This is a genomic window from uncultured Winogradskyella sp. (assembly GCF_947498345.1).
Lineage (GTDB): Bacteria > Bacteroidota > Bacteroidia > Flavobacteriales > Flavobacteriaceae > Winogradskyella.
Map to the genome: position 1 here is coordinate 57,672 of NZ_CANMJY010000011.1, position 57,671 is coordinate 115,342.

At 32.7% G+C, this 57,671-nt stretch carries 54 protein-coding genes and 1 riboswitch (2 of these 55 cut by a window edge); of the genes, 26 read left to right on the forward strand and 28 right to left on the reverse strand.

The features are described from left to right. The 7 genes from ribB to tpx all read right to left on the reverse strand — a co-directional run. On the reverse strand, positions 1 to 603 hold the 5' portion of the coding sequence (gene ribB / locus Q0912_RS14340; RefSeq protein ID WP_299116301.1) for a 3,4-dihydroxy-2-butanone-4-phosphate synthase. It extends 546 nt beyond the left edge of the window; the window shows 603 of its 1,149 coding nt (coding positions 1–603); it begins with the start codon at positions 601 to 603; the stop codon falls past the left edge of the window. Between the two features lie 30 nt (positions 604 to 633). Beyond that, the gene (locus Q0912_RS14345; RefSeq protein WP_299116302.1) at positions 634 to 2,616 is read right to left on the reverse strand and encodes an LptF/LptG family permease; all 1,983 of its coding nucleotides are present in this window, start codon (positions 2,614 to 2,616) and stop codon (positions 634 to 636) included. A 20-nt stretch (positions 2,617 to 2,636) separates the two neighbouring features. Next, positions 2,637 to 3,278: an outer membrane lipoprotein carrier protein LolA gene (locus tag Q0912_RS14350; RefSeq protein WP_299116465.1), complete on the reverse strand. Its 642-nt coding sequence runs from the start codon at positions 3,276 to 3,278 to the stop codon at positions 2,637 to 2,639. Positions 3,279 to 3,300: 22 nt separating this feature from the next. Next, positions 3,301 to 5,724: a DNA translocase FtsK gene (locus Q0912_RS14355; RefSeq protein ID WP_299116305.1), complete on the reverse strand. Its 2,424-nt coding sequence runs from the start codon at positions 5,722 to 5,724 to the stop codon at positions 3,301 to 3,303. A 27-nt stretch (positions 5,725 to 5,751) separates the two neighbouring features. After that, positions 5,752 to 6,531, reverse strand: a complete 780-nt coding sequence (locus Q0912_RS14360; RefSeq protein WP_299116307.1) for a M15 family metallopeptidase — start codon at positions 6,529 to 6,531, stop codon at positions 5,752 to 5,754. A 79-nt stretch (positions 6,532 to 6,610) separates the two neighbouring features. Beyond that, positions 6,611 to 6,979: a diacylglycerol kinase family protein gene (locus tag Q0912_RS14365; protein ID WP_299116309.1), complete on the reverse strand. Its 369-nt coding sequence runs from the start codon at positions 6,977 to 6,979 to the stop codon at positions 6,611 to 6,613. Between the two features lie 46 nt (positions 6,980 to 7,025). Beyond that, positions 7,026 to 7,526, reverse strand: coding sequence for a thiol peroxidase (tpx, locus tag Q0912_RS14370; RefSeq protein WP_299116311.1), 501 nt, complete (start codon positions 7,524 to 7,526; stop codon positions 7,026 to 7,028). A 390-nt stretch (positions 7,527 to 7,916) separates the two neighbouring features. Between tpx and Q0912_RS14375 the strand changes: the two genes are divergently transcribed. Beyond that, positions 7,917 to 8,537: a hypothetical protein gene (locus Q0912_RS14375; protein ID WP_299116314.1), complete on the forward strand. Its 621-nt coding sequence runs from the start codon at positions 7,917 to 7,919 to the stop codon at positions 8,535 to 8,537. Between the two features lie 53 nt (positions 8,538 to 8,590). On the opposite strand, the gene pheT is transcribed toward Q0912_RS14375, so the two are convergent. Beyond that, the gene (gene pheT, locus Q0912_RS14380; RefSeq protein WP_299116316.1) at positions 8,591 to 11,017 is read right to left on the reverse strand and encodes a phenylalanine--tRNA ligase subunit beta; all 2,427 of its coding nucleotides are present in this window, start codon (positions 11,015 to 11,017) and stop codon (positions 8,591 to 8,593) included. 117 nt (positions 11,018 to 11,134) lie between these two features. Here pheT and Q0912_RS14385 point away from each other — a divergent pair, with 117 nt between their 5' ends. Next, positions 11,135 to 12,364: a TlpA disulfide reductase family protein gene (locus Q0912_RS14385; RefSeq protein ID WP_299116318.1), complete on the forward strand. Its 1,230-nt coding sequence runs from the start codon at positions 11,135 to 11,137 to the stop codon at positions 12,362 to 12,364. Between the two features lie 90 nt (positions 12,365 to 12,454). On the opposite strand, the gene Q0912_RS14390 is transcribed toward Q0912_RS14385, so the two are convergent. Further along, complete coding sequence (locus tag Q0912_RS14390; protein WP_299116320.1) at positions 12,455 to 12,751, reverse strand: N-acetyltransferase; 297 nt, start codon at positions 12,749 to 12,751, stop codon at positions 12,455 to 12,457. A gap of 185 nt (positions 12,752 to 12,936) precedes the next feature. On the opposite strand from Q0912_RS14390, the gene Q0912_RS14395 reads away from it, so the two are divergent. Both Q0912_RS14395 and Q0912_RS14400 read left to right on the forward strand, forming a co-directional pair. Continuing rightward, entirely contained in the window at positions 12,937 to 13,599 is a 663-nt protein-coding gene (locus tag Q0912_RS14395) for an alpha/beta hydrolase (protein WP_299116322.1), read from the forward strand. 47 nt (positions 13,600 to 13,646) lie between these two features. Next, complete coding sequence (locus tag Q0912_RS14400; protein WP_299116324.1) at positions 13,647 to 14,573, forward strand: lytic transglycosylase domain-containing protein; 927 nt, start codon at positions 13,647 to 13,649, stop codon at positions 14,571 to 14,573. Between the two features lie 60 nt (positions 14,574 to 14,633). Here the strand turns inward: Q0912_RS14400 and Q0912_RS14405 are convergent, their stop codons facing one another. After that, entirely contained in the window at positions 14,634 to 15,212 is a 579-nt protein-coding gene (locus tag Q0912_RS14405) for a DUF2892 domain-containing protein (protein ID WP_299116325.1), read from the reverse strand. Positions 15,213 to 15,374: 162 nt separating this feature from the next. Here Q0912_RS14405 and rpmH point away from each other — a divergent pair, with 162 nt between their 5' ends. The 3 genes from rpmH to Q0912_RS14420 all read left to right on the forward strand — a co-directional run bounded on the left by rpmH (position 15,375) and on the right by Q0912_RS14420 (position 19,433). After that, positions 15,375 to 15,536, forward strand: a complete 162-nt coding sequence (rpmH, locus tag Q0912_RS14410; RefSeq protein WP_138434274.1) for a 50S ribosomal protein L34 — start codon at positions 15,375 to 15,377, stop codon at positions 15,534 to 15,536. A gap of 98 nt (positions 15,537 to 15,634) precedes the next feature. After that, positions 15,635 to 18,490 carry a carbamoyl-phosphate synthase large subunit gene (carB, locus tag Q0912_RS14415; protein ID WP_299116326.1) on the forward strand — a complete coding sequence of 952 codons (2,856 nt, stop codon included), beginning with the start codon at positions 15,635 to 15,637 and terminating at the stop codon, positions 18,488 to 18,490. Positions 18,491 to 18,563: 73 nt separating this feature from the next. Continuing rightward, on the forward strand, positions 18,564 to 19,433 hold the full coding sequence (locus Q0912_RS14420; protein ID WP_299116328.1) for a T9SS type A sorting domain-containing protein: 870 nt from the start codon (positions 18,564 to 18,566) through the stop codon (positions 19,431 to 19,433). A gap of 52 nt (positions 19,434 to 19,485) precedes the next feature. Here the strand turns inward: Q0912_RS14420 and Q0912_RS14425 are convergent, their stop codons facing one another. From Q0912_RS14425 to Q0912_RS14455, 7 genes are all read right to left on the reverse strand, one after another. After that, entirely contained in the window at positions 19,486 to 20,025 is a 540-nt protein-coding gene (locus Q0912_RS14425; protein ID WP_299116330.1) for an acyl-CoA thioesterase, read from the reverse strand. Next, positions 20,018 to 20,746 (reverse strand): DUF3307 domain-containing protein, encoded by a 729-nt coding sequence (locus tag Q0912_RS14430; RefSeq protein WP_299116332.1) that lies wholly within the window; start codon positions 20,744 to 20,746, stop codon positions 20,018 to 20,020. Before Q0912_RS14430 ends, Q0912_RS14425 begins: the two co-directional genes overlap by 8 nt. Then, complete coding sequence (locus tag Q0912_RS14435) at positions 20,743 to 21,360, reverse strand: transcriptional regulator (RefSeq protein WP_299116334.1); 618 nt, start codon at positions 21,358 to 21,360, stop codon at positions 20,743 to 20,745. The genes Q0912_RS14430 and Q0912_RS14435 overlap by 4 nt, the downstream gene beginning before the upstream one ends. A 101-nt stretch (positions 21,361 to 21,461) precedes the next feature. After that, positions 21,462 to 22,784: a DNA recombination protein RmuC gene (gene rmuC, locus Q0912_RS14440; RefSeq protein WP_299116336.1), complete on the reverse strand. Its 1,323-nt coding sequence runs from the start codon at positions 22,782 to 22,784 to the stop codon at positions 21,462 to 21,464. A 52-nt stretch (positions 22,785 to 22,836) separates the two neighbouring features. Beyond that, positions 22,837 to 23,631, reverse strand: coding sequence for an ABC transporter ATP-binding protein (locus tag Q0912_RS14445; RefSeq protein ID WP_299116338.1), 795 nt, complete (start codon positions 23,629 to 23,631; stop codon positions 22,837 to 22,839). Next, a complete protein-coding gene (locus Q0912_RS14450; RefSeq protein ID WP_299116341.1) occupies positions 23,632 to 24,660 on the reverse strand; it encodes an iron ABC transporter permease in 1,029 nt (342 codons plus the stop codon). It abuts the gene before it with no gap. Continuing rightward, the gene (locus Q0912_RS14455; RefSeq protein WP_299116343.1) at positions 24,661 to 25,803 is read right to left on the reverse strand and encodes an ABC transporter substrate-binding protein; all 1,143 of its coding nucleotides are present in this window, start codon (positions 25,801 to 25,803) and stop codon (positions 24,661 to 24,663) included. It lies immediately after the preceding gene. Positions 25,804 to 25,874: 71 nt separating this feature from the next. Next, a riboswitch (cobalamin riboswitch) is annotated at positions 25,875 to 26,069 on the forward strand. Between the two features lie 94 nt (positions 26,070 to 26,163). Here Q0912_RS14455 and Q0912_RS14460 point away from each other — a divergent pair. Further along, positions 26,164 to 27,933, forward strand: coding sequence for a TonB-dependent receptor (locus Q0912_RS14460; protein WP_299116345.1), 1,770 nt, complete (start codon positions 26,164 to 26,166; stop codon positions 27,931 to 27,933). Between the two features lie 5 nt (positions 27,934 to 27,938). After that, positions 27,939 to 28,997 carry a DUF5074 domain-containing protein gene (locus Q0912_RS14465; RefSeq protein WP_299116347.1) on the forward strand — a complete coding sequence of 353 codons (1,059 nt, stop codon included), beginning with the start codon at positions 27,939 to 27,941 and terminating at the stop codon, positions 28,995 to 28,997. 91 nt (positions 28,998 to 29,088) lie between these two features. Here the strand turns inward: Q0912_RS14465 and Q0912_RS14470 are convergent, their stop codons facing one another. Further along, positions 29,089 to 30,525 (reverse strand): S41 family peptidase, encoded by a 1,437-nt coding sequence (locus tag Q0912_RS14470; protein WP_299116348.1) that lies wholly within the window; start codon positions 30,523 to 30,525, stop codon positions 29,089 to 29,091. A 155-nt stretch (positions 30,526 to 30,680) separates the two neighbouring features. On the opposite strand from Q0912_RS14470, the gene Q0912_RS14475 reads away from it, so the two are divergent. From Q0912_RS14475 to Q0912_RS14490, 4 genes are read left to right on the forward strand one after another with little or no spacing between them, the layout of a single operon-like run. Then, the gene (locus tag Q0912_RS14475) at positions 30,681 to 31,190 is read left to right on the forward strand and encodes an RNA polymerase sigma factor (RefSeq protein WP_299116350.1); all 510 of its coding nucleotides are present in this window, start codon (positions 30,681 to 30,683) and stop codon (positions 31,188 to 31,190) included. Beyond that, positions 31,177 to 31,668, forward strand: a complete 492-nt coding sequence (locus tag Q0912_RS14480) for a hypothetical protein (RefSeq protein ID WP_299116352.1) — start codon at positions 31,177 to 31,179, stop codon at positions 31,666 to 31,668. Before Q0912_RS14475 ends, Q0912_RS14480 begins: the two co-directional genes overlap by 14 nt. Positions 31,669 to 31,693: 25 nt before the next feature. After that, entirely contained in the window at positions 31,694 to 32,260 is a 567-nt protein-coding gene (locus Q0912_RS14485) for a DUF4252 domain-containing protein (RefSeq protein ID WP_299116354.1), read from the forward strand. A 6-nt stretch (positions 32,261 to 32,266) separates the two neighbouring features. Next, positions 32,267 to 32,809: a DUF4252 domain-containing protein gene (locus tag Q0912_RS14490; RefSeq protein WP_299116357.1), complete on the forward strand. Its 543-nt coding sequence runs from the start codon at positions 32,267 to 32,269 to the stop codon at positions 32,807 to 32,809. Positions 32,810 to 32,854: 45 nt separating this feature from the next. Here Q0912_RS14490 and Q0912_RS14495 read toward each other — a convergent pair whose 3' ends face one another. The 3 genes from Q0912_RS14495 to Q0912_RS14505 all read right to left on the reverse strand — a co-directional run bounded on the left by Q0912_RS14495 (position 32,855) and on the right by Q0912_RS14505 (position 35,085). Beyond that, the gene (locus tag Q0912_RS14495) at positions 32,855 to 33,061 is read right to left on the reverse strand and encodes a hypothetical protein (protein WP_299116359.1); all 207 of its coding nucleotides are present in this window, start codon (positions 33,059 to 33,061) and stop codon (positions 32,855 to 32,857) included. Positions 33,062 to 33,073: 12 nt separating this feature from the next. Further along, positions 33,074 to 34,417, reverse strand: a complete 1,344-nt coding sequence (gene purB / locus Q0912_RS14500; protein WP_299116361.1) for an adenylosuccinate lyase — start codon at positions 34,415 to 34,417, stop codon at positions 33,074 to 33,076. A gap of 104 nt (positions 34,418 to 34,521) precedes the next feature. Beyond that, positions 34,522 to 35,085, reverse strand: coding sequence for an adenylosuccinate lyase (locus Q0912_RS14505; RefSeq protein WP_299116363.1), 564 nt, complete (start codon positions 35,083 to 35,085; stop codon positions 34,522 to 34,524). A gap of 39 nt (positions 35,086 to 35,124) precedes the next feature. Between Q0912_RS14505 and Q0912_RS14510 the strand changes: the two genes are divergently transcribed. The 5 genes from Q0912_RS14510 to Q0912_RS14530 all read left to right on the forward strand — a co-directional run bounded on the left by Q0912_RS14510 (position 35,125) and on the right by Q0912_RS14530 (position 38,248). Continuing rightward, entirely contained in the window at positions 35,125 to 35,598 is a 474-nt protein-coding gene (locus tag Q0912_RS14510; protein ID WP_299116365.1) for a heme-binding domain-containing protein, read from the forward strand. A gap of 36 nt (positions 35,599 to 35,634) precedes the next feature. Then, positions 35,635 to 36,870 (forward strand): glycosyltransferase, encoded by a 1,236-nt coding sequence (locus Q0912_RS14515; protein WP_299116367.1) that lies wholly within the window; start codon positions 35,635 to 35,637, stop codon positions 36,868 to 36,870. 117 nt (positions 36,871 to 36,987) lie between these two features. Then, a complete protein-coding gene (locus tag Q0912_RS14520) occupies positions 36,988 to 37,437 on the forward strand; it encodes a hypothetical protein (protein ID WP_299116369.1) in 450 nt (149 codons plus the stop codon). Beyond that, positions 37,437 to 37,637, forward strand: a complete 201-nt coding sequence (locus tag Q0912_RS14525; RefSeq protein WP_299116371.1) for a helix-turn-helix transcriptional regulator — start codon at positions 37,437 to 37,439, stop codon at positions 37,635 to 37,637. The genes Q0912_RS14520 and Q0912_RS14525 overlap by 1 nt, the downstream gene beginning before the upstream one ends. Before the next feature lie 95 nt (positions 37,638 to 37,732). Continuing rightward, positions 37,733 to 38,248: a hypothetical protein gene (locus Q0912_RS14530; protein ID WP_299116373.1), complete on the forward strand. Its 516-nt coding sequence runs from the start codon at positions 37,733 to 37,735 to the stop codon at positions 38,246 to 38,248. A gap of 6 nt (positions 38,249 to 38,254) precedes the next feature. Here the strand turns inward: Q0912_RS14530 and Q0912_RS14535 are convergent, their stop codons facing one another. Next, positions 38,255 to 38,932: an NAD-dependent deacylase gene (locus Q0912_RS14535; protein WP_299116375.1), complete on the reverse strand. Its 678-nt coding sequence runs from the start codon at positions 38,930 to 38,932 to the stop codon at positions 38,255 to 38,257. A gap of 136 nt (positions 38,933 to 39,068) precedes the next feature. Here Q0912_RS14535 and Q0912_RS14540 point away from each other — a divergent pair, with 136 nt between their 5' ends. Both Q0912_RS14540 and Q0912_RS14545 read left to right on the forward strand, forming a co-directional pair. Continuing rightward, positions 39,069 to 41,027, forward strand: a complete 1,959-nt coding sequence (locus Q0912_RS14540; protein WP_299116377.1) for a M1 family metallopeptidase — start codon at positions 39,069 to 39,071, stop codon at positions 41,025 to 41,027. Next, on the forward strand, positions 41,027 to 41,911 hold the full coding sequence (locus Q0912_RS14545; RefSeq protein ID WP_299116379.1) for a patatin-like phospholipase family protein: 885 nt from the start codon (positions 41,027 to 41,029) through the stop codon (positions 41,909 to 41,911). Before Q0912_RS14540 ends, Q0912_RS14545 begins: the two co-directional genes overlap by 1 nt. Positions 41,912 to 41,979: 68 nt before the next feature. Here the strand turns inward: Q0912_RS14545 and Q0912_RS14550 are convergent, their stop codons facing one another. Genes Q0912_RS14550 through Q0912_RS14560 form a run of 3 tightly spaced genes read right to left on the reverse strand, consistent with a single transcriptional unit; the run spans position 41,980 to position 45,345 of the window. Further along, positions 41,980 to 42,498, reverse strand: a complete 519-nt coding sequence (locus Q0912_RS14550; RefSeq protein ID WP_299116381.1) for a hypothetical protein — start codon at positions 42,496 to 42,498, stop codon at positions 41,980 to 41,982. A gap of 4 nt (positions 42,499 to 42,502) precedes the next feature. Then, the gene (locus Q0912_RS14555; protein WP_299116383.1) at positions 42,503 to 44,065 is read right to left on the reverse strand and encodes an FMN-binding glutamate synthase family protein; all 1,563 of its coding nucleotides are present in this window, start codon (positions 44,063 to 44,065) and stop codon (positions 42,503 to 42,505) included. A 5-nt stretch (positions 44,066 to 44,070) separates the two neighbouring features. Then, positions 44,071 to 45,345: an amidohydrolase gene (locus Q0912_RS14560; protein ID WP_299116385.1), complete on the reverse strand. Its 1,275-nt coding sequence runs from the start codon at positions 45,343 to 45,345 to the stop codon at positions 44,071 to 44,073. 514 nt (positions 45,346 to 45,859) lie between these two features. Between Q0912_RS14560 and Q0912_RS14565 the strand changes: the two genes are divergently transcribed. Next, positions 45,860 to 48,190: a UvrD-helicase domain-containing protein gene (locus Q0912_RS14565; RefSeq protein WP_299116387.1), complete on the forward strand. Its 2,331-nt coding sequence runs from the start codon at positions 45,860 to 45,862 to the stop codon at positions 48,188 to 48,190. Here Q0912_RS14565 and Q0912_RS14570 read toward each other — a convergent pair whose 3' ends face one another. Continuing rightward, the gene (locus Q0912_RS14570; RefSeq protein WP_299116389.1) at positions 48,191 to 49,138 is read right to left on the reverse strand and encodes a hypothetical protein; all 948 of its coding nucleotides are present in this window, start codon (positions 49,136 to 49,138) and stop codon (positions 48,191 to 48,193) included. It lies immediately after the preceding gene. Then, positions 49,135 to 50,109, reverse strand: coding sequence for an aspartyl protease family protein (locus tag Q0912_RS14575; protein ID WP_299116391.1), 975 nt, complete (start codon positions 50,107 to 50,109; stop codon positions 49,135 to 49,137). The genes Q0912_RS14570 and Q0912_RS14575 overlap by 4 nt, the downstream gene beginning before the upstream one ends. Before the next feature lie 85 nt (positions 50,110 to 50,194). On the opposite strand from Q0912_RS14575, the gene Q0912_RS14580 reads away from it, so the two are divergent. The 4 genes from Q0912_RS14580 to Q0912_RS14595 all read left to right on the forward strand — a co-directional run bounded on the left by Q0912_RS14580 (position 50,195) and on the right by Q0912_RS14595 (position 56,067). Beyond that, a complete protein-coding gene (locus Q0912_RS14580) occupies positions 50,195 to 50,815 on the forward strand; it encodes an L-threonylcarbamoyladenylate synthase (RefSeq protein ID WP_299116393.1) in 621 nt (206 codons plus the stop codon). 39 nt (positions 50,816 to 50,854) lie between these two features. Next, the gene (locus Q0912_RS14585; RefSeq protein ID WP_299116395.1) at positions 50,855 to 51,667 is read left to right on the forward strand and encodes a helix-turn-helix domain-containing protein; all 813 of its coding nucleotides are present in this window, start codon (positions 50,855 to 50,857) and stop codon (positions 51,665 to 51,667) included. Between the two features lie 97 nt (positions 51,668 to 51,764). Beyond that, positions 51,765 to 54,380: a T9SS type A sorting domain-containing protein gene (locus tag Q0912_RS14590; protein WP_299116397.1), complete on the forward strand. Its 2,616-nt coding sequence runs from the start codon at positions 51,765 to 51,767 to the stop codon at positions 54,378 to 54,380. A gap of 31 nt (positions 54,381 to 54,411) precedes the next feature. After that, on the forward strand, positions 54,412 to 56,067 hold the full coding sequence (locus tag Q0912_RS14595; RefSeq protein WP_299116399.1) for an NHL repeat-containing protein: 1,656 nt from the start codon (positions 54,412 to 54,414) through the stop codon (positions 56,065 to 56,067). Between the two features lie 19 nt (positions 56,068 to 56,086). On the opposite strand, the gene Q0912_RS14600 is transcribed toward Q0912_RS14595, so the two are convergent. Continuing rightward, on the reverse strand, positions 56,087 to 57,298 hold the full coding sequence (locus tag Q0912_RS14600; protein WP_299116401.1) for a multidrug effflux MFS transporter: 1,212 nt from the start codon (positions 57,296 to 57,298) through the stop codon (positions 56,087 to 56,089). An 83-nt stretch (positions 57,299 to 57,381) separates the two neighbouring features. Between Q0912_RS14600 and Q0912_RS14605 the strand changes: the two genes are divergently transcribed. Beyond that, on the forward strand, positions 57,382 to 57,671 hold the 5' portion of the coding sequence (locus Q0912_RS14605) for a DinB family protein (protein WP_299116403.1). 157 nt of this gene lie beyond the right edge of the window; 290 of the gene's 447 nt are visible here — the first part of the coding sequence; it begins with the start codon at positions 57,382 to 57,384; its stop codon lies beyond the right edge, outside the window.

Genomic DNA, 57,671 nt, shown 5'->3' on the forward strand with positions numbered 1-57,671 from the left:
AGACACAATTTTTAGATCAAACTTTTTTGCAACTTCCATAAGTTGAGGTAAACGTGCCATTGAACCATCCTCATTCATGATTTCTACAATAACTCCAGCAGGTTCAAAACCTGCTAATCTTGCAAAATCAATAGCAGCTTCAGTATGTCCTGTACGTCTTAGAACACCTCCTTCTTTTGCTACTAATGGAAAAATATGACCAGGTCTTGCTAACTCAAAGGGTTTGGTATCATTATCTACTAAAGCTTTAACTGTTTTTGCCCTATCAGAAGCAGAGATACCTGTACTTACACCATTACCCCTTAAGTCTACAGAAACCGTAAATGCCGTTTCCATTGGGTCAGTATTGTTTCTAACCATCATGTTAAGTTCTAATGCCTCGCAACGATGCTCCGTAAGTGGAGTGCAGATTAGCCCTCGGCCATGTCTGGCCATAAAGTTTATCATTTCTGGAGTCACTTTTTCAGCAGCTGCCAAAAAATCGCCTTCGTTTTCACGATTTTCGTCATCTACCACTATAATGACTTTGCCTTGGCGAATGTCTTCAATGGCTTCTTCTATAGTATTTAAACGTATGTTTTTATTCACGGTCTTAGTGGACATGGGCATAGTTTTTATGAAGCAAAGATACGTTTATTTTATATTTTGAAGACAGCTTTGATAGAAGTCTTGCCCAATCTTATTTCTAAGAACAATGAATTTTAATGGGTAGAAAGGAAGCGTTAAAATTAAAATTAATGGATTAGTAGCTTTATTTTTAAGTTCTATTGTTTTATAAAATTTTGAATACACTATGGCATCAACAATTATATATATTATAAAGAAAACTAAGGCTATAATACTTAGGCTTAATGATGCTTCTGCAATTTCGGGTAATTTATTGTTTTTAAAAACAAAGTGAAGCACCAGTAGAATAGCTCCAATACTAAAACTAACCAAACTTGTTTTAGAATAATCTTTATAATCTTTTAACAGGCTTTTAGCTTTAATAAGTTTATTAGGAATATCTAAACCTTCCTCTTTTAAAGATTCTAGAGAAATTTTTCTATTTAAGAGATTATGGAGTGCAATTTCCTTAGGCTTTTTATCTAAGTCAAATTCTTCTTGTTCTTTAATGATTTTAACTAATTCTTGTACAGAATACTTTTTGTAATAGTTATAAGATTTGGTGTCACTTTCAGAAAGCTGAATTTTATTCTTAGGTGTAAATAATCGTTTTAATGGTACTAAAATAACATCAAATTGAAATACGCCTTTATCATTTGTTGCTCTAGTTGTTAAATAGATACTTAAAGGTAACATCACTGCAGTCGATAACCATGAGCCAATTATAGGGCTAAAGCTTCCTTTTTCGGCGCTATTTTCTGCAAAAATCCCAAAAAAGTGATATGTGAGAAATAGAATAATAGCTATGACCATAGGTAAGCCAACTCCACCTTTTCTAATTAAAGCACCAAGGGGCGCACCAACAAAAAATAGAATTATGCAAGCAATCGCAAGTACAAACTTTTTATGTAATGCAATAACGTGTTTATTAAAATGCGACTGTTTATTTTCGAAATTCTTTTTATTAGAATCTAAGATTTGGCGTGTACTGTTTGCGGAGTTTATTGCCAGATTTACAACCTGTAGTTTTCTTTTAGTATTAAAAAGATCCAAAACTTCTCCTGTATATATAGTATCATTAGTTTTGGGGTCTATATTGAGATTTAATGCGGCATATGTTGTACGATTATATAAAGTATTTGAAAGATTTTTATAATCGTCTTCACGACGTTTTTCTAAACTATCTATAGTGTAAGTAAGCTGGTCTATATTCTGCATTGTATGCCGACCTTTATGATTTTTTTCGTCTAAATCTTCAGAGTTCAAAATTTCTAAATCTACATTGATGGTGTAACTATCAAAATAGCTTCTAACATGAGGTTTATTAATATTTTTGCGAGTGTCTTTATCGATGACTTCCTCGTAATAATTTCCATTAATGAGTTCTAACTGAAGTACATTAGAATCTGGACTGCTTTTTAGTTCTCCTTTTTCAGATACTATTACTTTATAGTTTCCTACTCTGGCAGTATTTTTATCGTGTATAATAACGCCCTTTAAAAACTGACCTCTGTCTCCGGTCTTTTTATCAACTTTAATATTAATGTCGCCTATTTCGTTAAATTGGCCTTCTGCAATGGCGAGAGCAGGCTTTACCTTGGCAATATTTCGTCTCAAGTTATAGAAGTTATATTCTCCCCATGGAATAACATTATTTGCAAAAAAGAAACAGCTTATACCAAGTATTACTATAAAAACACTAAGACTTCGCATTGCGCGCTGAAGTGAAATACCTGTAGATTTCATTGCAGCAAATTCATAGTTTTCTGCAAAGTTGCCAAATACCATTATTGAGGCCAAGAGCACTGTTAGTGGTACAACCAAAGGAATAAGCTTTGGCATGTAATACATAATAAATTTGGCCGTAACGATAATGTCTAAATCTTTACCTGCAAGCTCAGCAATATATAGCCATATGCCTTGTAGAGCAAAGATGAACATGAATATAATAAAGACGCTAAAAAACGTCCTTAAGAATGTGATAAGTATGTACCTATCTAATATTTTCACATATTTAGATTTAAAAAGCCTTAATCAATTTTATTGATAAAGTAATCACTGTATTTACTTTCGTCAAATGTAAATAAGGTTTTTGAGATAGGCTCATCTGTTTTAAAAGAATTAACGGTTAATGTAGTTTTTGTACCATTTTTACCAACCTCAATGAGGTTATAGATGTGCTTAGTTGTGGCATCAATGCCTAATAGTACATGTTTTATTTCAGAATTTGTATCGATAGGATTCAATTTTACATATTGAATCTTTCTTCCTCTTACGTTCTGTATAATATCCATTTTATAGATATAACCATCTTCATAAAATGATAACATCTTACTTGGAGTTATGGTACCTTCGTCTTCCGTATTATCTGATGAAATGGTTACTTCTTCATCTTCAGGGCTTATGGTGTAGAGTGTTTTACCATCGTAAATGCGTGTTACACCTAGAATATTAAGCTTGTACTTTTCGCCTTCAATTACGACATCCCCTCGTGTTTCTTGGTTAATATTTTCACTAACATTGTTCAGTTCGTATTTAAAATCTAAACTAATATTTTTGTAAGCTTTTATTTTAGTGCTTACTTCGGTTAATAAGGCTTCTGCTTTGGCATCGTTTTGTGTAAAACCAGTAAATCCTAATGCTAAAAATGCTACTATGATTAATTTTTTCATATTTATTTTAGTATAATCTTTTTTATTGTCTTTCATTTTCTAATAATTGATCTAATGCTATTAAATCCGGGACTAATACTTGTCTAGCTTTACTACCTTCAAAATTACCAACAATTCCAGCAGCTTCTAATTGATCTATAATTCTACCTGCCCTATTGTAACCTAATTTAAGTTTCCGTTGCAATAAGGATGCAGAACCTTGTTGTGCTGTAACGATAATTTCTGCTGCTTCTCTAAACAGTTTATCTCTGTCCGAAATATCTATATCAAGATTTGTGCCACCTTCTTCTCCTACATATTCTGGTAGTAAATGGGCATCAGGATAGGCTTTTTGTGAACCAATAAATTCAGTTATTTTTTCAACTTCTGGTGTATCAACAAAAGCACATTGAATCCTAATTAAGTCATTTCCTTGCGTATATAGCATATCACCACGACCAATTAATTGATCTGCACCAGAACCATCTAAAATCGTACGTGAATCGATTTTACTGGTTACTCTAAATGCTATACGAGCTGGGAAATTTGCTTTTATAATACCAGTAATAACATTGACAGATGGTCGTTGTGTTGCAATAATTAAATGAATACCAATAGCACGTGCTAACTGTGCTAATCGGGCTATAGGTGTTTCTACTTCTTTACCAGCGGTCATTATTAAATCTGCAAATTCATCTACTACCAAAACAATATAAGGTAAGAATTGATGACCATCATTTGGATTTAATTTTCTTGCTTTAAACTTAGCATTATACTCGGCAATGTTTCTACAAAATGCATTTTTAAGCATTTCATAACGATTGTCCATTTCTATACAGAGTGAATTTAAGGTGTTGATAACCTTAGTGTTGTCCGTGATGATAGCATCTTCACTATCTGGGAGCTTAGCTAAATAATGACGTTCAATTTTATTAAAAAGTGTCAGTTCAACTTTTTTAGGGTCTACCAAAACAAATTTTACTTCAGCGGGATGCTTTTTATAAAGTAATGAGGTAAGTACCGCATTTAAACCTACAGATTTACCTTGCCCAGTTGCACCTGCCATAAGCATATGTGGCATTTTAGCTAGGTCAACCACAAAGGTTTCGTTGCTAATAGTTTTGCCAAAGGCGATTGGTAATTGCATTTTGGATTGCTGAAACTTTTGTGATGCAATCACAGAACGCATAGAAACAATAGTCGAATTTTTATTTGGTACTTCTATACCAATTGTTCCTTTTCCTGGAATTGGTGCAATTATTCTAATACCCAGTGCAGCAAGTGACAATGCAATATCATCTTCCAGGTTTTTGATTTTTGAGATTCTAATACCAGCATCAGGAACAATTTCATATAGTGTAACCGTAGGACCTATAGTAGCCTTAATACTGCTAATACCTATTTTATAATTAAGAAGCGTTTCTACAATTCGATTTTTGTTTTCTTCAAGTTCTTCCTGGTCTATTGAAATCCCTTCGTTATCGTATTTCTTTAATAAATCTAAAGGGGGAAATTGATAATTACTCAATTCTAAAGTAGGATCAAATTGTCCAAAATCCTCAACTAACTTATCTGAAAGATTATCAGTTTCAGATTTTTCCTCTTTGGCTTCTTCAACTTCAATTTTTAATTCTGGTTCTTCAATAGTTTGCTCTTTAGGTTTTTCGGTAACCTCCATCTTTAGATTTTCAGCTTTTGATTCTGGTTTAGAATAGTTGCTAATCGTGGGTTCAGCTTTATCTAAAGGAATTTCGAAAGCAGACTTTATGGCTTCAGCTTCTTCAGAATGGCTATTATCTATAATAACATTAGAATTGTTAGAGTTTTCTTCGGGTTTTAAATCTGATTTTAGATCGCGCTTGGCATTTTTAAATAAATTAACAAATGTATCACCTGTAACTTTAAATCGAATCGCCAGATAGGCGATTAGCCCAAACAATAATAATAAGGCAGTTCCGATTTTGCCTATGTAATCCTGGAAGAAATGGTTCATTTCAAAACCAATAGTACCACCAAGGATATCGTATTTATGCGAAAAGAAACCTAAAAAAATGGAAAACCAAATTACAATCAATGTTCCCCAAATCCAATGTTTTCTGAGTTTAGCTTTTTTTAAGTTTAAGGTTACGTATATACCCGAAAGAAAAATAAGACCAGAAAAGATAAAAGAAGGAATTCCAAAGCCTTTAATGATAAAAAACTCACTGACCTTTGCGCCTAACTGGCTAGCCCAGTTTTTATATTCTGTAGATCGTTCTGGGAAAGTGCTTAGAATACTTTGATCTTCTTTTCCAGTAAATATGAAAGACAAGAACGAAATGAAAAGCAAGACACCAAGAATAATCAGTAAACTACCAAAAATGAGTTTTTGCTGATTAGATAATTTAAACGAAGGCCTTTTTAGTTTTGTTTTAGGTTTTGTCTTTGCCTTAATTGTACTTTTCTTTTTAGTTGTTTTTTTTGCCATCCTAACTTCTCATGAATATGAGAATCTCTATTTTAATTTATATTTTTTTGCTTTCTTAGAAATGCCATTGACATAATCTTCAATGATGTTAATCTTTTCCGCAAGCTTTGAGCCATCAAAACCTTTAATGTCTTTAATATCAATATTTGTATTATAAAATTCTAAATATTGACTCGCCAAAGGTAAATATGACCAATGCCATTTTTCAAGATTATACCCTGTTCTGTTGTTTTCTTTGTCGGTATAGACTTGGTAAAACCCAAAGGTGTTGGCATGAGCTATCAACCAATTATATGTTTCAAGTCCTTTTCCGCTGTTAAAATACGAATTATTTAGACTATTTAAATCAACATCTGTTCCCCAATGATGTCTTGATGAACTGGGCATAGAACTATACTCTAAAATTTTTTTGGCGCGTTCTATAGGTTTAAGGTTTGAAAATTTTTCCCATTTGCGTTCCCAAATGACTTTTTGCTCATAGAAATTACGAGTTCCAGAGATGATTTTTAATTTTATTCCAGATTTAAGTGCTGAATCTGCCATAAGTAAAAATGCATTGTAAACCTCATTGTTAAGATGGACTTCTTTGGTAGAATGTACCGTGCTAACTTTTACAAATGAAGAGTCACTTTTATAATCAAATTTTCCAAGTACAAAATCTTTAGTAATAGATAATGGCGGGTTTTTAATAGTTTTTTTCGTTTCTGTAGCGACTTCCTTATATGTTGTTTTTATAATTTCTTTTGGTTTAGTATTACAACTAAAGCAAATTAGAATAAAAGAAAAGATTACTGACAGTTGCTTCATTTTGTAACTTAGAAGTATTACGCATTTAAATTTTAACAAAAATACGATTATGTAACGCTTATTCTTGAGGTTTTGGTATTTAAAAGAATTTTGGAAAGTAAATAATTACAGCAATTATTACAGCTACAATAGAAGCTATAAAAACAGCGCCAGCTGCTATGTCTTTAATTAGCCCAATTTTTGGATGGTTGTCTGGATGTACAAAATCTGCAATGTGTTCAATAGCTGTATTAAGACCTTCTATGCTCATAACCAAACCTATCATAGCAATTTGTACTAGCCATTCGATTTTTGAAATTTGAAAATAAAAACCAGCAATAGTCACAACAAGAGCTATAAAAAGTTGAATTTTAATACTCGCCTCAGTTTTAATAAGAATAAGCATACCCTTAAAAGCAAAACCTATGCTTTTTATGCGATTAATAATAAAAGATTCTTTTTTATGCATAAAACTGCATTAAACTTGTTAAGGGTATGATTAGTATTTTTGAAAATTATTTCAAAGCCTCTAGTGCTGCATTATAATTTGGTTCATTTGCAATTTCAGAAACTTGCTCAGTATGTAATATGGTGCCATCTTTATCAATAACAACAATACATCGCGATAATAATGTTTCAAATGCACCAGTAGTAAATGTTAAACCATAGTCGTCACCAAATTTTCCAGTTTTATAGTCAGAAAGGCTTACGACATTTTCAATGCCTTCAGCTCCACAAAAGCGTGCCATGGCAAATGGTAAATCTTTAGAGATGCAAAGTACTTTTGTGTTTTCTAATTGACTTGCTTTTTCATTGAAGGTTCGTATAGATTGCGCGCATGTACCAGTATCTACACTTGGAAAAATATTGAGGACTAATCGACTAGTTTCAAAATCAGTATTGCTTAGGTCTTTTAATTCTGTATTTGTAAGTTTAAACTCTGGTGCTATACTACCAATTTCTGGGAGATTCCCTATAGTTTTTACAGGTGTGCCACCTAATGTTACGTTTGCCATTTTAGTTGATTTTTTAAAGCCTAAATTTAAAGATTATTAATCTTTCTATTGCTAAATAAATTATAATGTTTTAAAAATTAGTTTAAGCCTTTTCTTGTACAAGTTGTGAGTTAACTTAGAATTTACATTTTCATAACGTTTAATCGAAGTAATTTGTCTTTTGCATAAATTATTAATTACTATTGGTTTTAAGTTTTACCTTCGACCTCAAGAGCTATTAATTATATTAAAATCTAAAGAGATAGACACTCTATCTATCTTTGTTTAATCATTGTTTTTATGAAATTTGAGTTGAGAAAATCAAAGGTTCTACGCAATCTGCTTATTGTAGTAGGTCTGCTTTTAATAGGGAATCTTTTTGCTGTTTTTTTAAGGTTTAATACCGAGGGTATGGAAAGTAAGATTACAAGACTATTAATTAAATTGTTTGATTTTAATCTTGAAGCTAATTTACCAACATATTTTTCTTCTTTAGTACTATTGTCTAATGGTATTTTATTAGCATTAATAGGGAGAAGGCACAAAGCTTTAGGTAATAAGTTTTGGCACTGGTTAGGTTTATCTACAATTTTTGTTTTTTTGGCTCTTGATGAGATGATTCAAATACATGAGCAGCTTAGAGCACCAATGGAGAAGCTATTCAACACCTCTGGCCTTTTATATTTCGCATGGTTTATTCCTTATATAATAGTTACTATAATTATAGCTTTGGCTTATTTTAAGTTTATGATGCGATTGCCTAAGCATGTACTAAAACTTTTTATAATTGCTGGTGTGCTTTATGTCTTTGGTGCTGTAGGTATGGAAGCGATAAGTGGAATGCACGCAGAAGTAGAAGGACAATATACTTTTGCTTATGCAATGATGTATTCTTTTGAAGAGCTATTGGAAATGTTAGGAGCAGTTGTATTTTTCTATGCACTATTAGTATATATAACTTCTGAGTTTAAGAATTTAAAAGTAAGATTCAAACCTAAAAAAAACAAAGAGAATAAAGTTGCGAAAGCATAATAAAAAAGCCTTTGTCTTAAGACTAAGGCTTTTTTTTGAGTAAACGTAGTATTTTATCGCAGTTTAGCACCGAGCTTATTTTCAAAATTAGATTGTAGTTTATTCATAATCTTATCAATCTGTTTATCCGTAAGTGTTTTGTTTTCGTCTTGAAGGGTAAAACTTATAGCATAACTCTTTTTGCCTCCTGGTAAGTTCTTACCTTCATAAACATCAAATAAATTTACATTTTTAAGCAATTGCTTTTCGGTCTGTTTTGCTATGGTATATATGTCTTCAAAAGAAACACTATGGTCAATAAGCAAAGCAAAATCACGTCTTACTTCAGGGTATTTTGGTATGGCATTGAATTTAATTTTATTGTGCTTCGCCATTTCTAAAACATTGTCCCAGTTAAAATCAGCAAACAGCACATTTTGCGAAATCCCAAAATGTTTTAAAACAGATTTTTTAACCAAGCCAAAATCCACCATTTTTTTCTTTCCTAGTGAGAGACTCATGCCCTCACTTAGAATATCTAGCTTTGTTGCTGCAGATTTTAAACGATTTAAGCCCAAACGCTGTAAGATAGTGTCTATAGTTCCTTTAAGGTAAAAGAAGTCACTAGGTGTAGCAATTGTATTCCAGCGTTCTTCTACTTTCTTTCCTGTAACAAATAGAGACAAATGCTTATGTTCTTCTCTTCCTTCAGTATATTGATGGTAGGTTTTTCCAAATTCGAATAACTTTAAATCCTCACGTTTTCTATTAATGTTATGAGACACGGCTTCTAAACCAGAAAACATTAAAGATTGACGCATTACTTCCAAATCGTTACTTAGAGGATTTAGCATTTGCACATTATGCTCTGTATTTAATTGTTCGCTTAATTCCACATATTTTGGCGAGGTCAATGAATTAGCCATAATCTCAAAAAAGCCTTGGGAAGCTAATTGATTGCCAATAATATTTTGAAGTTTATAATCTTCAAAACGTGATGAATTAGAAATAGATGCATTTAGCTTTTCTGTAGTACCAACATTATTGTAACCATATACTCTAAGGATTTCTTCAATAATATCGGCTTCGCGCTGTACATCATTTCTATATGCTGGCACTGTAAGCCCCAAGCCAGCTTCAGTAACATTATTTACTTTTATGTCTAAAGACGTGAGTATACTCTTTATAGTTTCTTTAGGAATTTCCTCTCCAATTAATTTCTTAGCGTTTTCAAAACTTAATCTAACTTCAAAATCCTTAATTTTATTAGGATAAGCATCAGAAATATCACTCGTAATTTCGCCGCCAGCAATTTCAGTAATCAATAATGCAGCACGCTTTAAAGCATATTCAGTGATATTTGGATCAATACCTCTTTCAAACCTAAAAGAGGCATCCGTATTTAATCCATGACGTTTTGCTGTTTTTCTTATGCTAACAGGATCAAAGTAAGCACTTTCTAAAAAAATGTTACTAGTCCCTTCAGTAACACCAGAATCAATACCGCCAAAAACACCAGCAATACACATTGGTTTTTCAGCGTCGCAAATCATTAGATCATCTGCATGTAATTCTCTAACTACTTCGTCTAGAGTAGTAAATTTTGTTCCTGCTTTACACGTTTTTACTTCAATCTTATTACCTGAAACTTTATTGGCATCAAAAGCATGTAGAGGTTGTCCTAATTCGTGTAATACATAGTTGGTAATATCAACAATATTATTGATAGGCGATAAGCCAATAGATTTTAAGCGATGTTGTAACCAGTTAGGGGAGGGCTCAACTTTAACTCCAGAAATAGTAACACCACAATAACGCGGACATTTTTCTTTGTCTTTAACATCTACATCAACCTTAAGTGAGCGAGCATCAACATGGTAAGAACTTACAGAAGGTGTTATCAATTCTAAAGCAACTTCTTTTTGTAATAAACCTGCTTTTAAATCTCTTGCTACACCATAGTGACTCATGGCATCGGCTCTGTTAGGTGTTAAACCTATTTCAAAAACATCATCATTTTCAATATCAAATAGTTCTGCTGCAGGAGTACCAACAACAAATTGTTTGTCTAAGACCATAATACCATCATGAGACTCACCAAGACCAAGTTCGTCCTCAGCGCAAATCATACCATGACTTTCTTCACCGCGAATTTTACCTTTTTTAATCTTCCAGGCTTCCCCTTCAGCAGTATAAAGAGTAGTTCCTATAGTTGCCACAGGAACTTTTTGTCCGGCAGCAACATTTGGTGCTCCACAAACAATTTTTACTGGTGCATCTCCACCAATATTTACAGTGGTAACTTTTAATCGATCTGCATTTGGGTGTTGCTCACAGGTTAATACTTCGCCTACAACAATACCTTCTAAGCCACCTTTTACGGATTCGTAGCGTTCAATACCTTCTATTTCTAAGCCAAGATCTGTAAGTAATTCTCCAGTTTTTTCAGCGTCCCAATCTATCTTTATAAACTGTTTAAGCCAGTTGTATGAAATTTTCATGCGGTTAATTTAATGAAGGCACAAAGATAATAATACTAGACTCCTAATGAAATTGAATATCACTTTTTTATGTAAGGGATTTGTTGTTATTTCGAATATTATTAAAACACATTTATTATGCGCTACCTAATTGCTTGCCTTATTGTTTTAACTGTTTTTTCATGCAAGGATGCTGTTAAAAAAGAAGATGTAAAATCTAACAAACTTAAAATAGGGAAGTATAGAGCAGTTTTAGACGTACAGGATAATGAGTCTTTGCCTTTTATTTTTGAAGTAAAGTCACCAACAACATTAAATATATACAATGCAGAAGAGGTAATTGAAGTTGATGAAATTGAATATAGAAATGATTCTGTTTTTATTAAAGCTCCTGTATTTGAGGGCTATATCGCTGCTATTTTTGAAGGCAATAATCTAAAAGGTAGTTTTATAAAAGAAAGTTTAGATCGTATTGTGCCATTTACAGCAGAATATGGTAATTCTAATAGGTTTCCTTTTTCTGAAAAACCATCTAAGAGTGTCAATGGCGTATGGGAAACAGTGTTTAGTAAAGGAATTGAGGGCGATGAATATATTGCTAAAGGTATTTTTAAAAGAACAGGTAATAAAGTTTTAGGTACATTTAGAACGACTACTGGTGATTATCGTTATCTAGAAGGTTCAATGATGGGTAATACTATGAAGCTTTCTACTTTTGATGGAGCTCATGCCTTTTTATTTACAGCTAAGGTATCTGACTCAACAATGGAAGGTACATTTTATTCTGGTAATCACTGGAAAGAGCCTTTTGTGGCAAAGCGTAATGAAAACTACGAATTACCAAGTGCTAATGACTTAACATTTTTAAAAGAAGGTTATGATAGTATCGATTTTGTTTTTCCTAATACTTCTGATGAGTTAGTTGGTCTAAAAGATGATAAGTTTAAGGGCAAAGTAGTGATTGTACAGATTATGGGAACCTGGTGCCCTAATTGCTTGGATGAAAGCAAATACTATGCAGATTTTTACAAGAAAAATAAAGACAAAGATTTAGAGATTATTGCACTTGCTTTTGAATATGCCAAAGATAAAGAAACTGCTTTTAGTCGTATAGACCGTTTGGTTGTAAATGTTGGTATTGAATATCCAATACTATTAGCTCAATATGGAACTTCAGATAAGGTAAAAGCCCAAGAAAAATTACCAATGCTAAACCATGTGTTGTCTTATCCGACTTCAATTTTTATTGATAAAAGAGGTAAAGTTCGTAAGATACACACAGGTTTTAATGGACCAGCAACAGGTGAGAAATATATTGAGTTTAAGAAAGAATTTGAAGCGTTTGTTGATGAGTTGTTAAGTGAATAAATTCTATATAGAAAAGAGGTATTTTTAATTAATGCAACAAAAAACCCAAAACTTTACAGTTTTGGGTTTTAATTTTATTTCTTTTTCAGTTTATATACGAATACCAACAGGTAGCATTCGTTTATATTTTCTGTTACTTCTTACAAATTTTGCAATTTCAGGACTTGTAGGAACAACACTTATGTTTCGTTCCTTAATATCATCAAACACCATTGCTAAAAACTCTTTTTCAAATTCTGTAGTTTTAATTGCCTCTGGAATCACCATTTTTGTTAAGAATATCTTACGTTCTTGTAAGGAATATTCAATAACAGCCATTTCATCTTCAACCTTTAATTCATATTGACGCAGAAAGTCATTATCAATCAGTTCAGCAGTTTCAGTCATAATTTTCTTCGTTTTTAAAGTTAGCGGTTGGCAAGTAGATACTATATTTTATATAGTTTTGCAGTGCAAAGGTACAAAAAATCAACGACACTTTAAGGTCTTTGGTGTTAAAACCTTAAATTTTAGACAATTATGCTTTTCCTTTTTGGAAAAGATATCAAAGATATAAAATTGACCCAAAAATAATGGATTCAGATATTACACATGTTTACTTAATGCCTGGTATGGCAGCAAATCCTACCATATTTGAGCATATTAAATTACCAGAAGACAATTATGAAATACACTGGTTAGAATGGCAGATCCCTAATAAAAATGAAACATTGCAAGACTATGCAAAGCGTATGTGTAAATTTGTAACACACGACAATATTGTATTACTTGGCGTTTCTTTTGGAGGTATGTTAGTACAAGAAATGAGTCAATTTTTAAATTTAAAGAAGCTCTTTGTGGTATCTAGTGTTAAATCGCACTATGAATTACCAAAACGCCTAAAATTATTAAAGTATACTAAAGCTTATAAAATATTGCCAACACAGCTGATGAGCAATATTGATTTATTAGCAAAATATGCATTTGGAGAAACGATTAAAAAGCGTGTGGATTTGTACAAAAAATACCTTTCGGTAAGTGATAAAGTATATTTAGATTGGGCCATTAAGCAAGTAGTGTGCTGGTCACAAGAAGAACCACACCCAGAAGCTATATATATTCATGGTGATAAGGATATTGTTTTTCCGCATTCTTGTGATGGTGATTGTATTGTTATAAAAGGAGGAACACATATTATGATTATAAATAAATATAAGTGGTTTAACGAAAATTTGCCTAAACTTATAGAGTCTTGAATTTGAAAGAATTAAATAGTTTATTACATTGTAAAAAAATTAATGCCATGCAAATCTTAAAAAATATTTTAGCTACTATAGGATTAGTCTGTATTTCAGGTCTTTTTATCTTCTCGATGCAAAAAGCACCATCAGATGATATTCTGGTAAAAGAAACACCAATAGTTAACGATTATAATGTCTATGCTTTAGAAATGCCAGAAGGTCTAAACTTTGCAGGAGAAATGGTTCCTGTAGAAAATCCAGATATTTATGAACGTATGGATAGAGAATTGTTAGTAAACACCTATTGGCAATCTAATGGTCTGTTAATGTTTAAACGTGCTCAGAAATATTTCCCAATCATAGAGCCTATCTTAAAAAAGAATGGAGTACCAGACGATTTTAAATATTTGGCTGTCATAGAAAGCGGTTTAACCAATGCTGTTTCACCTGCTGGGGCAAGAGGTTTTTGGCAGATTATGAAAACTACTGGACGAGAAAACGGTTTAGAAGTTAACTCTAATGTTGATGAACGTTATAATCTGGAAATGGCTACTGAAGTTGCGTGTAAATATTTAAAGAAAGCTAAAGCGGAATTGGGTTCGTGGACTTTGGCTGCGGCAGCTTATAATGCTGGTAATTCAGGTGTTTCAAGACGATTAAAAGAGCAAAGAGTCAACGATTATTACGATTTACTTTTGGGAGAAGAAACAGGGCGTTATATGTTTAGAATAGTTGCATTAAAAGAAATTTTAAATCACCCATCTAAATATGGTTTTAACTTTAATCTAAGTGATTTATACAAACACATACCAACATACAAAATTGAGGTAGATACAGCTGTAACCGATTTTTCGCAATTTGCAAAGCAATTTGGAATTAACTATAAAATACTCAAATTACATAACCCTTGGTTAAGAGAAAGACATTTAAATAATAAATCAAGAAAACTTTATACTATCGAAATCCCTAAAGAAGGATTTTATAAGTAGATAATAGATTAAAAAAAGACTTAAATATTATTTAAGTCTTTTTTTAATCGCTTCTTTTCATTAACGTCTACTTCTACGATGTTGTCTGGCAGAAGTAGGTTGACCATAATGTTGTTTTGGTATCGAAGCTTTCTTCATCTGCTGCTTCATCATTTTAATTTGTTCAGCAAGCATATCTCTTTTGTCTAGTTTTTCTGCTTCAGATAATAGTTTTTGTGCTTCTTGCTTACGACGTTTAGAAAATGCTATTCCAGCTAAATTCAATTTTGCCATAGCCAGATCATGATCCATGGATAAACCTAGACCAATAGCTTTTTTAAAATATTTTTCGGCTTCATTCATATTGGTTTGAGAAACCATAATTCCGTTCAAGTAATTTAAATAACCTTGTTGCTTTTTTACTAAAGCTGTTTCTGGGTTTTTTATTTTATCCAGCCATTTCTTTGCGCCAGGGAAATCTTGCTTGCGTAATTTTAAGAAGGCCAACAAAATCAATTCATTTTTAAAATAAAGAAAAATGAATATTGTTGAAAGGAGTATATACATAATACCATTACCTATATAGCCTTCAATGAATTGGTATATTGCATAGGCTATAATTAATACGGCAATGACTAACTTTATATTTTTATTGAACATAGTTCGTTTTGTTTTTTTAAGGTTGGCAAAGTTAATAAAATTCTGTTGAAATATTTTTATTTTGGCACTTGCTAAAGTAAAAACTTGTTGTATATTTGCACGCAGTTTTGAGATAGCACTCAAACATTAATATTAGTATATAAGATTTTAAAAAGATAGGACATGCCAAAAAGAACGTTTCAACCGTCAAAGAGAAAGAGAAGAAACAAGCACGGTTTTAGAGAAAGAATGGCTTCTGTAAACGGAAGAAAAGTTTTAGCACGCAGAAGAGCTAAAGGAAGAAAGAAATTGTCTGTATCTTCAGAATTAAGACATAAAAAATAATGATTAACAATTGTTAATATTTTAAAGGTGTTACTTAGGTGTAACACCTTTTTTTATACCCTATTGATATTTATTTTTGCAAACCAAAAGACAATCTCATGCCAAAAAACAAAAACATCAAATCTATTTTACTTATCGGTTCTGGTCCAATTATTATAGGCCAGGCCTGCGAATTCGACTACTCAGGTTCTCAAGCATTACGATCATTGAGAGAAGACGGAATTGAAACTGTTCTTATCAATTCTAATCCTGCAACAATTATGACAGATCCTACAATGGCAGATCATGTATACCTTTTGCCATTAACAACAAAGTCTATCATAAAAATTTTAAAAGAACATCCTCAAATTGATGCTGTATTGCCAACAATGGGTGGGCAAACTGCTTTAAATCTCTGTATAGAGGCAGATGAGAAAGGTATTTGGAATGATTTTGATGTAGAAATCATAGGTGTAGATATTGATGCTATTAACATTACAGAAGATAGAGAACAGTTTAGAGATTTAATGACGAAAATTGGTGTTGGTATGGCACCGCAAGAAACAGCAACCTCTTTTTTAAAAGGAAAAGAAATAGCACAAGAGTTTGGATTTCCATTATGTATTAGAGCCTCGTTTACTTTAGGTGGTGCTGGTGCATCTATTGTATATGATGAAAAAGAATTTGATGAAGCCTTAACCAGAGGATTAGAGATTTCTCCAATACATGAGGTAATGATTGATAAAGCCTTGTTAGGTTGGAAAGAATATGAGCTAGAATTGTTACGCGACAAAAACGACAATGTTGTTATTATTTGTACTATAGAAAATATGGATCCTATGGGGATTCATACTGGTGACTCCATAACCGTTGCACCAGCAATGACATTATCGGATAAGACCTTCCAGAAAATGCGAGATATGGCCATCCATATGATGCGAAGTATTGGTGATTTTGCAGGTGGTTGTAATGTGCAGTTTGCTGTAAGTCCAGATGAAGAAGAAGAAATTATTGCTATTGAGATTAACCCAAGGGTGTCGCGTTCATCAGCCTTAGCAAGCAAGGCAACAGGTTATCCTATTGCTAAGATTGCTGCAAAACTAGCATTAGGCTATACCTTAGATGAATTGAGTAATCAAATTACAAAGTCAACCTCTGCTTTATTTGAACCAACTTTAGATTATGTTATTGTAAAAATACCACGTTGGAATTTTGATAAGTTTGAAGGCTCAGACAGAACTTTAGGTTTGCAAATGAAAGCTGTAGGGGAAGTGATGGCCATTGGTCGCTCATTCCAGGAAGCATTACACAAAGCAACACAATCATTGGAAATTAAACGCAATGGATTAGGAGCAGACGGAAAAGGTTACAAAGATTACGATACTATAATCAAGAAATTGAAATATGCAAGTTGGGATCGTGTGTTTGCCATTTACGATGCTATAGAAATTGGTATTCCATTGAGTCGTATTTTCGAAATTACTAAAATTGATATGTGGTTCTTAAAACAATATGAAGAACTATTTCAATTACATAAAGAGATTTCCACATTCAATATAGATACTATTGAAAGAGAATTATTACTCGAAGCAAAACAAAAAGGCTATGGCGACAGGCAGATTGCTCATATGCTTGGTTGTTTAGAAAGTAAGGTATATAATAAGCGACGAGAACTTAATATAAATCGGGTTTATAAATTAGTAGACACCTGCGCTGCAGAATTTAAAGCGCAGACCCCATACTATTATTCAACATTTGAAAGTGAAGTAGAATCTGTTGACGGAAAAGTATATGTTGATAACGAAAGTGTAGTAACCGACCGAAAGAAAATTATAGTTTTAGGTTCGGGACCTAATCGAATAGGTCAAGGTATTGAGTTTGATTATTGTTGTGTACATGGCGTTTTAGCAGCATCTGAGTGTGGTTACGAAACGATTATGATTAACTGTAATCCTGAGACAGTTTCAACAGACTTTGATATTGCAGATAAACTCTATTTTGAACCTGTATTTTGGGAGCATATCTATGATATCATTCAGCACGAAAAACCTGAGGGAGTCATCGTACAACTTGGAGGGCAAACAGCTTTAAAGTTAGCAGAGAAGCTAGAGCGATATGGCGTTAAAATCATGGGAACAAGTTTTCAATCCTTAGATTTAGCGGAAGATAGAGGAAGTTTTTCAACATTATTAAAGGAAAACAATATTCCATACCCACAATTTGATACCGCAGAGACAGCAGATGAAGCACTTGCTATAGCTGATGTTTTAGATTTTCCAATTTTAGTAAGACCATCTTATGTACTTGGTGGTCAAGGCATGAAGATTGTAATTAATAAAGATGAATTAGAAGCCCATGTAATTGACTTATTAAAATCTATACCAGGGAATAAATTACTACTAGACCATTACTTAGACGGAGCAATTGAAGCCGAAGCAGATGCTATATGTGATGGTGATGGTAATGTATATATTATTGGTATCATGGAGCATATTGAGCCTTGTGGAATACATTCTGGTGATAGTAATGCAACATTGCCAGCTTTCAACTTAGGAGATTTAGTGATGCAGCAAATTATAGACCATACACATACCATCGCCAGAGCCTTAAATACTGTTGGATTAATTAATATTCAATTTGCCATAAAAGACGATACGGTTTATATTATTGAAGCCAACCCAAGAGCATCACGTACTGTACCATTTATTGCTAAAGCATACAAGGAGCCTTATGTTAATTATGCAACAAAGGTAATGTTGGGTAAGAAAAAAGTTACAGATTTTAACTTTAATCCTCAGTTAGAAGGCTATGCAATTAAGCAACCTGTATTTTCATTTAATAAATTTCCTAATGTTAATAAGAAACTAGGCCCAGAAATGAAGAGTACAGGTGAGAGTATATTGTTTATCAACAGTTTAAAGGAAGACGAGTTTTACGATCTATACTCTAGACGAAAAATGTACTTGAGTAAATAACGGCACAGTTTTCGATTAACTGTTTAGCTAAATAGTATATAATTATTAACTTAGCACTAAAATTGAATGCCTTATGAAAAGAATTTTACTTACATTTTTTACAGTTTTTGCGCTTAATGCTATATATGCACAGGTCGTTTTAAATCAATCTGATGATTTTAACGATGGCACAGAGCAGAATTGGTTTGAAGCAGGTTCATCTGGCGCACCTGCCGAGAATGTTGCTACTGATGGACCAGATGGAGAGGATGATGGATATTTAAGAGACTACACCACACAAAATCCAGGGGGTCCTGGATCTAGAATGATTATAAGAAATACTACACAATGGATAGGCGATTACAATGCTGCAGGTGTAGGCTCAATTTTGATGGATGTTAGAGCATTGAATTTCGATGTTTCTATTCGTGTATCTGTTACTGGTGCTGGTGGAAATTTTTCTTCTCCCGCAGTTGTAGTTACTGCAGGTTCGGGGTGGGTAGGAGTCGCAATTCCAATTTCTGAAACAGATTTAATATCTGCTCCTGCAGGAAACGATGGCAGTGCTGCAGGTACAGATGCAAATGCTACTTTATCTGGAGTTACTGAATTTAGAATACTTAGCAATCCTAACCCATCATGGATTGGAGAGGTTACTGATGCAGAAATGCATTTAGATAATATCACTGCTGGCGCACCTTTGAATATTTCAGATTTAAAACTTCAAAATGATGAATTCGTAATTTCACCTAATCCAGGTAGAAACAAGCTTAATATTAAGTTACCTGTATTAAATATAGATTTTAAGATTGAAGTTTTTGATGTCTTAGGTAAACGTATCTATAGAGGGGCAATTAATCAGTTAGAATCCTCTATTGATGTATCTAATTGGAAAAGTGGTATTTATTTGGTTAGAGTATCTAATGATAAAACAACACAAACTAAGCGATTTATTAAGCAATAGTTTACTAGTATAAACTAATAAATAAAAAGCCATTTCTTTAAGAAATGGCTTTTTATTTAAAATCTATTTTTACGCGATAATCCTTAAGCTGCTCTAAATGATTGTCAACATTTTTATAAAGACGATCTAAGTCCTCACTTCGTTTGATATCACTTTGACGTCTAATGATAGATTTTATAAAACGCTTAGCGTCCATTTTTGTCTTAAGTATTAAACCAGGTACAGTAAGCGTTTTTCCTAATTTATCAACAGCGACCATAGTAAAGTAAGATGAATTACAATGTTTCTTAAGCCCTGTTTGAATATTTTCAGATTCTACACGAATGCCTACTACCATAGATGATTTGCCAACATAATTAACAGAAGCTTTCATGGTAACTAATTCACCAACTTCAATAGGATTCAAAAAATCGACCTTATTCACAGATGCTGTTACACAATAACTGCGAGAATGCTTAGAAGCACAAGCAAATGCAATTTGATCCATGAGTTCTAGAATGTAACCACCATGAATTTTACCGCCAAAATTAGCATGCGAGGGTAGCATTAACTCAGAAATTTGTATTCTAGAATCGTCTGTAGTTTTATACATAAGGTTTTAGATTTAAGTACATTAGACCAATGATAATAGCAATTCCAAAGCTTATAAGTGTACCAATTAAAATGTATTCTGTAAGTTTTCGCTCTTTAGTAGATGTTAAATCGCCAAATCTAAAAACAGATTTTGCTGTAATTAAAAACCCAACAGCTTCCCAATGCCCAACAATAATAAAGATAAAGACTAAAACACGTTCTAAAATGCCAATATATTGTCCCGCATCTTCTAAAGAGTTGTTGCCTTTTGTTAGTTTAGAAATATTCCATTTTGAAAAAATAATTTTCATTATAATTGATGTTGGCATAGTTAAAAAGCCAAAACAAATTATAAAAAGTAAAGCATGTGTGCTTAAAGTAAAGTTTAAAATTATATCGTTATGTTCAAGATTATCTTTAAAGAGGTAAGAGAGTACTAAAATAGATAATACATGCAAGGCTTGATCAATAAAAAAGTAAAGTCGTTTAGTCTTTTTGTTTTGCATTAGTAGTTTTAAAGCATCAATAATAAGATGTGCTATACCAATAAATAGAATTAGCAATGTATATGATAAGTCCCAAATTATAAGAAACATCAATACAATATGAATAGTAACATGTATATATAACCAAATAGATTTTAGCTTTTTTTTCTCTTTATCTTTTACCCATTTTTGTGGTTGTAAAAAGAAATCGCCAACTAAGTGTGTTAGAATAAGTTTTAAGAATAATAAAATCATGATATTAATTTTTCCAATTTTAACCTAAACATTAGGTCGAGCTCAAAAAGTTTATCTAAGTGAGCTCTTTTTACCCTTTTACTAACAGCATCTTGACTTATATTTATAAGTTTTGCTAATTCTTCTTGTGTTTTATTAGGAAACTCATAAAAAAGTTTAGCAACTTCCGCAGAATTCACTGTCCAGTTATCCATTGCGATCGATGCTAATTTAAAATATAGATTCATTTCTTTATCAAAATCTGAAAACCTTGACTTAATCATTAAGTTAACTTTCTCTTCTTTTAAGTCTTCTAGCCTTAAGCCAGAAAATTGAAAGGCTTCACCATTAGATTCGGCAATCGTATTACCGCCAAAGTTTTTACTGCCTATTCCTATAGCCATCCTCACATCTAAGCCCTTTATTGTTTTTATAGAAGCTTTTATATATAGACTTATTATAAAACTTTCGTAAATGTTTTTAACCTCAATTTGAAAACTATCCCCACGGAATATTTCCCAATACTTTTTTTCAATGCCAATTTTGATTAAGGCATTTTTTAAAGGTATTAGCCAGACTTCGGGATTTTTAAATTGTCCTGAATTGATTATATCTCCAGTAATTACACTTGTCATGCATTATTATTTTTAATAAAAATATGCCTTTAAAGCGGAATAAACAAATATATGCCTTTATAATGGAATAACTTTAAATATTCCACTTTAAAGGAATTAATTTAATAATCATCCTCGGATGCACGCTTAATAATATTTTCGGGAAGTGATTTTTTTGCTTTGGCCCCCATTTTTTTAATATTTTCAATACGCGAAATAAGATTGCCTTTGCCTTCAACTAATTTATTCATTGCCGAAGAATAATCGTTCTTGGCAGCATCAATTTTTTTACCAACTCCGGTTAAGTCAGTTACTAAACCTTCAAATTTATCATATAGAGCACCAGCCTGTCTCGCAATTTCTATGGCATTTTGTTGTTGTTTTTCGTTGTTCCACATTGTGTCAATAGTCCGTAATGTGGCTAAGAGGGTAGAAGGAGTTACAATAACAATATTTTGTTCAAACGCTTTGTTATATAAAGAGTTGTCTTCATTAATCGCTACTGCAAAAGCAGGTTCAATAGGTATAAACATTAATACAAAGTCTGGGGATTCTATATCATAAAGATCTTGATAATTTTTAGCAGACAATTGGTCTACATGCTTTTTTATAGAGTTGACATGTGCTTTTAAAAATAGCGTTCGCTCTTCATCATCTGTATTGACCATACGCTCATAATCTGTTAGCGATACTTTAGAGTCAATAATCATTTTTTTAGAATCAGGGAGGTGAAGTACTACATCTGGCATTACACGAGAGCCATCATCGCGCTGAAAATTCTGTTGTACAAAGTACTCTCGGTCTTTTTCTAAGCCCGATTTTTCTAAAACCCGTTCTAAAACAAGTTCACCCCAATTTCCTTGTGTTTTACTATCTCCTTTTAATGCTTTGGTAAGATTGGTAGCTTCTTTAGCCATTTGTTGGTTGAGATCTTTAAGGCCAAGCAACTGCTCTTTTAAAGCCGAATGCATGCTTATGCTTTCTTTTTGTGTGTCTTCAACTTTCTTTTCGAAGGTTTTTATCTTCTCTTCGAGAGGATTAAGAATATTTTTTATGTTTTCTTTATTCTGAAGCGTGAATTTCTCTGATTTTTCGTCTAGAATTTTTGAAGCCATTAATTCGAAATCTTTTCGCAATTGTTCTTGTTGTTTGGCTAATTCTTCATCACGTTTAAGGTTGTGTTGTTGAAGATTTTCGAACTCAGTATTACGTCTTGAAAGCTCAGTATTTAAAAACTCTTTTTCATTTCTTATAATCTCTTTTTCATTTTCGATCTTTGAAATATTTTGCTTTAGGTCATTAATGGTAAGACTTAATTGATTTTGACGCTCTTCGAGTGTACTTTGTTCGCCTTTGGTTTTGAGTTTTGTAATGAGCATGCCGAGATAGCCTCCAATGACTGCAGAAACCAAAATGGTTAATATGAGAATTATATTATCGTTCATTAAATAGAATTGTAAGACTCAAAGATACTTTTTTTAAAAGTAGAAATAAAGCTTATTTATTAACACGAAAACTCCCTGTTTTACTATCAAAAGCAATTAGATCTTTTGGGAAAAGCGATTCAAAAACACCACTAGAAATTAAATTACAAGGCGCATTATAAATAACTTTGTCGGCTTTCATTACAATCATACTGTCACATAGTTGAATTGCCAAATCAATTTCGTGAGAAGAGAAAAGAATCGTTTTACCGGTCTCTTTAGTTAGTTTTTGTAACAACTTTAAAATATATGCCTTATGATACATGTCTAAATGTGTCGTTGGTTCATCTAAAACTATAATGTCTGTGTCTTGGGCTAAAGCTCGAGCTAACATTACTTTTTGTAGTTGACCATCACTTAACTCATAACAGCGTTTGTCTTTTAAACCAGAAATATTTACGAGATCTAAAGCATTGTTTATAACATCAGCATCGTTTTTAGTTAAATTACCAATCCAGTTGGTGTAAGGATGTCTTCCTAAAGCAACAAGTTCATAAACGGTTAGGTTTTTAGAGCTTAAAGGTTCCGTTAGTACAATACTTAACTGCTTTGCTAAATCTAAAGTGTTTATCGATTCTAATACATTTCCATTTAGTAGTATAGAACCAGAAAGTGTTGGCTGCACTTTAATTAATGTTCTTAAAAGTGTTGATTTACCAATTCCATTAGCGCCTACCAAACCTATGAGCTGACCTTGCTGTAATTCAAAATTAATATTTGAAGCTACTATAAATTTAGCCTTCTTCGTTTTGTATCCAATAGATAGGTTTTCTGCTTTTAGGATGATATTTTTAGTATCTATGTTCATCTAAAATATCATTTTTCGTTGTCTTACTAATAACCAAATTACCACTGGTGCACCAATTAAAGCGGTTATGGCGTTAATAGGTAAGGTGTAATCACTTCCTGGAATTTGCGCAATACTATCGCATATGAGCATTACAATAGCACCAAACAAAAATACTGCTGGTAATAATATTTTATGATTAGAAGTTTTAAAAATCTGCCGTGTTAAGTGTGGAATAGCTAAGCCTATAAAAGCAATTGGACCAGCAAATGCTGTTATAGTACCAGCGATTAAGCTGGTGGCTAGTATCAATATTAATCGATTTTGTTTTAGATTTAAGCCTAAGCTCTTCGCATAATTATCTCCTAGTAAAAGACTATTAAGCCCTTTTATTGATGCAATACTTAGAATAATGCCAATAGTATAAATACCAAAGAAGATTAAGAGGTCTTGCCAAGATAAATTACTTAAACTACCAAATCCCCAAAAAATGTATTGTTGTAATTGTTCGGCAGAGCTAAAATAGGAGAGTACGCTTACTACAGCTGCTGTAATACTGCCAAACATTAGGCCTATAATGAGAATAGCCATAGTATCTCTTACTTTACTTGAGACAGCGATTACAGCCATAAGCACTAAGAAACTCCCTAAACTAGAGGCGATAACAATACTCCATTTAGAAATTAATACAGTGGTTAATAACCCACCAAATAACCCTGACCCTAATATAACTAATGCTACACCCAAACTGGCACCCGAGCTTATACCAAGTACAAAAGGGCCAGCCAAAGGGTTTCTAAAAAGTGTTTGCATTAATAATCCTGAAATGCCTAAGCCAGATCCCACAAGAATTGCTGTTATGGCTTTTGGCAGACGATAATCAATAATAATAATTTCCCAGGTGTTATTCTCTAATGAGCCAAATAGACTGCCAAAAATACTTTTCAAAGGAATGCTAACTGAACCTAAACTTAAATTGATAAAAAAGCACAGAATTAAAACCACCAAAAGCAGTAGAAACTGTGAATAATATGTTTTTTGTTTGCTCAATTAATTAAGAAGTTTAAAAAAGTAAGGAGTGTAACCTTTTAAAAGTTCTGGGTGACAGACTTTAATAATATCTTTTAAAACCAAGTCTGGTCGAGCAGTTCCTAATTCATAATATAAAACTCCTCCAGTAGTACCTGTTGTATTAGAAAATGTATAAATCGATTTATTTTTAAATGCACTAAAATTAGTATATAGCACACTTGCATCTTTAAGCTGACTAAAACTTGTATAATATGATGGGCTTAGCCAAATATCTGCATTTTTGGCCTTTTCTAAGACGACTTCAAAGTTTAGTGCCAAACTACCATTGCCAGAAGTGTCACTCCAGAGATAATCTACATTGGCATCTTTTAGAAATTGTGCTTCAGGACTAGAACCATTTGGCATGTACCAAACTTCTTTATGCATAGCGCCACTTAAAATGGTTGGTTTGTGTTTTGCTAGTTTTGCAATATCCTTAGCGGCTAAATAATCTTTTTCAATTTGATTAAAAATAGAATCTGCTTCTTTTTCTTTGTTGAAAAGCACTCCAAAAAATTTAATCCATTCAGCTTTTGCCAGTGCAGAAGATTCTACCCAATCACCATTATATATTATAGGGATTCCAGCTTTTTTAATGGTTTCGAAAGTCTTGTTAACTCCATCTACACCGAAACCTATTACCGCATCTGGATTTAATTCTAAAAGCACTTCTGTATTAATACCCTCGTTTTTACCAAGTTCTCTTATTTTACCTTCATCAATTAATTTCCTTGTCTTATCTGAAGAGATATAATTCGTTCCTGGAAAACCGACTAATGCTTGTTCTACACCTAATAATTCCAGAGCAGGAATATGCGTTGTAGAAGTCACTACGATCTTATTAATCTCATTTGCTATGATACCATCATAATAATCTGATGGAAATGTCATTTTTGATAAAACCTCTTTTGAAGCGATAAGGTACTTGTAAGTTTTACTAGCATCGGGCCAAGGTTTTAAGATGCTAAGTATTATATGGTCTCCATTATCATCAACTGAAAAGCCTTTAGCATATTTTAATTCTAAAGTATGATTTTCAGTTTGAGAAGGAATCTCATTTTTTTGTTCATTCTTACATGAAACAAAAGTTATTAGCAATATAAAGAATACTGATAGCCTCATTTTTAATACGGGTTAAAAACTCAAAAGTAAGATTATTTGAAGTTTTGAGTAAATCCTTAAACAAATTGTTTAATTTCGCATCGAATTTTGGTTCTGTTTAGTTTAACTAAATAGATTAAAAGGGAATCTGGTGAAATTCCAGAACTGTTCCCGCAACTGTAAGCTATTACGCTTGTTGTTACCTTCAATGTCACTGGAAATTAATTTCTGGGAAGACCAATAACAAGACGCAAGTCAGGAGACCTGCCTTAATTCATTAATCAAAATTACTTTCGGGAGAAAAGTATTTGAGGTATGAGGTATAGCTGTCTATTTTTTTTATTGCTGCTTTTTAGTAACGTAATTGTTGCACAATCGTCTATGGATTCTATACAAAGACTCGACGAAATTGTACTAAGTGATATTAAACTGAAGCACTATGCTAATGGCTATAAGCTTAAAGTTCTTAATGATTCTATACTTAAAAAGAACAATGTATCCTTAACTGATGTTTTGAGATTTAATACTAATATTTATTTTAAAGAGAATGGTTATGGTATGGTGTCTTCGCCTTCATTTAGAGGTACAAACGCCTCTCAAACTGCGGTTATTTGGAATGGAATTAACATTAATTCACAGCTCAACGGACAAGTAGATTTCAACACAGTTTCATCTTCTAATTATAGTAATATAGCCATTAGAAGTGGAGGTGGAAGTGTGCAATATGGAAGTGGTGCTATTGGTGGTACAGTACATTTATCTAATCAATTAGACTTTTCAGAACATTTTGAGAACAAGGTACAGCTAGGATTAGGTAGTTTTAACACCAAAAATGTTACTTATAATTCGACTTTTGGAAATGGTTCCTGGTCAGGTAATTTTGGTATAGCTTTTTTGGATTCTGATAATGATTACAAGTTTTTAGGTACAGATAGGAGAAATGAAAATGGTGCTTTCAATAATTTAGATGTCAATCTCAATCTAGGTTATATTGTTTCAGATAGGGATGTGTTGAAATTATATCATCAGAATTTTAGAAGTAATAGAGAGTTTTCTTCGACTTTATTAGCGCCTTCTAACAGTAAGTATGAATCTGAAGACTATAGAAGTATGTTAGAATGGACTCGTATTGGGTCTAATTTTACATCAAGTCTAAAAGCAGTTCATTTATTAGAACAATTTAAGTTCTTTGAAAATAAAGATTTAGATAATTTTTCTAAAGGTAAAGCTAATACCTGGCTTATAAAGTATCATTACAAACATCATTTTTCAAATAATCTCATATTAAGTGCTATAAGCGATTATAGTTATATCACTTCTGTAGGTAATAGTTTTTCAAATCCAAGACGAAATGCATTTTCTGCAACTGTCATTTTAGATCATAGACCTTTTGAGAAATTGCAATATACATTGAGTTTAAGAAAAGATATTATTTCAGATTTTGAAAGCCCTATTGTATTTTCTGGCGATTTAAGTTATAACGTTTCTAAATCTTACACTTTAAAATTTAATGCTTCTAAAAACTTTAGAGTACCAACATTCAATGATCTGTACTGGACTCCTGGTGGTAATCTAGAATTAGAGCCAGAAGATTCTTTTCAATTTGATTTAGGTCACGAATTAAAGTTTAAGACTGTTGCTTTTAGGCTAAATACTTTCTATATAGAAACATCAGATCTTATTCAGTGGAGGCCAAACAACAATACAGGTTATTGGAGTCCTGTTAATATAGCTAATGCAAAACATTATGGTTTAGAGTTTGAGTTAGATGTTACAAAAAAGATAAATGAAGACCATTCCTTGTTTTTATCTACTTTATATTCATATACTGAAACCGAGGATGTTGAAAAACAACAACGTCTTTTTTATGTACCTCTTCATAAAGCCAATATGTCTTTATCCTATAGTTACAAAGTGTTTTCTGCTTTTTATCAACACTTATATAATGGCGAAGTTGATATAATAGGGAATACCCTTAAAGGTTTTGATATAGGGAATTTAGGAGTGTCCTATAAACTAAACTCTAACGCTAAAACAAATTATACAGTCGACTTCAGAATTAATAATGTATATAATACCTATTACGAAAACGTAGCATTGCGTCCAATGCCTAATAGAAACTTTAATATTAGACTAACACTTAAATTTTAATAATTATGAATACAAAAAAAATTGCTCTACTTCTTTTAACCGTTGGATTGTTTTTTAACTCATGTAGTGATGATGATTCGTCGCCAAATGTTCCTCTTGGGGATTATGAGGATGGACTCTTGATTTCTCATGAAGGTAACTTTGGACAGGGAAATGCTTCAGTTTCTTATGTGAGTTATGATTTAACGACAGTAGAGAATAATATATACAATTCAGTTAATTCTACTCCATTAGGTGATACAGCACAAAGTATAGCGTTTAATGGGGATTTGGCTTACATTGTTCTTAATGTATCTAATTCTATTGAGATTGTTAACAGGTATACTTTTGAATCTATTGCTACGATAGATTCAGGGTTAAATAATCCAAGATACATAGCTTTTGCTAATGGTAAAGGGTACGTTACAAATTGGGGTGATGGTACTGTAGCTACAGACGATTACTTAGCAATAATTGATTTAACAAGTAATACTCTAAATGCGCAAAGTATTTCTGTAGGTGAAGGTCCAGAAGAAATTATTGCTAATGGAGATACCATATATGTAGCTCATAAAGGTGGGTTTGGTCAGAATAATATAATTTCGGTAGTTGATACAAATTCAGATAATGTATCTACTACAATTACAGTTGGTGATGTTCCTAATTCAATGTTACTTGATAATACTGGGAATTTATGGGTTTTATGTGGAGGAAAACCATCTTGGACTGGAGATGAAACAGCAGGTCAATTATCTAAAATTAATACTGTAAATAATAGCGTAACTGCAATTGATTTTGGGATAACTGAGCACCCAAGTTTTTTAGCTTTAGATAATGGTGTCTTATATTATTATATGGCTGGAGAAGTTTATAAAATGAATAGCACTTCAACAACTTTGCCTACTACTTCTGAGATTACTGGGCTAAATTTTTATGATATGTCAGTTAATAATTCTGTACTATATGGCGTTGATGCCGGTGATTTTACAAGTAATGGTTCTTTATTTGCTTATGACCTTACGACTAATGCTATAATAAATTCGGTTACGATTAATATCATTCCGGGGGAAGTCTACTTTAACTAAGCCTATATAAAAATTAATAGCCACTCAAAACGAGTGGCTATTAATTTTTTACATTAAGCTGCAATAGTAGAAACAGTTACTAGGTCATAGATCAATCTATATACATATTTTGGTCTAGTGAATTAATATGAAATTCCATTTTAACGAATCTAAGATTAGAAGTTGTATCGTAAAACATTCTGCCTGTTCCCATTATGTCAGCAATAGCTGCAGCTAAAAGAGGTTCATTAATATCACCAAGAGTCCCAAGGTTATATAATGTTTCAGAAAGTGGAATATTTGGATTTAAACCTGTAGGTGGTACCAATTCATCATTGACATTAGTAGAATTTGCTACGAGTGGTTGCATGGCATAGGTATGGTTTGGATTCACATTTTCAAGGGTTAAACTTGGCGAATCGTATATGGTTATTGAAGCCTGTGTTTTTCCGACGGTGTTTTCTCCAATAACTACAACATCAATAGGATAGGCATTTAAACTATTAATTACCAATTCACTTGCAGATGCAGTTCTTAAGTTGGTAGTAAGCACATAAACTCTAGATAGATTAAGACTATTAATAGTGCCACCACCAGCTATAGAAGTTGTAAAAAGAAAGTCTTCGTTATTATCTTGTAAATTTTCATTGTAAAATAATTTAGAATATACTTGTCCAGTATATTGTCCAGTAATCATACTACCTAGATAAGCTGCAGTTTGTACAGAACCTCCGCCATTATATCTTAAATCTAGGACTAACTCACTAACTCCATCAGCTTGAAAATCTCCAAAAACATTATTTAGGGTATTATTAAAGCTAGCATTAAATTGATTATACATTAAATAGCCAACTTTAGTATTGTCTTCTAATGTAATTGTTTGTGCAATATGTACGGGGTTTTCAGTGTATTGTTCTCTGGTAAGTGTTGCACTATTTCCATTTAAATTAATAATGTCATCATCAATTTCTGGAGTACCATTATCATCATAGTCTGCAAAATTTAAAGTATAAGAATCTTGGGAGAGCAGAGCAGCTGCGTTATTTACATTTAGGTTTATTCCATCTACCGCTCTAAAGATTTGTCCACGCTGTAAACCAAGATCACTGGCAACGCTATTATTTAATACCAGTGTAATTGCACAATAAAGTTCATTACTTCCTTCAGATACCCTTTCAAAATTAAACTCAATACCATTGCTTAAACTAACTCCTTGTTGCTGATTTTGTAAATCAAAATAATTATCTACTATGCGGCTAAACCGATCTACGGACTCTGGTAGATATTTTAAGGATTCAAATAAGGTTTCTGGAGAAGTAAAGCTATTAAGATATTGACTATACTCTTCATTTGAATTAAACCTGTCGTTAGCTAAATCAGGAATTTCAGATTTATAAAGGTAAACAGCATTCATACCCTTCCAAACAAAATCTTTTACCTCAGTGCTAGAAAAGCTTACATTATCATCTAAATCTTCAAAGCAACTTGTAGTTGATGATAACACTACAAAAGCGATTAATAATGTTTTAATCTTTTTCAAATTTTTCATCTTTCTCTTTTTATAACAATCTTTTACTTATGTCTGTAAAACCCTAAATTTACTTACATTATTATAAATAAAAAAACTTTGTAACAAAATGTAATGTGTGTCGTCGTAGTTATGAAAGCAAGTAAAAAAGCGTTCGACCACCAATCAAATTAGTAATGAAGCAGGCAGATTTTGTAAGCTTAGTGATGCCATTTAAGGATAAAGTATTTCGTTTAGCAAAACGATTACTGGTTTCTCGTGAAGAAGCTGAAGATGCTACGCAAGAGATACTGTTAAAATTATGGAGAAATAAAGAAAAAATAAGTGAGTATAAAAATGTAGAAGCTTTCTCAATGACTATGACAAAGAATTTTTGTTTAGATAGATTAAAATCTAAGCAGGCACAAAATTTAAAAATTGTTCACAGTAATTATACTGATAACAATACGTCATTGCAAAAACAGGTTGAAACCAGAGATAGTTTAGATTGGGTATCTAAGATTATGGAAGATTTACCCGAACAACAAAAAATAATAATACAACTAAGAGATATAGAACAATACGACTTTGCTGAAATTGCTAAAATGTTGGATATGAATGAGACAGCAATCCGTGTTAACTTATCGAGAGCAAGAAAAGCAATAAGAGAAAAATTAACTAATACACATCGCTATGGTATTAAATAATATAGAAAAGTTACTGGAAAAGTATAACAATGCTGAGACTACATTGCAAGAAGAAGCGCAATTGCGAACCTATTTTGCAAGTGAAGATGTAGCACCGCATTTAGAACATTACAAGCCAATGTTCTTATATTTTTCGAAATCGCAACAAGAGCAGTACACAAAAGACGTTCCTTTAAAACCTAAGAACACAAAATTGTATCAATGGATTTCTGTCGCAGCTGTAGCTGTTCTTATGCTTGGAATATTTATTCCTAATTGGAATAGTGGTCCAAAAACTTTAGCTGATTACCCTCCAGAAGATCAAGAAATGTATTTAGAAGCAAAAGCAGCTTTAGCTATGCTTTCTGATAAGTTCAACGATGGAACTTCTAGTATTAATGCTTTGGGTTTGGCTTCTGAAAACTTCAATGTTGGTTTGGAAAAAGTCAGCCACGTTGCAGAATTTAGTAAAACAACAAACAAATTATTAAAGAATTAAAAACAAAAATTAAAAACAAGGAATTATGAAAAAAGTAATTTTAATCGTCGCAGTAATGCTAATGTCATTTACATCATTTAGTCAAAGTGTATTTGATAGGTTTGAAGATTTAGAAGGAGTAACTTCAGTTATTTTAAACCAAAAAATGTTTAAGATGTTAGCTACTATAGGTGTAGATATTGATGATCCTGAAATGAAAGAATATGTACAGATGGCTAAGAGTATTACAGGTTTTAAAGTGTTTACTACCGATGATAAAGGGATATCAACAGATATGAAAGCTACGGTAACTAAGTATTTAAAATCGTCTGATCTTGAAGAACTAATGCGTATTAAGGATGGTGATCAAACAGTTAAATTCTATGTTAAAGAAGGCAAGGACGAAAACCATGTTAAAGAGCTTTTAATGTTTATTACCGGGCTTAAACAAATGACTGGAGGAGAAGTTAAAATTAATGGCGAAAAACGTGAGTTTGAAACCGTTATTATGACATTAACTGGTGATATAGATTTAAGACAGGTTTCTAAAATTGCAAATCAAATTGATATGCCAGGTGGTGAGCAATTAAAAAAAGCAGGAAAGAAAAATTAAGAACTAATGATACAATCAATCAAAAAATTAACAGCAGTGTTGTTTTTGGTTGCAGCTTTTACGAGTTGCAACCAAGGACCAACATTACAAACTTATTATGTAGATAATCAGGAAAAAAGTGGTTTTGTGTCTGTAGATGCACCAACAAGCTTATTGAATGTTGAAGATATTGAAATGACCGAAGAACAACGAGAAGCTTATGAGTCTGTTGATAAACTTAACGTGCTTGCTTTTAGATTGTCTCAAGATAATTATGAAGAATACGAGGTAGAATTACAGAAGGTAAAAGTTATCTTAAAAGATACTAAGTATGAAGAGTTAATTAGAGGGTCCACAAAAGAAGGAAAGTTTGTCGTGAAATTCTTAGGCGAATCAGAAACAAGTATAGATGAGCTTATCGTGTTTGGAAATTCAAACGATAAAGGTTTTGCTATCGTGAGAGTATTAGGTGATAATATGAATGCCGCAAAACTTATGAAGTTGTCTGATGTTATAGAAAATGCAAATGTAGATGAAGGTCAACTGGGTCTTTTAAAAGACTTTTTTTAAATAAACTGACAATTATTTAAAATGTTAATGTAAATCGTTCTGGAGTTAATCTTCAGGGCGATTTTTTTTGTTGTCGTTTTTTAAAGCATAGCTTATAGCTATAAGTAGTAAAACACCAAAACAGGTAAACAACAAGGCTTTTACTATAAAGTAATCTAGTATTTCAAATAAGCCAGCAACAAAAAAACCAATGGTGATCACACCTACAAAGCTTAATGTTATTGAGTTTTTACCTAAAGGGAAGATTTTCATTAGATTTTAAGTTTAAATGCCTGTGTAATTACTTGGCGAGATTGCTTTCAATTCAGACTTAATAGTGTCAGAAACCTCTAATGTATCAATAAAATTTGAAATAGACATTTCTGTAATCGCTTCATTTGTACGTGTTAATCCTTTCAGTGCCTCATAAGGGTTAGGATAACCTTCTCGTCTTAGAATAGTTTGTATGGCTTCTGCAACAACAGCCCAATTGTTTTCTAAGTCTTGCTTAAATTTGGCTTCATTTAATAATAATTTACCTAAACCTTTTAATGTAGATTTAAAACCAATAAGGGTATGACCAAATGGCACACCAACATTTCTTAAAACAGTACTATCTGTTAAATCACGTTGTAATCTTGAAACAGGTAATTTGGCCGATAAATGTTCAAAAATAGCATTAGCAATTCCTAAATTCCCTTCACTGTTTTCAAAATCGATAGGATTTACTTTATGCGGCATAGCAGAGCTACCAACTTCTCCCTTTTTTATTTTTTGTTTAAAGTAGTCCATAGAAACGTAGGTCCAAACATCTCTATTTAAATCTATAATAATGGTATTAATGCGCTTTAAGGCATCAAACAAAGCAGCCATGTGGTCATAATGCTCAATTTGTGTGGTTGGAAAAGAGTGTTGTAAACCAAGCTTTTCTTGTACAAATTTGGTTCCAAAGGCCTTCCAGTTTATATTAGGGTAAGCCACTTTATGAGCATTAAAGTTTCCTGTAGCGCCACCAAATTTTGCAGCACCTGGTATGTCGTTTAATAAGTTAAACTGTTCTTTTAAACGAACAGTAAACACATCGATTTCTTTACCAAGTCTTGTAGGAGATGCAGGTTGACCATGTGTTCTTGCGAGCATTGGTATTGATTCCCATTCTTTTGCTAAGCCTTCAATTTTCTCTAATAAGCTAAAGTATTCGGGCACATAGACATCGTTCATAGCTTCTTTAATACTCAAAGGAATCGCCGTATTGTTAATATCTTGTGATGTTAATCCGAAATGAATAAATTCTTTGTAATCCGACAGACTTAGAGCATCAAACTTTTCTTTGATAAAATATTCTACAGCTTTAACATCGTGATTAGTAACCTTTTCGATGTCTTTAATTGCTGCAGCATCTATTGGAGTAAAATTCTTATAGATGGTTCTTAAATCTTTAAATACAGCACTAGAAATAGATTTTAATTGCGGAAGTGGCAATTCGCATAGTGCAATAAAGTATTCAATTTCTACCAAAACACGATATTTAATCAATGCTTCCTCAGAAAAATAGTTACCTAAAGTTGAGACTTTAGATCTGTATCGACCATCTATTGGTGAAATTGCGCTAAGCTGTGTAAGTGCCATTTGCTGTAAAATTTTGAAGCATCAAAGATAATGAAGTTAGTTAAGAGTTGTGAGCTATAAGTCAAGAGTTTTTTGCTTAGTTATTAACTTTAAACTTATGATAATTATTGACGGATTTTTTTCAAAATATGCCGAGCTCTGGCTTTAAACCCAGAACTTTGCATTGAGAAATCGCGCTCTAAGATCATTGCTAACTCAGGATGTATCCAATCGTATTCATTACCTAATAAGTAGAGCGCATTCATAGAGTAGGCCTTAGGTGCTATTTTTTCGTCGTTTATCATCCAGTCAAAGCAAGCTTCAATAATTTTTTCTTTATGAACCTCTTTAAGATGATGTTTTATTTTATGATCTGCTTTAGAGTAATAAGCTTTTATCAAATATTCACAGACTTTTGCAACTGGTCGTACAGCAGAGTCTAAATGTACTTTAGAAATATTTTTGGTAAACTTGTCGAGATTAGGTATAATTTCCTCAAGTTTTTCACCGCACATAAATTCAAAAACCCAAGCTGCTCTACACGAAATTTTATCATCTACATCAAATAATATTTCTAATAACGGAGTTACTAACTCAGGATTATCAATAATCAGATTGGCATAATGCAATCGTTTTTCGCGAGAGTGATTAACATAATTTAATTCGTTGTAAAGTTCTGCCTTTGTCAATAGAAAATTCTTAATTTAGAGCCTTAAAATTAATCAAAAATGAAGATTCTAAAAAAACTCGCACTGCTACTTTTAGTGGTTTTTATAATTATGCAATTTTTTGGACCAAATAAGAATGATGGTAACATTGTTTCGGTCAATGCATTTTTTGTGGATACCAATCCACCAGAAGACGTAAAAGTGGTTTTAAAAAATGCTTGCTTAGACTGCCATAGCGATCATACACGTTACCCTTGGTATAATGCTATTACACCTGTTAACTATTGGTTAGATAGTCACATTGACCATGGTAAAGGACATTTTAATGCATCTAAATGGGAGGACTACTCAGATAAGAAAAAAGACCATAAGCTTGAAGAGTTGATTGAAATGGTTGAAGCTAAATCCATGCCATTGGCCAGCTATACTTGGACACATGGTGATGCCAAGTTATCACAAGAACAAATTGATGCAATGGTATCCTGGGCTAAAGTAGCACGTATAAAATATTCATTTTTAAAAGAACCACAATAATTCGTTTACAATGCAGTGAACAATTAGTAGTAGGTTATGGGTTTGAAAAAAATATTAATCATAGGACTGGTTTGGCCAGAACCTAAAAGTTCTGCTGCTGGTAGCCGAATGTTACAACTGGTTCAGCAATTTCTGAATCAAGATTGTGAAATTACGTTTGTTTGCGCTGCAAAAGTTTCAAATAATACTTACGATTTATCCCAATTGGGAGTAAATACACGTAATGTATTATTAAATAACAATTCATTTGATGACTTTGTTTTTACTTTAAAACCAGATGTGGTTATGTTCGATAGGTTTATGACCGAAGAGCAATATGGTTGGCGCGTCGCTGAACAATGTCCTAATGCTTTACGCATATTAGATACTGAAGATTTTCACGGCTTAAGAAAAGCCAGACAATTAGCATTAAAAGAAAATACTGAGGTTTCAATTAAACATTTGCATAACGATACTACAAAGCGCGAAATAGCCAGTATCTATCGTTGCGATTTAAGTTTAATGATTTCTGAAGTCGAAATAGAATTATTAACAAAGTCATTTAAAATTGATGCAAGCTTACTCTATTATTTACCATTTTTACTAGAACCCGTTGAGGAAGAATCAATAGATAAGTTACCAACTTTTGAAGAAAGACAACATTTTGTAACCATCGGTAATTTTTTGCATCCACCAAATTACGATGCGGTTTTATATCTTAAACAAACGATTTGGCCATTGATTAGAAAACAATTACCAAAAGTTGAATTGCATAGTTATGGAGCTTACGAATCTCAAAAAGTAACACAGTTACATAACAAAAAGGAAGGCTTCTTAATTAAAGGTTTTGCAAAAAATGTCAATGAAGTAATGCAAAATGCAAAAGTATGTCTGGCTCCAATACGTTTTGGTGCGGGATTAAAAGGAAAACTAGTCGATGCTATGCAAAATGGTACTCCATGTCTAATGTCTGGTATTGCTGCTGAAGGGATGTTTGGTAATATAGATATACCAGGTTTTGTTGAAGACAATGCAGAAGCATTTGTCCAAAAAGCTACGAAGCTTTATTCTGATTCTGAAATTTGGAAAAACAAACAGCAAAATGGATTTAAAGTAATAGCACAACGATTTAATACATCTGATTTTGAAAGTGCATTTTTTAATAAGATTGAAGCACTAAAAGAAAATTTACAAAGACATCGCCAAAATAATTTTATAGGAAATTTATTATACTACCAAACACTACTGAGTACCAAGTATATGAGTAAATGGATAGAGGAAAAGAATCGGTAAATAGTTAATTATCCATTAAATAAAATCGTATATAATATTTGTGAAATTTAAAAATGTAAAGTATATTTGTCATATAGTAAAAATAATTTTACTTAATATAAAACATATTTGTCAATTATGAATACAGAAAGCTATATGCAAAAAGAGCAACGTGCTCTGCAAAAATTAATCAATTTTAGATTACCACATCGGTTTATGACCATTGGTATTATAATTTGTATAACAACAGTATTTTTAATGTTTCTTAGAGAAACCTTATTTGGTGAAGAGTCATTAATCATTAGAGATACACTGCAAAAATCTTTATTAATTGGTATGCTGATCATGTCCATAACCCGAAGTAGAGAGGAAGACGAAATGATTGTACAATTACGTATGCAATCTTATGCTTGGGCATTTATTACTGGTGTTTTATATGCTTTAATAATGCCATATGTAGAATTTGGAGTGTCTAGTGTTGTTAATGGAGATAATGAAACCTTTAAAAATTTAGGTGACTTTCAGGTTTTATTGTTTATGCTTATGGTGCAGTTGATGTGTTATCATGTTTTAAAACGCCATAGATAATGCAAAATACAATCAAAGTAGAACGTGCTATTCTTAGCCTAACACAAGATGACTTAGCTAAAAAAATAGGTGTTTCCCGACAGACGATAAACTCAATAGAGGCTAATAGATATGTGCCTTCTACTGTTTTAGCCTTAAAGCTTTCAGAGGTATTTAATAAACCTGTAAATGACTTTTTTAAATTGAGCCAAGATGATTAGTATAATCAATTTGATTTTTAAAATAGTATTGCATTTAATGATGACATTTTTTTAGGCCTTCGATATAATAGTGTATAACAAAAATCAACACTATTATGAAATCTAAAATTCAATCATTAATTCTTTTAGTTCTATGTCTCATTATTTCTGCCTGTTCGTCTGATGATGATGGTAACACCTCCTTAAGTCCAGAAGGTGAATGGCTCATTACTTCACTTTTAATAGAATCTTCGTTCGATTTTGATGAGGACGGAACGGCATCAAGAGATATGTTTCAGGAAACAAACTGTTATAATGGTAATAGTATCCAATTTTTTGATAACGGCGATGTTATTATTGATGTAGATTTAGCCTATATTTTTATTGATGATAACAATCAGCATGATGTAGAATGTCAGAACGGTTTTGGGTTGACCTCAACCTGGACTCAGAATGGTAATACCATTACTGTTGTCAATGACTTTAATGATGATAATCTGGTAGGTACTATTTCGGGCAATACGATTACACTTACTATTGAAGATGGTTTTGAAGTAGAATTTTATGATGCTGTAAATGATGATGTTATTATAATGGATGAAGACTTTACCATTATATTTACAAAAATGTAAATTACTTTAGCTTAAAATATCAAGCATATCTCTCATGCCTGCTGTAGCAGTTTTTGCAATGACTTTAATATTAGTATTGTTAACTACAGCAGGTTTAGGGTCAATATAATAAATAGTAGTATCTGGTTGCACATAATTGATTAAACCAGCTGCAGGATAAACTTGCATACTTGTACCAATTATAACAAGAATATCTGCAGCATAACAAACTTTTACCGCAATATCTATCATAGGGACATCTTCACCAAACCATACAATATGTGGTCTTAGTTGGTGTCCTTTTTCGCAGGTATCGCCTAAGTTAAGATCTTCTGTCCAATCTTTTATATTATTAGGATTTCCTGTACTTCTCACTTTTAATAATTCACCATGAAGATGTAATACATCACTACTACCAGCCCGCTCATGTAAATCATCTACATTTTGTGTAATTATGGTGACTTTATAATCTGTTTCCAGTTTTGCTAAATCTTTATGTGCCTGGTTAGATTCTACAGTTTTTAGCTGTCGCCTTCTTTGGTTGTAAAAATCTAAAACCAATTCAGGATTATTTCTAAAACCATCAGGCGAAGCAACTTGCATTACATCGTGGCCTTCCCAAAGTCCATCGTGGTCTCTAAACGTTTTTACTCCGCTTTCGGCACTAATACCAGCTCCGGTTAATACTACAACATGTTTTTTCATATACTAAAAATAATCAATTTTATGTCAGAAGAAAAAGAGAAAACTCAAGAATCTATTCTTAATTTTTGAGAAACTACACTTCGTTTGTAATAACATAAATTTGTACTTTGGCGTTATCCTTGCATAGTATTATAGTATGAATAAAATTTTTATCGCTTTATGTCTTATTTTGGTGAATGTGTCCTTTGCTCAGCAAACAGATTATGTGGATTTTGAAAGAATCAATGCTGCCATATCTTTTGAGCTTGACTCTTCAAGAGTTAATGGCATTATTATTATGGAATTTAAAATCTTAAAAGACGTGGATTCAATTTTTGTTGATGCAAAAAATATGACTTTTACTTTTGAACAAGGAGACCATGATAAGATAAAATTCAAAAATGATGGAGAAAAGTTGTGGCTATTAAGCCAATTTAAAGCGGGTGAAAGTTATGATGTTTCTTTTGAGTATTCAGTTAGACCTAAAAAAGCATTATACACTTTAAAGCGAAATGAGAATTGGCAAATTTGGACTCAAGGTCAAGGTAAGTATACCAGCAATTGGTTACCAAGCATAGATGATGTCAACGATAAAATTGAATTCGATTTAAAATTTCTTGCCCCAAGCACTTATGAGTTAATTTCTAATGGCGAATTAAAGTCTCAAGCAGAGACTAATAGTAATATTCTATGGGAATATGATATGAAAACTCCGATGTCTAGCTATTTAGTTGCAGTAGTACTAGGTAAATACAAAAAGCAAACAGAAACCTCTAAAAGTGGTATTCCTTTAGAATATTATTATTACCCTGAAGATTCACTAAAAGTTGTACCTACCTATCGTTACAGTAAACAAATGTTCGATTTTTTAGAAGAAGAAATTGGCTTTGATTATCCATGGCAAAACTATAAGCAAGTACCCGTTCACGATTTTTTGTATGCTGGGATGGAAAATACGAGCTGCACAATTTTTTCAGATGCTTTTGTAGTGGATTCTATTGGTTTTAATGATAAAAACTATGTTAATGTCAATGCTCATGAGTTAGCACATCAATGGTTTGGTAATTTAGTAACGGCAAAATCTGGTGACCACCATTGGCTACAAGAAGGTTTTGCAACCTATTATGCGTTATTGGCAGAACGCGATATATTTGATGATAATCATTATTTTTTCAAACTTTATGAATCCGCTGTTGATTTAGGGAGGCAGGATATAGCTGGTCAAGGAACATCGCTTTTAAACCCAAAGTCCAGTAGTTTAACATTTTACCAACGTGGAGCTTGGGTTTTACATGCACTAAGAAGTAAAGTTGGTGATGTTATATTTAGAGAAGCTGTAAAGAATTACTTGAATAGATATCAATTTGATACAGTTGAAACATCATATTTTATAAAAGAAGTTGAACGTTTATATGGTAGGTCTTTAACTGGATTTGTAAATGTTTGGATAAAGCAAAAAGTGTTTCCTGTTGATGCAGCGTTTAACCTACTTAAAAATCAATCGACTTATATCAATGAATATCTTATGGTAGATTGCCAGACAAAATCATCTAAATGTGCAGAATATCTTAAGTATTATGTATCTGATGAGGCAAAGGTGAAAATTATTTCTCAAGCTCCAGATTTAGTAACTAAGGATACATTTAAGCATGGGCTAAAAGTGAGACAAGCCATATCGCAATATGTTACTAAAATTCCTGAAGATTTAAAAGAAGAATACGAATCATTACTTAATGATAAATCTTATATAACCATTGAAAATACACTCTATAATCTTTGGTCAAACTTTCCTGAAGAACGCGCCAAGTACTTGTCAGAGACCAGAAATGTAGTAGGTTTTAGAGATAAAAATGTGCGCTTATTATGGATTGTTCTAAATCTTAGCACACCATTTTATCAAGCTGATAATAAACAAGGTTTATTTGAAGAATTGGTTAATTATACAGATGAAGCCTACAATGCAGATTTGAGAATTAATGCATTTCAATATCTGGATCTTATAAAATCTTGTAATGAGAAATGTATATCGAATCTCGAGAATGCTAAATCTCATCACAATTGGAGGTTGGTTAAATTTGCAAAGCAATTTTCAGAGAAACTACAAAACAAAGAGTAATGAGAGCATTAGTAATATCTGGAGGCGGAAGTAAAGGCGCTTTTGCTGGTGGTGTAGCACAATACCTTATGGAGTGCGAAAATAGGAATTACGATATGTTTTTAGGGACTTCTACAGGAAGTCTTTTGGTACTACATTTAGCGGTTAATAATATTCCCAAGTTATATAATATTTTTACTAATGTACAGCAGCAAGATATCTTTAGTGTCAGCCCTTTTGTACAGCGAAAAAAAGGGGATAGGGAATATGTGTCTATAGATTTTGTGAACTCTTTGTGGCAGTTTATTAGAATGAAACGCACCTTTGGTGAAAGCAAAGCCTTAAGACGAAATATAAGAGAAAACTTTACACGTTTAGAATACGAAAAAATTAAGCAAACAAAACACGATGTTGTTGTTACGGTTTCTAATTTGTCTATGAATAGGGTAGAGTATAAGTCTATAAATAATTGTACTTACGAAGAGTTTTGTAATTGGATATGGATTTCGTGCAATTATATTCCTTTTATGTCATTAGCTAAAGTAGACGGTTATGAATATGCAGATGGAGGTTTGGGTTGTGTAATTCCGATTAGAGAAGCCATTCTTCGTGGTGCTACAGAAGTTGATGCTGTAGTTTTGGAGGCTGAAAATCTCGGTAAACAACGTGTGTTAGGTAAAAACCCATTTTCTTTAATGATGAATTTGTTTGGACACTTGCTCGATCAGGTAGAACGAAATGATATAGTTATTGGAAAATTAGCTGCTAAGAACAAGAATGTAAAACTCAATTTATACTACACGCCTACAAGTCTCACTGAAAATTCATTGATTTTTAGTAAACGTTTAATGGAAAAATGGTGGAAGCAAGGCTATACTTATGCTAAGCAAAAGCATTCGGGTTAATTAAAGACTTTCGTTGAAGTTAGATTATAGCTTAAACATTATGTTTTAAAATTTTACCCAACTCTTAACTACCACAATTCCCCGACTTCATCTTTTATAAAAGAAAGTGCTGCATTACTTGGTGCAGGTTTGTCGATAAGCTCAGTTAAAATGACTTCGCGTAATTTATTTGCTGTATCAGTTTTGTCGTTCATATTAGCTTTTCTAATGAGCTGTATAGTGGCATTTTTTGCAGCCATAATAATACTCCAACATTGGTCACTAACATAGATTTGCTGTGATAAATTATGTTCAAATTCTTGTTCAATTGTTGCTACAAGTAAATTTTCGTAATCCTCTTTATTAGAGGATGTTGGGCTAATTCTTGTTAATAATTTTGAAGGAGCAATGCGTTCCAAAAAAAGAGACATGCGTTCATAAGCTTGTAGCCTTATTGGAAATGCTTCTTTTTGTAAATCTTTAGTGATTAAAAAGTTACGACGGTTGTTTTCATTTTCTACATGTTCTTTAAAAAACATATAAGCAATTGCTCCTGTGACTAAAGCAGGAATAGTGTACATTAAAAGATTGATGAGTTGTTGTTCCATAAAATTAATTGTTCTTTTTTCCGCCAAGATAAACACATTCTTTTAAATGTTGCATACTTTTAAATTGAACAGATGTTTTTTCATACCTAAAAGTTTGGTCAAAATTCTTAGTTAGATTGTGATCATCAACATTCATTTCAATATCATTCATGGTAAATTGGCATGGATGTTCGTAACCAGAGGCATGTGTAATTTCTATCAATTCTTTCCTAAAGGTTTTAAAGTATTGTGCTAAGCGTTCAGATTTTAAAGGGACATTTATACCATTCTGTAGCCATTTACTTTGTGTAGCTACACCAGCAGGGCAACGATTAGTATGACAGATTTGTGCCTGAATACAACCTATGCTCATCATGGCTTCACGTGCTACATTAATACAATCTACTCCCATAGCAAATGCCATAGCCGCTTTAGCCGGAAAACCAAGCTTTCCACTACCAATAAACACAATACGATTAGTTAAGTTACGTTTTTGAAACAATTTATAAACATCACTAAACCCGTAGATCCAAGGTAAGGATACATGATCTGCAAAGCTAGGCGGAGCTGCACCAGTACCGCCTTCACCACCATCTACAGTTATAAAGTCTGGGCCTCTATTCTCTTTTTCCATAATTTCGGCGAGCTCTTCCCACTGGTCAAGTTTTCCAATAGCTGCTTTAATACCTACAGGTAATCCTGTGGCTTCAGCAATGGACTCTACAAAATCAACCAATTCTGGTACATTAGAGAAAGCTTTATGATTTGGAGGTGATAATACTGTTTTACCGACTTCAACTCCTCTAATATCAGCTATTTCTTTGGTGATCTTTTTCCCAGGAAGTACACCACCTTTACCTGGTTTGGCTCCTTGTGATAATTTTACTTCAATCGCTCTTATAAAAGGATTTTCTTCAACAAGTTTTACCATTTTATCCATAGAAAATCCACCATCTTCAGCTCTAACTCCAAAATAACCTGTCCCAAAATGAAAAACGACATCTCCACCATTACTATGATAAGGTGATAATCCCCCTTCGCCTGTATTATGATAGGCATCTGCTATTTTTACGCCTTTATTTAAAGATTCTATAGCTTTAGCTGATAAAGACCCAAAACTCATTGCAGATACATTGATGATAGAAGCAGGTCTGAACGGTCGCTTTCTTTTATTGTATTCTCCCATTACCTTAGCACAAGGCACAAAAGTTTTGTCAATTGCGCTTGGGTGATTCGTTTCAACCTTATAGGGCATCATGGCATTATTTATAAAAATATGTTGATGCGCAAATATATCTCTGTCCGTTCCAAAGCCTTCATAGTTATTTTCCTTTTTTGCAGAGGCATAGATCCATCCGCGTTCAATACGATTAAAAGGTAGTTCCTCTCTATTATTTGCAACAAAGTATTGACGCATTTCAGGTCCTATACTTTCTAGTAGATAGCGTAAATGACCTATAACAGGAAAATTATGACTAATAGTATGCTTATTTTGAAAGAAAATATCTCTCATAGCTACAATTGCAATTACTATAATAATCCACAGCCACCATGGCATACTACTCAAAACGTTTAATACCGAATCCATATCAATTAATTATTTAAATAATCTAATGTTAATTGTGTAAAAGCTCTAACTCCAAGTAACATACCATTTTCATCGATCATAAAGTCTGGAGTGTGGTGTGGAAATGCTCCTTTAGACTTTTCGCTTGGAGTCATACCACCTATAAAGAAATAAATACCAGGAACCACTTCTTGAAAATAAGAGAAATCCTCACCGCCAGTTGTGGCTTTCATAAGTTTCACATTGTCTCTCCCAGCTACGCTTTGAAGTGATGGTAGCATTTGATCTGTTAATTCTGGGTCGTTATATGTAATAGATGTTTGATTTCTAAATGATATTGTAGCTTCACCACCATAAGCTTTGGCGATAGTCTCAGTCATTTCTTTCATACGTCGTTCTATCATGATACGCATGTCTGGATCTAAGGTTCTTACTGTACCAATTAACTCTGCTGATTCAGGAATGATATTAAATCGTGTTCCGGCGGTAATCTTGCCAACTGTTATTACAGCAGCTTCTTCAGTGAGTTTTGCTTCTCGGCTAATTATGGTTTGAAGTCCATCTATAATTTTTGCGGAAATCATTATCGGATCTACACCAGACCAAGGTTGAGAACCATGGGTTTGCTTCCCTTTAACATTAATTACAAAACGCTCTACGGAAGCCATTATACCTCCTTTTTTATATTTTATGGTACCTACAGGAGTACCAGCATTAATATGTAAACCAAAAATGACATCTACTTTAGGATTTTCTAAAACACCATCTTTAATCATTAATTTAGCTCCTCCTTCTTCGCCAGGTGGTGGTCCTTCTTCCGCAGGTTGAAAGATGAATTTTACCGTACCTTTTATTTTATTTTTGTGTTTTGATAAAACTTCGGCTGTTGCCATTAAAATAGCTATGTGCGTATCATGTCCACAGGCGTGCATTACTCCAGTATCTGTTCCTAAAAAAGTAGTTCTTACTTCAGATTTAAAAGGTAAATCATTACGTTCAGTGACGGGAAGAGCATCAATATCTGCTCTAAGCGCTACGACTTTACCTGGATGATCACCTTTTAAGATACCAACAACACCTGTAATTGCGATTCCTGTCTCGACTTCTAATCCTAGTGATTTCAAATGTTCTGCAATTTTTTCTGCAGTTTTAAACTCTTGGTTTGATAACTCTGGGTTTTGATGAAAATGTCTTCGCCATTTTATCAGTTTGTCTTCAATGTTAATAATATCTTGTTCAATTGTATTTTGTGCATATGAGAATGATGAAATGAGAAAAAGGAATGGCAGAATTAATTTCATAAGAATGATTTTTTGCTAAGATATTGAAAATTGAAGTAGGCTAGTTCAGTATTCAAAATTTCATAAAGTATAAAATTAATGAGCTTATAATTAAAGGAAGTATAGATGATAATTTCCAAAAAAGAGCTAATTTCTTTTTGAAACATATAAATAAAAGCGCTAGTGAAGCTAACATAGGAACTATAAATAAAGGATATAATTTTGTTTCGTAGAGTGCACCTTCAAAATATACTTGATTCTTGTATAAGAATTTTAATAAAAAGTGATCTGATAAAAGACCATGGCGCATTTTCATTGCATAACGAGTATTGTCTGATAAAAATAAAGTAGAAAGATATATAAAGCCTAATAGGCTAAGGTTTATTAAAATAAATTTTTTCATTTTCAAATATAGAGTAAATAGCATTAAATAGATGTCTCATTTTTTGCTAACATCTTGTTTATAATTATTGGTCTTTAAATATGGAAAAACCTAAGACAATACGTAATTTCACAGTTCGAAAAAATTTAACTTTTGGAAAAGTATTTAAGTCAACTTAATGAGGCTCAATTAGCACCTACCATCCAGAAAGATGGCCCAATGATTGTCATTGCTGGCGCAGGTTCTGGTAAAACACGTGTGCTAACGTATCGAATAGCTTATTTAATGAGCCAGGGAGTAGATGCGTTTAATATTTTAGCATTGACGTTTACCAATAAAGCTGCTCGCGAAATGAAGGGCAGAATCGCCGATATTGTAGGTGATGGTGAAGCCAAAAATCTTTGGATGGGTACATTTCACTCCGTGTTTGCTAAGATATTAAGATTCGAAGGTCATCATTTAGGTTTTCCGAGTAATTTTACGATATACGACACGCAAGATTCCCAAAAATTATTAGGCTCCATTATTAAGGAAATGGGTTTAGATAAGGATATATACAAAACCAAGCAGGTTTATAGTCGAATATCGTCTTATAAAAATAGTTTGATTACTGTTAAGGCTTATTTTAATAATCCAGAACTTATAGAGGCCGATGCTATGGCACGTCGTCCCAGAATGGGAGACATCTATGCAGCATATGTAGATCGCTGTTTTAAAGCTGGTGCTATGGATTTTGATGATTTATTATTAAGAACCAATGAACTACTGACACGTTTTCCTAACGTTTTAGCACAATACCAAAATAAATTTCGTTACATTTTAGTAGATGAGTATCAGGATACTAACCATTCTCAGTATTTAATTGTACGCGCATTATCAGATCGTTTTCAAAATATTTGTGTGGTTGGTGATGATGCGCAAAGTATTTATGCTTTTAGAGGTGCAAACATCAATAATATTCTCAATTTCCAAAAGGATTATGATGATGTTAAAGTCTATCGTTTGGAGCAAAATTACCGATCAACAAAAATGATCGTCGGTGCTGCTAATTCTGTGATTGAACATAACAAAACCAAGCTCGATAAAATTGTTTGGACTGCCAATGAAGTAGGTGATAAAGTAATTGTACATCGTTCTATGACTGATGGTGATGAAGGGCGTTATGTGGCGAGTACTATTTGGGAAACCAAAATGAATCAACAATTGTCTAATAGTGATTTTGCGGTATTATATCGTACCAATGCGCAATCGCGTGCTATTGAAGATGCGCTAAGAAAACGTGATATACCATATAGAATTTATGGTGGGTTATCATTTTATCAGCGTAAGGAAATTAAGGATATTACGGCATATTTGCGTCTAATTTTAAACTCGTCTGATGAAGAAGCTTTAAAACGTGTTATTAATTATCCGGCAAGAGGTATTGGTCAAACCACTATAGATCGTTTGGTAGTTGCAGCAAATGCATCAGGTAAAACGATGTACGATATCATGGAGAATATTGATAATGAGACTATCAATATTAATAAAGGCACTAAAAATAAGCTCAGAGATTTTGTAACGCTTATTGAGAGTTACAAGGTAATGAACCAAAATGCTAATGCTTTTGAGTTGGCAGAACATGTTACTAAGACCAGTGGTTTAATTAGAGAGTTAAATAAAGATGGTACACCAGAAGGGGTTACCAGAATGGATAATGTTCAGGAATTATTAAATGGCATCAAGGACTTTGTGGAAGGTCAAATAGAGTTAGCTGATGCTGGCGATTCTTTAGCAGAATTTCTCGAAGATGTAGCTTTAGCCACAGACTTAGATGGTGATAAGGGTGATCCTAATCATGTAGCTTTAATGACCATTCACTTGGCAAAAGGTTTAGAGTTTCCTCATGTTTTTATTGTTGGTATGGAAGAAGATTTATTTCCTAGTGCCATGAGTATGAATACCAGAAGTGAGCTTGAAGAAGAACGTCGCTTATTTTATGTGGCTTTGACCAGAGCAGAAAAGCAAGCGTATTTAACTTATACAGTTTCCCGTTACAGATGGGGGAAACTTATTGATGCAGAACCAAGCCGATTTATTGAGGAAATAGAGGATGAATACCTAAATATTACGACTCCACTTAAGGAGCAACGTTTTAATCCAATGCTAGACGCTTCAATATTTGGTGATATTGAACCAAATAAAATACGATTTGCTAAGCCTAAATCACCAAAGTTTAAAAAGAAAGAACCAAAAAAGAAACCTGAAAATTTTAAAATTTCTACTCCTAAAAAGTTGAAGCCCGTCAGTAAATCTAACGATACATCAAACCTGTTTGATAGTAAACTGACAGTTGGTAACGTCGTAAACCATCATCGATTTGGAAGAGGAGAGGTCATGAAAATTGAAGGCAAGGGTGGTGATTTAAAGGCAGAGATAAAATTTAAAAATGGAGATACTAAGAAATTATTATTACGCTTTGCAAAGCTTGAAGTGATTAGTTGATTACTTAACCATACATACAGAATTTATATGACCTTTGCCATCATACTCCTTAACTGTATTGTAAGGATCAGTAATCCATTTACCGTCAATAATAAATTTGTAATGATATTTTCCACCAGATAGTCTTACACTATAGGTCCAACAATCGTCTACTTTTTCCATTTCGTAATTTTCTTCGGACCAATCATTAAAATCACCACTTAGTACTACGGTTTCGGCATCTAGAAAATCACATAATATGAATTCAACATTTTTTTGAACATCAATAACAGAATTATAACCACCAAATTCATTTTTAATTTTTGAAGGATTTTGCGGGTCTTCTATCCAATGATGGTTATCTATAATAAATTTGTATTGGTATACATCGGGTCTTAGTTGTAGCGTTACTTCCCAGCCTTCGTCTGTGGGTTTCATTATAAAACCAGATTCATCCCAACGGTTAAAAGTACCAGATAGTATAACACTTTCGGCATCTTTAAAACCTTTAAGCTTAAAACTTACATTTCCATATTCCGTGGCAAATGCACTATATAATTTTAAGTTATAAACCATGAGTTTATGACCTTTGTAATCTCTGGCATCTACAATATTTTCAAAATCACTGGAAGGTTCTGCCCAATGCTCGCTATTAACAATGAACTTAAATTCCCAATCAAAATCTGAAGTAAATAGTGATAAACTTTTTCTTAGTTGATATATAGAGTCATTGACTTTATTCATCTCCCATTGATCCTTTGCCCAATTGTTGAATTCTCCTGAAACATAGACATTATCTACAGTTTTACCATTGTTTTTAATGTTTGGATAATCATCAATGTTGAATATAAAAATAACATCTTCTCCTTCTATTGTATAGCCTTTAATAGTATTGTCTTGAGCATAACTATTAAATGAAAAAAACAGAAGAAAAATTAAAGAGTGAAAATATTTTAATTTGATTTTCAAGGTTTTATTATTGGACTCTTAATAAAATAGAGCTTCTTCTTTTTGTAATTAATAATGGTTCTTTTTTGAGCGAAGAATTCAAAACCTAATATACCATCGAGGTTTGTGCCAAAAGCATTGTTCATTTTTCTTAAATTGGTAATCACAGTTTTCATTGGTCCAAAGTAAATTGAATCGTTCAATTTTACTCTATACAATTTCCCTGCCAAAACTTTTTTCTTTTTACCGCTAGCCCCTGTGAGTTTTAATTCTTTGCTAGGATAAAAATAGGCTAAAATTTCTGAATTAATGTTTTTATTGAGCTGATTATACTCTGCAGCAGTGTCTAAACCAAATTTAACTTTATTGTTACCAACAAAAGCTTCTAAAATTATGCTATGTTTTTTAAGTTCAAAATCTATACTATCATTAATGGCTTCTGCATATACCTTATTGGATAGTTTGTCACCGTTTTTATCAATTCTGGTTAAGGTTAATTGATTTAGGTGCATATCAATAAAAACTTCGAAATCTTTTAAAATGCTGTAACCAATAATGCCTAATAATCTAATTTTCTTTGCTTTTTCAATATGGGAAAGATCAATTACATCTGCATTAAGTTTTTTTAGGCTAAGTCTATTAAAACTTAAAGAATCTAAATGTTTTTCTTTAATATTTTCTATAGCTCTATGCACGCCACTCTTGCTTTTTCCATCATCTCTGTACTTACGGGTAGGTTTAAAATGCTGACTATTAAGAATAAGTGATTCAGATCCTGTATCTATAATAAAATTACCTTCTTGGTTAAGGAGTTCTACCTGTACAACTATAAGTTGGTCAATAATCTTAAACGGAATACGCGTAGTTGTGGCATTAACTATTTCTGCCTTAGTGAAAATAATTGGTGGTTTGGCTTTAGGCGGCACTGCTTCAGTAGCAAAAAGCTTTGCCGAAAAAAATAGGATTATGATGATTTTGATTGATTGATGCATACAATATAGACTGCAAGTTAGGTGCTAATGTTACAGTATTGATAAAAATTATATTTTTTTTAGCATTTATATGTATATTTAATAAATGGCAGAATTCATTAAAATATATCCCGAAAACCCTAATCCCAAAGAAATTCAGAAAGTTGCAAAAATTCTGAAAAATGGTGGATTAGTGATATACCCAACCGACACGGTTTATGGTTTGGGATGTGATATTACTAATATTAGGGCTTTAGAACGCATAGCGAGAATTAAGGGTGTAAAACTCGAAAAATCTAATTTTTCTTTTGTTTGTGAAGACTTGAGTAATCTTAGTGATTATGTAAAGCAGATTAACACAACGACTTTTAAGATTCTAAAACGTGCCTTGCCTGGTGCTTATACATTTATTTTGCCTGGTTCTAAAAATCTCCCCAATCCCTTTAAAAAACGAAAAACAGTTGGTATTAGAGTGCCAGATCATTCTATTGCTTTAGCATTGGTCAATGCGCTTGGCAATCCAATAGTATCTACTTCAATTAGAGATGAAGATGAAGTTATAGAATATACCACAGATCCAGAGCTTATCTTAGAAAAATGGAATAACTTGGTGGATATTGTAATTGATGGTGGTTATGGTGGTAATGAGGCTTCTACAATCATTGATTTGTCTGTTGAGCCTCCTGAAATTGTGAGAGAAGGTAAAGGGAGTTTAGAAATATTTTAATTACTTGCTAATCTTTTATACCTTTAATAAAAAATTGCTGTGGTTAGGTTTTATAAATATAAGCATGGTCACCCTTATGGTGACTATTTGCAAAGCATATGGGCATTAACTAATGAAGAGGGAATTAGTAGGGAGCCTGTAGTATCAGATGGATTTCCAGAAATACTGTTTTTAATTAAAGGATCGATTAAGATTATTATTGGATTAGAAAAATATGATATAAGTAGTCATGCTTATATTGGTATTGTAGATAAAAGCTCTTATTTTGAATTAGCTCCAAATACAATTATCCTCTCTTTTAAGCTTATGCCATGGATGACATCAAATATTATTAATGATGAGGCATATTATTTGAAAAACCAGGTTGTACCTTTGAGTGATTTAAATTATAATAAGTCATTTAATTTAGATGAGATGAACTGTCTGGACTCTATTATTTATTATGTTCTTCATCAGGAATTACCAAAAATCTTCAGTAAGAAAAAAAACATTCCATCTGCGCTTTTGTTTGATATCTTTTCACAATTCGATTCTCTGCAAAAACTGTCTGCCCCAATTAGGAAAGTAGGTAGCTCAAGGTATTTTGAGAAGTTATATAGAACGCATGTGGGTATTAGTCCTATGCGCTATAAGCGATTACTTAAGATTAAAAAATCTACATTAATATTGGCAGAACATCAGGATGTAAAAATAGAGCCGTTGGCTTTGGCTTTAGGATATTATGACCTGAGTCATTTTTATAAGGATTTTTCTGTTTTTACTAATCACACACCTAATGAATTCAAAACGAATTGCCATCAGTCTATATTATTAGAAGATAATAATTATATCGGTCAATATCTTTATTCATAATACATTTCTCCTTTTATTCGCTTTTTTACAATAGCAAGCTGGTAATAGTGCTTTTCTTTGTATAGAAAAGAAAAATTATAACCATTTAAAGATTGCTATGAAAAAAATTCTACAATTAGGGTTTTACACCCTCTTTATCATTAATATTAATGTACAACAGGCAGAGTCTCAAAATATAGAAACTATACCTGTTGCGATACTCGAACGGGATGACTATTATAACCAATTATTAAACAGTGTAGAAAATGACTTGAGTCAATTAAAAGGCTCGGGTTATATGCAATATATGAGAGAGAGGTGGTTTTATGAACAACGAAGAAATGCTGATGGAATAAGTAATGTAAAAGATAGATGGAATATATTTCAGAGTATAAGAGAATTAGGTGAACGCTCTGGTACAGGACCTATGGCTAATTGGCAAAACATTGGGCCTATTGATATGGATGGTCATGGAGGGAGAATGATTTCTCATGCTTTCGACCCTATTGTACCTGATGTTATTTGGGGTGGATCAGCTTCGGGAGGATTATGGCTTTCTGAAGATGCTGGGGATAATTGGGTGCCAATGACAGACAATATTCCTTCTACAGGAGTTGGAGCAGTGGTTGTAAAACCTGATGATAGCGATATAGTTATTATTGGTACAGGAGAAGGGTATTCCTCACCTGGTATTGTACTTAAAGGTGGTATAGGCGTATTTAAATCTACAGATAGAGGGTTAACTTGGTTGCCTACCAATTTTAGTTTTTCTAGTGCTTTGGGTGTCTCAGTTCTAAAAATAGCTTGGCACCCCACAAACACTAATATTTTATGGATGGCAGCAACAAATGGGTTGTGGAAAAGTATAGATGGTGGTGATAACTGGGCAGTAGTGCTTGGTGATGGTACCAATCATCAAAATTTTATTTTTAATGATATTATAATTCAAAATGATAATCCTGATGTCATCTTTGTAGCTAGAGAAAATGTTGGCATCTATAAATCTATTGATGGTGGCAATAACTTTTCACTTTTAAGTAATGGCTTACCAAGTAGTAATATTAATTTTATTAGTATAGATCAGAGCATGTCTAACCCAAATGTGCTATATACTAGTATTACAAGGGCAAATGATACGGGATTACTTGGTGTGTATAAGTCTATTGATAATGGTGAGAATTGGTCCATATTAAATAATGCGCCAGACGCTTTTTGTATTGTTAACAGTCTAGGCCTTTTTTGCCAGGGATGGTTTAATAATACAATAGCAGTATCACCTGTAGACCCTGACCTGGTGTTTTTTGGCGGTATTTCTTTTTGGAGAAGTAGTAACGGAGGAATGACTTGGCAACAAAAAGATAGAACAGCTTGTTCTACTTGTACAGATACACCAGTTTGTATGACCTACGCCGATCATCACGATTTAGGATTTGATCCTCATAATCCTAGTACAGTATATACATTTAATGATGGTGGTGTTTCAAAAAGCACAGATAATGGTTCTTGTTGGAGCAATGCTAACAATGGCTTAGTAAATGCTCAATTTTTATCGGTTGGTTCTGGCCGGTCAAATACTAATATTGTAATTGGTGGTTTATGGGATCATGGTCTTCAAGGTGCTAATATTGGAAATGGTCTAAATTGGGAGAGATGGGGATTTTTTGATGGTGTTAATGTAGCTGTTGATGTGGTTAATCCAAATAACTTCTATGGGACATGGATTAATGGAACATATTGGAAGTCTTCAAATGGAACAAACTCATTTGCTTCCCAAATAACTGGCGGAATGAATCTTAATGAAAATACAAGTAATCATTTTGCACCACTTCGTATGCATCCGTCTAACCCAAATATATTGTTAGGGTCTACACAGCAAGGGCTTTATAAAAGTAGTAGCGCTGGTGTATTTTGGCAAAAAAATCTAAATGCTGCAATAATTACAGATTTAGCATTCAGTCAGGCAAATCCAAGTGTATGCTATGCTGCAGCATGGACAAATGCTTCGTGGACCGTTTATCGAAGTAATGATACTGGCGAAACATGGCAACCCACAATGAGTGCACCAGGATGGAGAATGACAGATATTAAAACAAGTGGATTGAATTCTGACACAGTTTTTATAAGTCGTAATAGTATTAATTCAAATACTCCACATATATATAAGACCATTAATGGAGGTGATTCTTGGTCATCTATACAAGGGGATTTGCCAGATATTCAAGTTAATGCTATTGCCGTTGATTTAACAGATGATGATATTATATATGCAGCAACAGACTTGGGGGTTTATATAACTATTAATGGAGGTGCAAACTGGACAGAGTTTAACCATGGATTACCCATAACTTTTGTCACAGATATTGAGTATAATCCAGTAGATAGTAAGTTACGAATCGCAACATTTGGTAGAGGTATATGGATATCTGATGCTTACAATGTATTAAGTGTAGAAGAATATGAAGGTTTTAATGATATTTCAATTTTTCCAAACCCAGTAAGAGATAATAAAATATCGATACGCTTTCAAAATGGAATATTTCCAGAAGATATTACAATAGAAGTTCTCAATTATTTAGGGCAACAATTACATAGCTTTAATAATGAAGACCTAGACTTTATAGATAACCAAACAATTGAGATTAGAAGCTTTGGCTTTAATAAAAGTGAAGGTATATATTTCTTGAGGATAAGCTCAAGCAATAAATCTGTTGTTAAAAAACTTATAAAAGATTAGGTTTTATTGCCTATGATTAAATGTCTTAATTATGAAAAAGAGAATTTTTATTTATTTATCAGTACTATTTATCTCCTGTGGGAGTGATGATAGTTCTGATGATGGGCAAGACATTAGCCCTTTATCACCTGTTACATCAATAATCGTTAGTGATGTTACTAATAATGGAAATGCTTCAGATATCAGCATTAATTTTAGTGACAGTTCACAAAATAATTTATTGGCTTATAGAGCATTTGTTCTCAATGTAAATGATAACTTATCCTTAGACGAGGCTTTAGATTTACCAAATAGCGTTTATCATGAATTTTTAACTGGTAATACTATTACTCTACCCCCAAGTCTTTTAGCTGTTGGTGGAAGTTCTATTTCAGAGGGAGTTGAGTACAAAGTTGCCATACTTTCATTACATAGTTTAGATATAGATTTTAGTGTTTTATCGTCTTTTTCTGAAGAATTTACTTTAGTAAACACAGACTTATTACCGTTAGAGCCTGTAACATCTATAGCTATAATGGATAACACAAATAATGGAAATGCATCAGATATAGATCTAAGCTTTCAAAGCAACCAATCTTCAGAACTATTAGCTGGTTATAGAATTTTTGTTTTAAAAGATAATGCATCTATAGACTTAAATGAAGCTTTAAGCAGTCCGTCTGAGCAATATGCGCAATTATCAAGCTCAGAAAGTCAGGTGATTTTAGAAAGCACTTTGAAGGATACCGATGGCGATGACATTGTAGAAAATCAAAACTATAAAATCATTGTATTGTCTGAGCATTCAAATGAGAATTCTCTAAGTGCTTTATCTAATCCTTCACCTACATTTACTTTAGAGAGAACAAATTTGATGAGCACTTTAGTACCATCAATTAATATAGGTACTGGAGGAGTATCTGTTGATGAAAATGGCGTTATTTATGTAGCTGATTTTGGAATAGCTTTATCAACTGGTAATGGGTCGAGAGTTATGGCTATAACACCAGAAGGTAATGTATCGACCTTTATTTCTGGTTTCATGGATGGTGCTTCAGGAAATCATATAGATGCGCAAGGTAATTTTTATCAGTCACACCAATCTGGTGGTAGAATTTCTATAACGGATACTAATGGTGTAACCTCAAATTTTACTTCTGGTGGGGTACTATCTGCACCAATTGGTATAGCTATTGATTCTCAGAACAACCTTTTTGTTGCAAATTGTAATGGAAACAATATCATTAAAATAGATTCTAATGGTAATCAGTCGGTTTTTGCTACAAGTAATCTCTTTTCATGTCCTAATGGAATTACATTTGACTTAGATGGTAATCTCTATGTTGCGAATTTTAGTAATGGCAATGTTATTAAAGTTGATTCTAATGGCTTATCATCTGTTTTTGCTACTGTACCTGGTAATAATAATGGTCATATTATATTTTCGGATAACAAGTTCTATGTTGTTGCCAGATCAGCTAATCAGATATATGAAATAGATTTACAATCAAACCTTACACTTTTAGCAGGGAATGGTACAAGAGGCTCTGTAAACGGAGCAGCTCTTAATGCTAATCTATCTTTGCCTAATGATCTAGATATTAGTCCAGACGGCACTAAATTATATATTAATGAAGTTGCTAATTTAGGTGGAACTACTCTTAGTCCATCGAGAATAAGGGTAATACATTTAGATGCAGAAAACTAAAGTTGTATATAAAAACCAATTATATGACTTTAGTTAATTTTGAAATGCGGCTACTATTGTAATAGAATAAAACCAATGAAATTATTCCGCAAACCAAAAAGCCTATAAACAAAGGAGTTACAGAGCCTGTTACAAAGCTTCCTATATAGTTGGCTATAGGTACAGCCATTACTGTAGAAATAAAACCATTTAACGCAGAACCTATACCTGCAATATGTCCCATAGGCTCCATGGCTAAAGCACGTAGGTTTCCAAATAAAAACCCAATGGTGAAAAACTGAATTGAAAAAAATGTAATTAAAACTTCTATACTTGGATTGTGACCTGAATAGAATATAAGTATAAAAATTAATGATGTAATGATAAAACTCCATATCGCAATATGTACAATACGTTTCATACCAAATCTTACAACCAATTGACTGTTAAAAAATGTGGCTAAGCCTACTGAGATTGCTAAACTTGCAAATATTAATGGAAACTCTTCTGCTAAATCATATTGTTTTTCAAAGATTTGTTGAGACGTACTTAAATACACCATAAAAGACCCGGTAATAAAACCAGAAAGTAGTGTGTAAATTACTGCAGATCTAATCTTAAAGAACTGTACTGTGCCTGTTTTAAAAATAGACAGTCGGTATGGAATTCTATATTTGTCTTTTAGGGTTTCGGGTTGCCTTAACCAAAACCAAATTACAACCAGAATTCCAAATATTAAATTGAATGTAAAAATAAATTGCCAGTTGTAATGATTCATGAGAAATTGCCCTAAAGTAGGCGCAACTACAGGTACTAAAATAAATACCATCACTACAATAGATAGTATCTTAGCCATATAATCCCCATCATAAGAATCCCTAACCATAGCTATACACATGGTTCTGGGTGAAGCCAAAGCTATACCTTGCAATATGCGTCCAAATAACATCACTTCAAAGCTTTTTGTCGTTACACAGATTATAGATGCAATGACAAAAAGAACAAAACCAACATAAACAATAGGTTTGCGACCAAAGCTATCTGATAAGGGACCAAAAATGAGTTGGCCAATACCAAGACCTAAAAAAATTGAGGTAATTAATTTAGGGTTTTCACTTGGGCTACTAACGCTCAAATAATTTCCTATCATTGGAAGTGCTGGCAATACAGCATCTATTGATAATGCTACAATAGACATTAATGCAGCCATGAGGACTACAAATTCAAATTGGGATCGTTTTTGATTTTGCATAGCGCAAAAGTAAGTCAATTATTGCCTATTTTTGGATAGATGTTATACTAATATCAGATATCAATATTCAATACCAATATAGCATGTTAATAGAAACCTTGATAAGGTTATTTAATAGGGATTTAAATAAGCTTAAAGAAGAAATAAATTTATATAAGGACGAATTTAATCTATGGAAGATAAATGGATCCATATCTAATTCGGCTGGGAATTTATGTCTGCATTTGGTAGGGAACTTAAATCATTTTATTGGAGCTATCCTAGGTGATACGGGCTATGTTAGACAGCGTGATTTAGAATTTTCACTTAAAAATGTTTCTAGAGCAGAAATGATTAAGCAGGTTGATGATACCATGCTTGTTGTCGAATCTGT

Coding starts and splice junctions, on each gene's coding strand:
- Q0912_RS14530 (WP_299116373.1), top strand. CDS start 37,733: ATGAAATCTAAAATTCAATCATTAATTCTTTTAGTTCTATGTCTCATT.
- Q0912_RS14460 (WP_299116345.1), top strand. CDS start 26,164: ATGGATTCTATACAAAGACTCGACGAAATTGTACTAAGTGATATTAAA.
- Q0912_RS14465 (WP_299116347.1), top strand. CDS start 27,939: ATGAATACAAAAAAAATTGCTCTACTTCTTTTAACCGTTGGATTGTTT.
- Q0912_RS14535 (WP_299116375.1), bottom strand. CDS start 38,932: ATGAAAAAACATGTTGTAGTATTAACCGGAGCTGGTATTAGTGCCGAA.
- Q0912_RS14590 (WP_299116397.1), top strand. CDS start 51,765: ATGAAAAAAATTCTACAATTAGGGTTTTACACCCTCTTTATCATTAAT.
- rmuC (WP_299116336.1), bottom strand. CDS start 22,784: ATGAACGATAATATAATTCTCATATTAACCATTTTGGTTTCTGCAGTC.
- Q0912_RS14365 (WP_299116309.1), bottom strand. CDS start 6,979: ATGCATAAAAAAGAATCTTTTATTATTAATCGCATAAAAAGCATAGGT.
- Q0912_RS14425 (WP_299116330.1), bottom strand. CDS start 20,025: ATGTATAAAACTACAGACGATTCTAGAATACAAATTTCTGAGTTAATG.
- Q0912_RS14555 (WP_299116383.1), bottom strand. CDS start 44,065: ATGGATTCGGTATTAAACGTTTTGAGTAGTATGCCATGGTGGCTGTGG.
- pheT (WP_299116316.1), bottom strand. CDS start 11,017: ATGAAAATTTCATACAACTGGCTTAAACAGTTTATAAAGATAGATTGG.
- purB (WP_299116361.1), bottom strand. CDS start 34,417: ATGGCACTTACACAGCTTAGCGCAATTTCACCAATAGATGGTCGATAC.
- Q0912_RS14520 (WP_299116369.1), top strand. CDS start 36,988: ATGAATACAGAAAGCTATATGCAAAAAGAGCAACGTGCTCTGCAAAAA.
- Q0912_RS14550 (WP_299116381.1), bottom strand. CDS start 42,498: ATGGAACAACAACTCATCAATCTTTTAATGTACACTATTCCTGCTTTA.
- Q0912_RS14580 (WP_299116393.1), top strand. CDS start 50,195: ATGGCAGAATTCATTAAAATATATCCCGAAAACCCTAATCCCAAAGAA.
- Q0912_RS14470 (WP_299116348.1), bottom strand. CDS start 30,525: ATGAAAAATTTGAAAAAGATTAAAACATTATTAATCGCTTTTGTAGTG.
- Q0912_RS14420 (WP_299116328.1), top strand. CDS start 18,564: ATGAAAAGAATTTTACTTACATTTTTTACAGTTTTTGCGCTTAATGCT.
- Q0912_RS14600 (WP_299116401.1), bottom strand. CDS start 57,298: ATGCAAAATCAAAAACGATCCCAATTTGAATTTGTAGTCCTCATGGCT.
- tpx (WP_299116311.1), bottom strand. CDS start 7,526: ATGGCAAACGTAACATTAGGTGGCACACCTGTAAAAACTATAGGGAAT.
- Q0912_RS14430 (WP_299116332.1), bottom strand. CDS start 20,746: ATGATTTTATTATTCTTAAAACTTATTCTAACACACTTAGTTGGCGAT.
- Q0912_RS14355 (WP_299116305.1), bottom strand. CDS start 5,724: ATGGCAAAAAAAACAACTAAAAAGAAAAGTACAATTAAGGCAAAGACA.
- Q0912_RS14480 (WP_299116352.1), top strand. CDS start 31,177: ATGGTATTAAATAATATAGAAAAGTTACTGGAAAAGTATAACAATGCT.
- Q0912_RS14455 (WP_299116343.1), bottom strand. CDS start 25,803: ATGAGGCTATCAGTATTCTTTATATTGCTAATAACTTTTGTTTCATGT.
- Q0912_RS14445 (WP_299116338.1), bottom strand. CDS start 23,631: ATGAACATAGATACTAAAAATATCATCCTAAAAGCAGAAAACCTATCT.
- Q0912_RS14400 (WP_299116324.1), top strand. CDS start 13,647: ATGCAAATCTTAAAAAATATTTTAGCTACTATAGGATTAGTCTGTATT.
- Q0912_RS14575 (WP_299116391.1), bottom strand. CDS start 50,109: ATGCATCAATCAATCAAAATCATCATAATCCTATTTTTTTCGGCAAAG.
- Q0912_RS14375 (WP_299116314.1), top strand. CDS start 7,917: ATGGAAAGTAAGATTACAAGACTATTAATTAAATTGTTTGATTTTAAT.
- Q0912_RS14350 (WP_299116465.1), bottom strand. CDS start 3,278: ATGAAAAAATTAATCATAGTAGCATTTTTAGCATTAGGATTTACTGGT.
- Q0912_RS14360 (WP_299116307.1), bottom strand. CDS start 6,531: ATGAAGCAACTGTCAGTAATCTTTTCTTTTATTCTAATTTGCTTTAGT.
- Q0912_RS14390 (WP_299116320.1), bottom strand. CDS start 12,751: ATGACTGAAACTGCTGAACTGATTGATAATGACTTTCTGCGTCAATAT.
- rpmH (WP_138434274.1), top strand. CDS start 15,375: ATGCCAAAAAGAACGTTTCAACCGTCAAAGAGAAAGAGAAGAAACAAG.
- Q0912_RS14485 (WP_299116354.1), top strand. CDS start 31,694: ATGAAAAAAGTAATTTTAATCGTCGCAGTAATGCTAATGTCATTTACA.
- Q0912_RS14515 (WP_299116367.1), top strand. CDS start 35,635: ATGGGTTTGAAAAAAATATTAATCATAGGACTGGTTTGGCCAGAACCT.
- Q0912_RS14385 (WP_299116318.1), top strand. CDS start 11,135: ATGCGCTACCTAATTGCTTGCCTTATTGTTTTAACTGTTTTTTCATGC.
- Q0912_RS14545 (WP_299116379.1), top strand. CDS start 41,027: ATGAGAGCATTAGTAATATCTGGAGGCGGAAGTAAAGGCGCTTTTGCT.
- Q0912_RS14435 (WP_299116334.1), bottom strand. CDS start 21,360: ATGACAAGTGTAATTACTGGAGATATAATCAATTCAGGACAATTTAAA.
- Q0912_RS14560 (WP_299116385.1), bottom strand. CDS start 45,345: ATGAAATTAATTCTGCCATTCCTTTTTCTCATTTCATCATTCTCATAT.
- carB (WP_299116326.1), top strand. CDS start 15,635: ATGCCAAAAAACAAAAACATCAAATCTATTTTACTTATCGGTTCTGGT.
- Q0912_RS14395 (WP_299116322.1), top strand. CDS start 12,937: ATGGATTCAGATATTACACATGTTTACTTAATGCCTGGTATGGCAGCA.
- Q0912_RS14490 (WP_299116357.1), top strand. CDS start 32,267: ATGATACAATCAATCAAAAAATTAACAGCAGTGTTGTTTTTGGTTGCA.
- Q0912_RS14595 (WP_299116399.1), top strand. CDS start 54,412: ATGAAAAAGAGAATTTTTATTTATTTATCAGTACTATTTATCTCCTGT.
- Q0912_RS14540 (WP_299116377.1), top strand. CDS start 39,069: ATGAATAAAATTTTTATCGCTTTATGTCTTATTTTGGTGAATGTGTCC.
- Q0912_RS14510 (WP_299116365.1), top strand. CDS start 35,125: ATGAAGATTCTAAAAAAACTCGCACTGCTACTTTTAGTGGTTTTTATA.
- Q0912_RS14405 (WP_299116325.1), bottom strand. CDS start 15,212: ATGTTCAATAAAAATATAAAGTTAGTCATTGCCGTATTAATTATAGCC.
- Q0912_RS14495 (WP_299116359.1), bottom strand. CDS start 33,061: ATGAAAATCTTCCCTTTAGGTAAAAACTCAATAACATTAAGCTTTGTA.
- Q0912_RS14475 (WP_299116350.1), top strand. CDS start 30,681: ATGAAGCAGGCAGATTTTGTAAGCTTAGTGATGCCATTTAAGGATAAA.
- Q0912_RS14525 (WP_299116371.1), top strand. CDS start 37,437: ATGCAAAATACAATCAAAGTAGAACGTGCTATTCTTAGCCTAACACAA.